General features: G+C 70.3%; 52 protein-coding genes, 2 tRNA genes and 1 pseudogene (1 of these 55 running past the window's edge). 26 read left to right on the top strand and 29 right to left on the bottom strand.

The window, feature by feature from the left end; genetic code table 11:
• From KAK03_RS12505 to KAK03_RS12490, 4 genes are all read right to left on the bottom strand, one after another.
• Positions 1-103, bottom strand: partial view of a sensor histidine kinase gene (locus KAK03_RS12505; protein ID WP_210854293.1) — the 5' end (the start) only. Its footprint begins 1,376 nt before the window's first position; the window shows 103 of its 1,479 coding nt (coding positions 1-103); it begins with the start codon at positions 101-103; the stop codon falls past the left edge of the window.
• Between the two features lie 26 nt (positions 104-129).
• On the bottom strand, positions 130-816 hold the full coding sequence (locus tag KAK03_RS12500) for a Crp/Fnr family transcriptional regulator (protein WP_210854292.1): 687 nt from the start codon (positions 814-816) through the stop codon (positions 130-132).
• Between the two features lie 121 nt (positions 817-937).
• Positions 938-2,065, bottom strand: a complete 1,128-nt coding sequence (locus tag KAK03_RS12495) for an AIR synthase-related protein (protein WP_210854291.1) — start codon at positions 2,063-2,065, stop codon at positions 938-940.
• Between the two features lie 48 nt (positions 2,066-2,113).
• Positions 2,114-3,097, bottom strand: a complete 984-nt coding sequence (locus KAK03_RS12490) for a hypothetical protein (RefSeq protein ID WP_210854290.1) — start codon at positions 3,095-3,097, stop codon at positions 2,114-2,116.
• Positions 3,098-3,140: 43 nt separating this feature from the next.
• Between KAK03_RS12490 and dnaX the strand changes: the two genes are divergently transcribed.
• From dnaX to recR, 3 genes are read left to right on the top strand one after another with little or no spacing between them, the layout of a single operon-like run.
• Positions 3,141-5,117, top strand: a complete 1,977-nt coding sequence (gene dnaX, locus KAK03_RS12485) for a DNA polymerase III subunit gamma/tau (protein WP_210854289.1) — start codon at positions 3,141-3,143, stop codon at positions 5,115-5,117.
• Positions 5,118-5,167: 50 nt separating this feature from the next.
• Positions 5,168-5,494, top strand: coding sequence for a YbaB/EbfC family nucleoid-associated protein (locus KAK03_RS12480; protein ID WP_210801245.1), 327 nt, complete (start codon positions 5,168-5,170; stop codon positions 5,492-5,494).
• Between the two features lie 4 nt (positions 5,495-5,498).
• Entirely contained in the window at positions 5,499-6,089 is a 591-nt protein-coding gene (recR, locus tag KAK03_RS12475) for a recombination mediator RecR (RefSeq protein ID WP_210854288.1), read from the top strand.
• 5 nt (positions 6,090-6,094) lie between these two features.
• Here the strand turns inward: recR and KAK03_RS12470 are convergent, their stop codons facing one another.
• Together KAK03_RS12470 and gloB are read right to left on the bottom strand one after the other, a co-directional pair.
• Positions 6,095-7,696: a transglycosylase SLT domain-containing protein gene (locus KAK03_RS12470; RefSeq protein ID WP_210854287.1), complete on the bottom strand. Its 1,602-nt coding sequence runs from the start codon at positions 7,694-7,696 to the stop codon at positions 6,095-6,097.
• On the bottom strand, positions 7,693-8,457 hold the full coding sequence (gloB, locus tag KAK03_RS12465; RefSeq protein ID WP_210854286.1) for a hydroxyacylglutathione hydrolase: 765 nt from the start codon (positions 8,455-8,457) through the stop codon (positions 7,693-7,695). Before gloB ends, KAK03_RS12470 begins: the two co-directional genes overlap by 4 nt.
• A gap of 65 nt (positions 8,458-8,522) precedes the next feature.
• Between gloB and KAK03_RS12460 the strand changes: the two genes are divergently transcribed.
• Positions 8,523-9,317 carry a class I SAM-dependent methyltransferase gene (locus tag KAK03_RS12460; RefSeq protein ID WP_247661126.1) on the top strand — a complete coding sequence of 265 codons (795 nt, stop codon included), beginning with the start codon at positions 8,523-8,525 and terminating at the stop codon, positions 9,315-9,317.
• Positions 9,310-9,744, top strand: a complete 435-nt coding sequence (rnhA, locus tag KAK03_RS12455) for a ribonuclease HI (protein WP_210801250.1) — start codon at positions 9,310-9,312, stop codon at positions 9,742-9,744. The genes KAK03_RS12460 and rnhA overlap by 8 nt, the downstream gene beginning before the upstream one ends.
• 24 nt (positions 9,745-9,768) lie before the next feature.
• On the opposite strand, the gene KAK03_RS12450 is transcribed toward rnhA, so the two are convergent.
• From KAK03_RS12450 to KAK03_RS12425, 6 genes are all read right to left on the bottom strand, one after another.
• Positions 9,769-11,244, bottom strand: coding sequence for an autotransporter outer membrane beta-barrel domain-containing protein (locus tag KAK03_RS12450; RefSeq protein ID WP_210854284.1), 1,476 nt, complete (start codon positions 11,242-11,244; stop codon positions 9,769-9,771).
• Between the two features lie 110 nt (positions 11,245-11,354).
• Positions 11,355-12,476: a GTP 3',8-cyclase MoaA gene (gene moaA, locus KAK03_RS12445; protein WP_210854283.1), complete on the bottom strand. Its 1,122-nt coding sequence runs from the start codon at positions 12,474-12,476 to the stop codon at positions 11,355-11,357.
• A gap of 68 nt (positions 12,477-12,544) precedes the next feature.
• On the bottom strand, positions 12,545-13,174 hold the full coding sequence (locus tag KAK03_RS12440) for a C40 family peptidase (RefSeq protein WP_210854282.1): 630 nt from the start codon (positions 13,172-13,174) through the stop codon (positions 12,545-12,547).
• Positions 13,175-13,295: 121 nt separating this feature from the next.
• On the bottom strand, positions 13,296-14,945 hold the full coding sequence (locus tag KAK03_RS12435) for a PhoH family protein (protein WP_210854281.1): 1,650 nt from the start codon (positions 14,943-14,945) through the stop codon (positions 13,296-13,298).
• 142 nt (positions 14,946-15,087) lie between these two features.
• Entirely contained in the window at positions 15,088-15,564 is a 477-nt protein-coding gene (locus tag KAK03_RS12430; protein ID WP_210854280.1) for a peroxiredoxin, read from the bottom strand.
• A 94-nt stretch (positions 15,565-15,658) separates the two neighbouring features.
• Positions 15,659-16,036, bottom strand: coding sequence for an Mth938-like domain-containing protein (locus KAK03_RS12425; RefSeq protein WP_210854279.1), 378 nt, complete (start codon positions 16,034-16,036; stop codon positions 15,659-15,661).
• Between the two features lie 137 nt (positions 16,037-16,173).
• Here KAK03_RS12425 and KAK03_RS12420 point away from each other — a divergent pair, with 137 nt between their 5' ends.
• Genes KAK03_RS12420 through KAK03_RS12385 form a run of 8 tightly spaced genes read left to right on the top strand, consistent with a single transcriptional unit; the run spans position 16,174 to position 23,098 of the window.
• Positions 16,174-17,406, top strand: coding sequence for a pyridoxal phosphate-dependent aminotransferase (locus tag KAK03_RS12420; RefSeq protein WP_210854278.1), 1,233 nt, complete (start codon positions 16,174-16,176; stop codon positions 17,404-17,406).
• A gap of 41 nt (positions 17,407-17,447) precedes the next feature.
• Complete coding sequence (locus KAK03_RS12415; protein ID WP_210854277.1) at positions 17,448-18,758, top strand: homoserine dehydrogenase; 1,311 nt, start codon at positions 17,448-17,450, stop codon at positions 18,756-18,758.
• A complete protein-coding gene (thrC, locus tag KAK03_RS12410; protein ID WP_210854276.1) occupies positions 18,758-20,173 on the top strand; it encodes a threonine synthase in 1,416 nt (471 codons plus the stop codon). Before KAK03_RS12415 ends, thrC begins: the two co-directional genes overlap by 1 nt.
• Positions 20,174-20,190: 17 nt before the next feature.
• Positions 20,191-20,724, top strand: a complete 534-nt coding sequence (mobB, locus tag KAK03_RS12405; RefSeq protein WP_210854275.1) for a molybdopterin-guanine dinucleotide biosynthesis protein B — start codon at positions 20,191-20,193, stop codon at positions 20,722-20,724.
• Positions 20,717-21,973: a molybdopterin molybdotransferase MoeA gene (locus tag KAK03_RS12400; protein ID WP_210854274.1), complete on the top strand. Its 1,257-nt coding sequence runs from the start codon at positions 20,717-20,719 to the stop codon at positions 21,971-21,973. Before mobB ends, KAK03_RS12400 begins: the two co-directional genes overlap by 8 nt.
• A gap of 8 nt (positions 21,974-21,981) precedes the next feature.
• The gene (locus KAK03_RS12395; protein ID WP_210854273.1) at positions 21,982-22,233 is read left to right on the top strand and encodes a MoaD/ThiS family protein; all 252 of its coding nucleotides are present in this window, start codon (positions 21,982-21,984) and stop codon (positions 22,231-22,233) included.
• Between the two features lie 2 nt (positions 22,234-22,235).
• Positions 22,236-22,712, top strand: a complete 477-nt coding sequence (locus tag KAK03_RS12390; RefSeq protein ID WP_210854272.1) for a molybdenum cofactor biosynthesis protein MoaE — start codon at positions 22,236-22,238, stop codon at positions 22,710-22,712.
• Positions 22,709-23,098 (top strand): CrcB family protein, encoded by a 390-nt coding sequence (locus KAK03_RS12385; protein WP_210854271.1) that lies wholly within the window; start codon positions 22,709-22,711, stop codon positions 23,096-23,098. Before KAK03_RS12390 ends, KAK03_RS12385 begins: the two co-directional genes overlap by 4 nt.
• Here KAK03_RS12385 and KAK03_RS12380 read toward each other — a convergent pair.
• A complete protein-coding gene (locus tag KAK03_RS12380; RefSeq protein ID WP_210854270.1) occupies positions 23,090-25,591 on the bottom strand; it encodes an ATP-binding protein in 2,502 nt (833 codons plus the stop codon). The two genes, KAK03_RS12385 and KAK03_RS12380, sit on opposite strands and share 9 nt — an antisense overlap.
• A gap of 129 nt (positions 25,592-25,720) precedes the next feature.
• On the opposite strand from KAK03_RS12380, the gene KAK03_RS12375 reads away from it, so the two are divergent.
• The 5 genes from KAK03_RS12375 to KAK03_RS12355 all read left to right on the top strand — a co-directional run bounded on the left by KAK03_RS12375 (position 25,721) and on the right by KAK03_RS12355 (position 32,780).
• Positions 25,721-26,506 (top strand): hypothetical protein, encoded by a 786-nt coding sequence (locus KAK03_RS12375; RefSeq protein WP_210854269.1) that lies wholly within the window; start codon positions 25,721-25,723, stop codon positions 26,504-26,506.
• A gap of 171 nt (positions 26,507-26,677) precedes the next feature.
• Positions 26,678-27,160 (top strand): flavin reductase family protein, encoded by a 483-nt coding sequence (locus tag KAK03_RS12370; RefSeq protein ID WP_210854268.1) that lies wholly within the window; start codon positions 26,678-26,680, stop codon positions 27,158-27,160.
• An 83-nt stretch (positions 27,161-27,243) separates the two neighbouring features.
• On the top strand, positions 27,244-29,835 hold the full coding sequence (clpB, locus tag KAK03_RS12365) for an ATP-dependent chaperone ClpB (protein ID WP_210854267.1): 2,592 nt from the start codon (positions 27,244-27,246) through the stop codon (positions 29,833-29,835).
• A gap of 67 nt (positions 29,836-29,902) precedes the next feature.
• Entirely contained in the window at positions 29,903-31,561 is a 1,659-nt protein-coding gene (nadB, locus tag KAK03_RS12360) for an L-aspartate oxidase (RefSeq protein ID WP_210854266.1), read from the top strand.
• 61 nt (positions 31,562-31,622) lie between these two features.
• Positions 31,623-32,780, top strand: coding sequence for an HD-GYP domain-containing protein (locus tag KAK03_RS12355; protein WP_210854265.1), 1,158 nt, complete (start codon positions 31,623-31,625; stop codon positions 32,778-32,780).
• Positions 32,781-32,798: 18 nt separating this feature from the next.
• Here the strand turns inward: KAK03_RS12355 and KAK03_RS12350 are convergent, their stop codons facing one another.
• From KAK03_RS12350 to KAK03_RS12335, 4 genes are all read right to left on the bottom strand, one after another.
• A complete protein-coding gene (locus tag KAK03_RS12350; protein ID WP_210854264.1) occupies positions 32,799-33,083 on the bottom strand; it encodes a late competence development ComFB family protein in 285 nt (94 codons plus the stop codon).
• Between the two features lie 377 nt (positions 33,084-33,460).
• Positions 33,461-34,336, bottom strand: coding sequence for a carboxylating nicotinate-nucleotide diphosphorylase (gene nadC / locus KAK03_RS12345; protein WP_210854263.1), 876 nt, complete (start codon positions 34,334-34,336; stop codon positions 33,461-33,463).
• Positions 34,336-35,448: a quinolinate synthase NadA gene (gene nadA / locus KAK03_RS12340; protein WP_210854262.1), complete on the bottom strand. Its 1,113-nt coding sequence runs from the start codon at positions 35,446-35,448 to the stop codon at positions 34,336-34,338. The genes nadC and nadA overlap by 1 nt, the downstream gene beginning before the upstream one ends.
• A 57-nt stretch (positions 35,449-35,505) precedes the next feature.
• Positions 35,506-36,192 carry a hypothetical protein gene (locus KAK03_RS12335; protein ID WP_210854261.1) on the bottom strand — a complete coding sequence of 229 codons (687 nt, stop codon included), beginning with the start codon at positions 36,190-36,192 and terminating at the stop codon, positions 35,506-35,508.
• Positions 36,193-36,277: 85 nt separating this feature from the next.
• Between KAK03_RS12335 and KAK03_RS12330 the strand changes: the two genes are divergently transcribed.
• The 3 genes from KAK03_RS12330 (at position 36,278) to KAK03_RS12320 (ending at position 38,199) form a co-directional block, all read left to right on the top strand.
• Positions 36,278-37,534: an MFS transporter gene (locus KAK03_RS12330; protein WP_210854260.1), complete on the top strand. Its 1,257-nt coding sequence runs from the start codon at positions 36,278-36,280 to the stop codon at positions 37,532-37,534.
• 51 nt (positions 37,535-37,585) lie between these two features.
• Complete coding sequence (gene rraA, locus KAK03_RS12325; RefSeq protein ID WP_210854259.1) at positions 37,586-38,086, top strand: ribonuclease E activity regulator RraA; 501 nt, start codon at positions 37,586-37,588, stop codon at positions 38,084-38,086.
• Positions 38,087-38,122: 36 nt separating this feature from the next.
• Positions 38,123-38,199, top strand: a tRNA-Pro gene (locus KAK03_RS12320).
• A gap of 25 nt (positions 38,200-38,224) precedes the next feature.
• On the opposite strand, the gene KAK03_RS12315 is transcribed toward KAK03_RS12320, so the two are convergent.
• From KAK03_RS12315 to KAK03_RS12305, 3 genes are all read right to left on the bottom strand, one after another.
• Positions 38,225-40,375, bottom strand: coding sequence for a methyl-accepting chemotaxis protein (locus tag KAK03_RS12315; protein ID WP_210854258.1), 2,151 nt, complete (start codon positions 40,373-40,375; stop codon positions 38,225-38,227).
• Between the two features lie 96 nt (positions 40,376-40,471).
• Positions 40,472-40,548, bottom strand: a tRNA-Arg gene (locus tag KAK03_RS12310).
• A 27-nt stretch (positions 40,549-40,575) separates the two neighbouring features.
• Positions 40,576-41,271 carry a glutathione S-transferase N-terminal domain-containing protein gene (locus tag KAK03_RS12305; RefSeq protein ID WP_210854257.1) on the bottom strand — a complete coding sequence of 232 codons (696 nt, stop codon included), beginning with the start codon at positions 41,269-41,271 and terminating at the stop codon, positions 40,576-40,578.
• A 42-nt stretch (positions 41,272-41,313) separates the two neighbouring features.
• On the opposite strand from KAK03_RS12305, the gene KAK03_RS12300 reads away from it, so the two are divergent.
• Positions 41,314-41,982 (top strand): hypothetical protein, encoded by a 669-nt coding sequence (locus KAK03_RS12300; protein WP_210854256.1) that lies wholly within the window; start codon positions 41,314-41,316, stop codon positions 41,980-41,982.
• Positions 41,983-42,026: 44 nt separating this feature from the next.
• Here the strand turns inward: KAK03_RS12300 and KAK03_RS12295 are convergent, their stop codons facing one another.
• From KAK03_RS12295 to KAK03_RS12280, 4 genes are all read right to left on the bottom strand, one after another.
• Positions 42,027-43,247, bottom strand: coding sequence for an acyl-CoA dehydrogenase family protein (locus KAK03_RS12295; RefSeq protein WP_210854255.1), 1,221 nt, complete (start codon positions 43,245-43,247; stop codon positions 42,027-42,029).
• Positions 43,248-43,286: 39 nt separating this feature from the next.
• Entirely contained in the window at positions 43,287-44,375 is a 1,089-nt protein-coding gene (locus tag KAK03_RS12290; protein ID WP_375140982.1) for a phosphotransferase, read from the bottom strand.
• A gap of 46 nt (positions 44,376-44,421) precedes the next feature.
• Complete coding sequence (locus KAK03_RS12285; RefSeq protein WP_210854254.1) at positions 44,422-45,126, bottom strand: Crp/Fnr family transcriptional regulator; 705 nt, start codon at positions 45,124-45,126, stop codon at positions 44,422-44,424.
• Positions 45,127-45,199: 73 nt separating this feature from the next.
• Positions 45,200-45,979, bottom strand: coding sequence for an oxepin-CoA hydrolase, alternative type (locus KAK03_RS12280; protein ID WP_210854253.1), 780 nt, complete (start codon positions 45,977-45,979; stop codon positions 45,200-45,202).
• Positions 45,980-46,118: 139 nt separating this feature from the next.
• On the opposite strand from KAK03_RS12280, the gene KAK03_RS12275 reads away from it, so the two are divergent.
• Positions 46,119-47,972, top strand: coding sequence for a type IV pilus assembly protein FimV (locus KAK03_RS12275; RefSeq protein WP_210854252.1), 1,854 nt, complete (start codon positions 46,119-46,121; stop codon positions 47,970-47,972).
• A 19-nt stretch (positions 47,973-47,991) separates the two neighbouring features.
• Here KAK03_RS12275 and KAK03_RS12270 read toward each other — a convergent pair whose 3' ends face one another.
• The 5 genes from KAK03_RS12270 to lptF are packed head-to-tail and all read right to left on the bottom strand — an operon-like array spanning position 47,992 to position 52,703.
• Entirely contained in the window at positions 47,992-49,155 is a 1,164-nt protein-coding gene (locus tag KAK03_RS12270; protein ID WP_210854251.1) for a pyridoxal phosphate-dependent aminotransferase, read from the bottom strand.
• The gene (locus tag KAK03_RS12265; RefSeq protein WP_210854250.1) at positions 49,145-50,089 is read right to left on the bottom strand and encodes a CysB family HTH-type transcriptional regulator; all 945 of its coding nucleotides are present in this window, start codon (positions 50,087-50,089) and stop codon (positions 49,145-49,147) included. The genes KAK03_RS12270 and KAK03_RS12265 overlap by 11 nt, the downstream gene beginning before the upstream one ends.
• Positions 50,086-50,481, bottom strand: a complete 396-nt coding sequence (locus KAK03_RS12260) for a sirohydrochlorin chelatase (protein WP_210854249.1) — start codon at positions 50,479-50,481, stop codon at positions 50,086-50,088. The genes KAK03_RS12265 and KAK03_RS12260 overlap by 4 nt, the downstream gene beginning before the upstream one ends.
• A 21-nt stretch (positions 50,482-50,502) precedes the next feature.
• The gene (gene lptG / locus KAK03_RS12255) at positions 50,503-51,609 is read right to left on the bottom strand and encodes an LPS export ABC transporter permease LptG (protein ID WP_210854248.1); all 1,107 of its coding nucleotides are present in this window, start codon (positions 51,607-51,609) and stop codon (positions 50,503-50,505) included.
• Positions 51,606-52,703 (bottom strand): LPS export ABC transporter permease LptF, encoded by a 1,098-nt coding sequence (lptF, locus tag KAK03_RS12250; RefSeq protein ID WP_210854247.1) that lies wholly within the window; start codon positions 52,701-52,703, stop codon positions 51,606-51,608. Before lptF ends, lptG begins: the two co-directional genes overlap by 4 nt.
• A gap of 28 nt (positions 52,704-52,731) precedes the next feature.
• Between lptF and KAK03_RS12245 the strand changes: the two genes are divergently transcribed.
• The 3 genes and pseudogenes from KAK03_RS12245 to KAK03_RS24975 all read left to right on the top strand — a co-directional run.
• Positions 52,732-54,192 (top strand): leucyl aminopeptidase, encoded by a 1,461-nt coding sequence (locus tag KAK03_RS12245; protein ID WP_210854246.1) that lies wholly within the window; start codon positions 52,732-52,734, stop codon positions 54,190-54,192.
• A gap of 19 nt (positions 54,193-54,211) precedes the next feature.
• A complete protein-coding gene (locus KAK03_RS12240) occupies positions 54,212-54,646 on the top strand; it encodes a DNA polymerase III subunit chi (protein WP_210854245.1) in 435 nt (144 codons plus the stop codon).
• Positions 54,647-55,098: 452 nt separating this feature from the next.
• Positions 55,099-55,274 (top strand): annotated as a pseudogene (locus tag KAK03_RS24975) (branched-chain amino acid ABC transporter substrate-binding protein); the annotation flags it as partial.

The raw sequence follows: 55,274 nt of genomic DNA, 5'->3' as shown, positions 1-55,274 counted from the left end.
TGCCGTGGCGCTGGCGCAGCAGCAGCCAGCAGCTGACCCCCAGCAGGGCCTGGGTGATCGAGGAAGCGACGAACAGCGAGGGGACGGAGATCAGCGAGAGCATGGGCGCCGGCCGCGGCGGCCCGGCGATCAGGCCATTCTGCGCAGCACGATCGAGCCATCGGCCCGGTAGCGGATGGTACGCGCCGTCTCGAGTTCCTTCATCGTGCGGCTGACCATCTCGCGCGAGGCGCCGATCATCTTGGCCAGATCCTGCCGCGCTATGCGCTCGCGCAGCACCCATTCGTCGCCGTCGGGCACGGACAGGTCCAGAAGGCGCTGCAGCAGGCGTTCGCCCACATCCTGGTGGGCCAGCGAGGCCACCCGGCGGTAGGCGGTGCGCACCCGTTGTGACAGCTGCAGCAGCAGCACCTGCGCCACCTGCGGCCGCGTGGCCAGGGTGATGGCGAAGACATTGCCCGGCACCACCAGCAGGTCGCATTCCTCTTCGCTGCGCACGCTGCTGGAGTGCGGCTGGCCGTCGATCAGGGCGAGGTCGCCCAGCGGGTCGCCGACGCGGATCAGGTCGATGATGACCTCGCGGCCGCGGGGGTCGGTGCGGAAGCTGTGCGCACGGCCCGACAGCAGCACGCCCAGCTCGGAGGTGCGGGCGCCCTGGACCTGGATCAGTTCGCCGCGGCGGGCGCGGCGCTTGCTGCAGTGGCGGGCGAGCTCGTCGGCAGCCGGCTCATCCAGGCTGGCGAACAGCGGCAGACGGCGCAGCAACTGAGCCAGGCTGACCGTTTCCTGGCCACGGGCCGGCCACGCCGCCGCCACCGGGTCCGTCCTGGCTCCGGTTGCGACGTCGGTCGCCTGCCATGGCTGTCCATGCTCGCCCATTCATCTCCCTCTGATCAGGGAGAATCATATCTGAGCTTTCAGATCAGAAAATGAGGATTCACCGCAGTTGCAGATCGTCGCTGGCGAAGCGGATGCCCAGGGGCTCGATCAGCAACTGCTTGGCACCGGCCTCCACCTGGCCGGCAAGCACCGCCTCGACACCCTCGGCGCGGGCGATGGCCACGGTCTGCTCGGCCTGCTCGCGCGGCACGAACAGCGCGAAACCGGCGCCCATGTTCAGCGTGGAATAGGCCTCGCGGTCATCGTGACCGGCGTGCTGCTGGATGAAGCGCAGCACCGGCGGCACCGCGGGCACGGTGTGGATGCGGTAGGTCAGCTCGGCCGGATGACGCAGCAGCTTGCGCCAGCCATGGCCGGTGATGTTGGCGCTGTAATGCACCGTCACGCCGGCGCGGGCCAGGGCCTCGGTGACCGGGCTGTAGAGCACGGTGGGGGCGAGCAGGGCCTCGCCATAACTCAGGCCCGGCGCCACCTCGGTCAGGTAGCCCTGGGGCAGGCGCTCGGTCAGCTTGCGCGCCAGGCTCAGGCCATTGGCGTGGATGCCGCTGGAGGCCAGCAGCACGATGGCGTCACCCGCGCCTAGCTGATCGCCCACGCTGAGGCGGCTCTTGGGGTTGATGATGCCGGTGCACGAAGCCGCCAGGTCGATGCGGCCAGACTCGACGATGCCGGCCAGCGCCGGCGTTTCACCACCGCCCCAGGCGACACCACAGCGGTCGCAGGCGGCCTTCCAGCCGGCCACCAGGGCCTGGGCGCGCTGCGCGTCACCGAACCAGTCGCTGCCACCGGCGGCCCAGTAGGCCTGGACGACCAGCGGCGTGGCGCCCACGGTGATCAGGTCGTTGACCGCCATCGCGATCGTGTCCTGGGCGATGCCATCGTAGTAGCTGCGGCCGGTGAGGGCCTTCATCTCGTCGGCGACCAGGGCCTTGGAGCCCAGGCACTCGACAATGCTGGCCAGGTAGAACGGGCCGACGTCGACCACATAGGCCGACTCGCCGCGCGAGGCCGGCACTTCGGTGAAGCCGTGGCCAGCCAGGTGGCCGGCGGTGGCAGCCGCCGCGCGCTGCGCGGCGACCTTCAGCGGATCGATCAGGTCGTAGTTGACACCGGCCTGCTCGTAGCTGAGCGACGCGGTGGATGCGGAGGGGGCGGGAGCACTCATGGCGGGATTATCCCGCAGGGGCTCCCGCCCCCGATCCGGCGCCGGGCGTCAGAGCCCCAGCTTGGCCTCGTCGACCATCGCGCGGCCGAGCTTGGCAGCGGTGGCACCCAGCTGCTTGGCTGCGGCGCTGACCACCGCCAGGCGCGTCTCGGCACCGCCTTGCCGACCGGCGTAGGCCAGCGCCATGGCGTTGGCCAGCTCACGCACCAGCGGCTCCCACGGCGGCACCGGGCCCTTGTCGGTCAGCCCGCCACCGTCGGCGGTGACGCCGAAGATGATGCGCACACCGGCTTCGTAGACGCGACCGTCCAGCTTGGGAATGCTGCTGCCACCGCGCGGGCGCTGGTAGAACGCAAAGGCCACGGCCATGCTCTTGGTGGCGGTGGACAGCACGGCGCCATTGACGCTGTCGGCCCCCGGCGGGCTCACGACCAGCAGCTGCCAGCTCTGCAGCAGGCGCGGCCCGATGGATGCGAAGGCGGTGATCTGCTCGGGCGCACGGGTGGGCACCAGGCCCAGTTCATTGGCATTGAAGCTCAGGTCGGTGTCGGGGGCGACGCTGACGAAGTCGTCGTCGAAGAAGTCACCGACGTCGACATCGAAGGCGTCGATGTAGGTGCCCGGCTCGCCGATGCCATCGCCGCCGGTGGGCAGGTACCAGGCGGTCACGCCGATCGGCGTGTCGCCCACCGGCACGCTGAGCGCGGGGTTGGTGGAGACGAAGGCGCCGTCGGCGCCGCCGGTGACCGACCAGAAGGCGAAGTTGGCGCTGTGGCTCACGCCGTCGCCATCGGTCCAGTTGGCCGTGGGCGGTGCCCAGTCGGTGTAGGGTGAGCTGCTGACGGTGTTGTCGAAGGGGGGCGTGATGTCGGCGGCCGAGCTGCCCGGATGGCGGCGGCGGCCGGCGGCGGTGTAGGTGACATAGCGGGTGTGGACGACGGGTATGAGGGGCTCCTTGTCGGGGCAGGTGATGAGGGCTTCATCGTCGGCCGCGCTGCCGCCCGGCCCAACCCCCAGGGACGCCAACGCCACCCCCTTCGCCCCGGGGGGCGGGGGGCCGCCTAGAATCCGTGGCATGAGTTACGTCGTCCTGGCCCGCAAGTACCGCCCGCGCAGCTTCGAGGACATGGTCGGCCAGGACCATGTGGTGCGTGCCCTGACGCACGCCCTGGAGCAGCAACGCCTGCACCACGCCTACCTGTTCACCGGCACACGCGGCATCGGCAAGACCACGGTCTCGCGCATCCTGGCCAAGAGCCTGAACTGCCAGGGCGCCGACGGCCAGGGCGGCATCACCGCGCGTCCCTGCGGCGTGTGCAGTGCCTGCCGCGAGATCGACGCCGACCGCTACATCGACTACATCGAGCTGGACGCGGCCTCCAACCGCAGCATCGACGAGATCCGCGAGCTGATCGAGCGGGCCGCCTACAAGCCCAGCGTCGGCCGCTTCAAGGTCTTCATGATCGACGAGGCGCATCAGCTGACCAAGGACGCCTTCAATGCGCTGCTGAAGACGCTGGAGGAACCGCCCGAGTACCTGAAGTTCGTGCTGGCCACGACCGACCCCGAGAAGATGCTCCCCACGGTGCTGAGCCGCTGCCTGCAGTTCAACCTGCGGCCGATGGCGCCGCCCACGGTGGCCGAGTACCTGGAGCGCGTGCTGGCGGCCGAGGCCATTCCGGCCGAGCCCGGCGCTCTGCGCCTGCTGTCGCGCGCCGCGCGCGGCTCGATGCGCGACGCCTTGTCGCTCACCGACCAGGCGATCGCCTATGGCGGTGGCCGACTGGAGGAGGCCGGCGTGCGGGCGATGCTGGGCAGCGTCGACCGCCGCCACGCGCAACGCCTGGTGGCGGCGCTGGCCGGCCGCGACGGTCGGGCCGTGCTGGACGAATGCGAAGGTCTGCGCCGCCAGGGCCTGTCGGCCAGCGCCACGCTGGAGGAGATGGCCCGGCTGCTGCAGCAGATGGCGGTGGAGCAGGCCGTGCCTGGCGCCCTGGACGCGTCCGACCCCGACACCGAGCCCGCGCGTCGCCTGGCACCGGCGCTGGCGGCGGACGAAACCCAGCTGCTCTACAGCATCTGTCTGCAGGGCCGCGCCGAACTGGGCCTGGCGCCGGACGAGCACGCGGGGCTGGTGATGGTGCTGCTGCGCTTCCTGGCCTTCCCGCCGGCGACTGCCGGTGGTGCAGGGGGGGCGTCGGGTGGCAGTGCCGGCTCTGGCGGACGCGGCACCGGCGCGGCGGGCCCGGGGGCGGTGGCGATGTCGGCGGGCCCTGTGGCGGCGCCACCGGCGGCCATGCCGGTTCCGGCACCGGCACCGGCGCCGGCACCGGCGCCGGTCGCGGCCAGGCCCGTACCGGAACCGGTTCCGGCACCAGTTCCGGCGCCTGTCGCGGTGCCTGCACCCGTTGCGGCGGCGCTAGTCAGCGCCGCAGCCCGCCTGGCCCAGGAGGCCGCCGAAAAGGCCCGTGCGCGCGCCGCCTCGCGCCCGCCCGAACCCCAGGACGAGGACGGTCCGCCGCCCTGGATGGACGAGGCGCCACCCGTCGATGCCTTGGAGCCCGGCGAGACGATCATCCCGGCCAGCGCCGAGGTGGCCAGCGAGCCGATCGAGCTGTCCGTCCCGGCCGCGAGTGCGCCGGCGGTCAGCCTGCGCCGCACGCCGCTGGGCGATGCCTGGGCCGAGGCCGTGACGGCGTTGCAGCAGGCGGGCCTGGTCAGCGCGCTGGCGCGCGAGCTGGCGATGCAGGCCGAGCTGGTGGCCACCGACGGCGAGCGCTGGACCCTGCGTGTCGAGCGCGACAGCCTGCGCAACGCGCCGCTGCTGGACAAGCTGCAGGCCGCACTGCGCCAGCTGCCGGGCCACGCAGGCCGGTCGCTGGCCACCGAGCCGGGCTTGGCCCAGGATTCCCCCGCGCTGCGCGACGCCGAAGCCGCGCGCCAGCGCCAGGCCGAGGCCGAGGCCGCCTTCCGTGCCGACCCGCTGGTGGTGGCGGCACTTCAGCAATTCGCCGGCGCGCGCATCGTGCCCGGCACGGTGCGACCGCACTGAACACCTGGCGCCGCCCTGGCGCCTGACGATCCACGAAAGGAAGAATCGCGATGATGAAGGGTCAATTGGCCGGCCTGATGAAGCAGGCCCAGCAGATGCAGGACAACCTGAAGAAGGCCCAGGAAGAGCTGGCCCAGGTTGAGGTCGAAGGCCAGTCCGGCGCCGGTCTGGTGAAGGTGGTGATGACCTGCCGCAACGATGTGCGCCGCGTCAGCATCGACCCCAGCCTGCTGGCCGACGACAAGGACATGCTGGAAGACCTGGTCGCGGCGGCCTTCAATGACGCGGTGCGCCGCGCCGAGGCCACCAGCCAGGAGCGCATGGGCAAGCTGACCGCCGGCCTGCCGCTGCCCCCCGGCATGAAGATGCCGTTCTGACACCGTGGCAGGCAGCGGCGCGCTCGAGACACTGGTGGAGGCGCTGAGGCGCCTGCCCGGCGTTGGGCAGAAATCGGCCCAGCGCATGGCCTACCACCTGCTGCAGCACGACCGGCTGGGCGCCGGCGTGCTGGCGCAGGCGCTGGAGCGCGCGGTGGCGTCGGTGCAGCATTGCCAGCGCTGCCACACCTTCAGCGAGGCACCGGTGTGCCCGGTGTGCCGCGACACCGGTCGCGATCGCCGGCAGCTCTGCGTGGTCGAGTCACCGGCCGACCAGGCTGCGCTGGAGCGCACCGGCAGCTACCACGGCTACTACTACGTGCTGATGGGCCGCATCAGCCCGATCGACGGCCAGGGCCCGGAACAGCTGCGCGCCGACGGCCTGCTGGCGCGGGCGCTGGACGGCGAGGTGGAAGAGGTCATCCTGGCCACCAGCTTCACCGCCGAGGGCGAGGCCACCTCGCATGTGCTGGGCGAATCCCTGCGCGCCCGCGGCCTGAAGGTCACGCGCCTGGCGCGCGGCGTGCCGGCGGGCAGTGAGCTGGAATACGTCGACCTCTCGACGATCGCCCACGCGCTGGTCGACCGCCGCTGAGCAGATCAGCGACGGGTGCGGGTGGGCGCGGCCGGGCGGCGGGTGGTGGCCGGTGCCTTCTGACGGGCACCCGGCGCGGCGCGCTTGGTGGCCTGCGGCACCATCACGATGTAGGTGCTGCCCGGCTTGAACACCGCGTTGGTCGACACCTTGTTCCACTGCGCCACCATCGCCGCCGAGGTGCGGTAGCGCTGCGCCACCGACGCCACGCTGTCGCCGCGCTTGCCGGCGCGCAGCGTCAGGCGGCGCATCGGCGGCAGGTCGGGTGCCAGCGCGATGGTGGCGTTGTCGGCCAGGTGCTCGGACACATCGGCATTGCGACCAGCGGTGCGTGGCACCAGCAGCGTCGAGCCGGCCTTGACCAGCATGCGCGGCGGGATGCGGTTGATGTCGCGCAGTTCGGACTCGCTCATGCCCACCTGCCTGGCCGCATCGGCCGGCCGCAGGGTCTTGGGCGCGACCCAGGCGGTCCAGCTGGCCAGCGGCCCGCGGTGGGCCTTCAGGTTGCCGACGAAGCGGCCGGCGTTGTCGAAGGGCAGCAGCACCTGCTCGGTGCCGGCGGCCAGGATCACCGGCTTGTTCATCTGCGGGTTGAGCTGGCGGAACTCCTCGACCGAGATGCCGGCCAGGCGCGCCGCCAGATCGACATCGATGTCGCGCTGGATTGGCACGCTGACGAAGTACGGGTGGTTCTTCAGCTCGGGCAGCGCCAGGCCGTAGTTGTCGGGTGCGGCGATCAGGTTCTTGATCGCCTGCAGCTTAGGCACGTAGTAGCGCGTCTCGTCGGGCATGCGCAGGCTGCTGTAGTCGGTGGGCAGGCCGGCCTTCTGGTTGCGGGCGATCGCGCGCTGCACATTGCCTTCGCCCCAGTTGTAGGCGGCCAGGGCCAGGTGCCAGTCGCCGAACATGTTGTTCAGCCGGCTCAGGTAGTCCAGCGCCGCGCGGGTGGAGGCCAGCACGTCGCGGCGATCGTCGCGGAAGATGTTCTGCTTGAGCGCGTAGTCCTTGCCGGTCATCGGCATGAACTGCCACATGCCCGAGGCACGGGCGGTGGACAGCGCCTGCGGGTTGAAGGCGCTCTCGACAAAGGGCAGCAGCGCCAGCTCGGAGGGCATGCCGCGGCGCTCGACCTCCTCGACGATGTGGAACAGGTAGCGCCCGCCGCGCTCGGTCATGCGGCGCATGTAGTCGGGCTTGCCACCGTAGTGCTGCTCGGCCCGGCGCACCCAGTCGTCCGACAGGTCGGGCATGGCGAAGCCCTTGCGCACGCGGCCCCACAGGTCGCTGCGCGCGGCGCTGTCGTTGATGTCGAGCACGCGGTCCGGGTGCACCGGGTCGACGATCGGACCGGTGGCCGGTTCCTCGGCCGCGCGCACCGGGCTGGCTTCGGCGGCCACCGGCGTTGTGCCAGGCGGCGAGGCGGGCGTGGCGTCCAGCACCATCGCGCTGCCCGGGGGTTGCAGCGTCAGGCGCGGCGGCGGCTCGGGTGACGGGGCCACTGGGCGGACCACCGGGCCGGTCACGCCCGCAGACGGGGTCGCGCAGCCGGCAGCCAGGAGGGCGATGCAGCAGCCCAGCAGGGTCGGAAGCAGTCGGTGAAGGGTCATCGGAACTCGTTCTTCCAGGCGCGCAGCGCCGCAAACACGTCGTCGGGGCGGTCGCTGGCAGCACCATGCGCCAGCCCGCTGGCCACCAGCGCCGGCTGGTCGCAGCGCAGGAAAGGGTTGATCTGTCGTTCCTGCGCCAGCGTGGTGGGCAGGCTGGGGCGGCCGTCGGCACGCACCGCCTCGACCCACTGCCGATGCGACGCCAGCGCGGCATTGTCGGGCTCGGCCGCCATCGCAAAGCGCAGGTTGGACAGCGTGTACTCGTGGGCACAGCACACCAGGGACTCGGGCGGCAGCGCCATCAGCCGCTGCAGCGAGTCATGCATCTGCGCGGCCGTGCCTTCGAAGAGCCGGCCGCAGCCGGCCGAAAACAGCGTGTCACCGCAGAACAGCAGCGGAGGATCGGCGGCCACCGCAAAGGCCAGGTGGCTGCGGGTGTGGCCCGGAACGCCGATCACCGACACGGCCCAGCCTCCCCAGGCCAGCGTGTCGCCATCGTGCACCGGCTGGACCTGCCCGGCCAGGCGGCTGTCGTCGGGGCCCCAGACCGCGCCTTGCAGATGCGGGCGCAGGGCCGCCAGACCGTCCACGTGGTCGGCGTGGTGGTGGGTCACTAGAATGCCGCCGAGGGTCAGCCCGCGCTGCGCAAGGGCTTGCAAGACCGGCGACGCGTCGCCCGGATCCACCACCAGGGCTTGCTGGCCCTGGATCAGCATCCAGACGTAGTTGTCGGCGAAGGCGGGGAGGGCGAGCAGTTCCATCGATGGCTGGCGAACACGCGATTATAGATTTGGGGGGGTGGCTGGATACCCCGGCAGGCCGCTGCATGCTGGCCTGGGAGCAGACCCTGCTGGACGAAGCCGTGGCCGACTCCTTCGGCTTTCATGCGCTGCAACTGGGCCTGCCCGAGATGGATGGCCTGCGCAACAACCGCATGCCGCACCGCTGGCTGGCCTGTGAGCACGATGAGGCCGTCGCGCCCATGGCCCTGGACCCGGTGCCCGACGGGTTGGCCAGCGTGCTGCCCACCGGTGGCGCCACGCTGCGCTGCCAGCCCGAGGCGCTGCCGTTCCCGGACGAGTCGCTGGACCTGGTGCTGTTGCCGCACACGCTGGAGCTGGTGGACGATCCGCACCTGGCGCTGGCCGAGGCGGCCCGCGTGCTGCGGCCGGAAGGGCGCCTGATCGTGTCGGGCTTCAACCCGGCCAGCCTGTGGATGCTGCGCCAGCGCATGGGGCACCTGGCCCGCAACGCCAGCCTGGGCAGCGGCCCACTGTTCCTGCCCGACACCGGCGAGGCGATCGGCTACTGGCGGCTGCGCGACTGGATGCGTCTGGTGCACCTGGAGCCTGAACGGGGTCGCTTTGGCTGCTACCGCATGCCCTGCCGCAGCCAGGCCTGGCTGCAGCGCTGGCGCTGGATGGAAGGCGTGGGCGAGCGCTGGTGGCCGGTGCTGGGGGCGGTGTACCTGCTGCAGGCGGTCAAGCGCGTGCGCGGCATGCGTCTGGTCGGCCTGTCGCCGCGGCGTCGGCTGCGGCTGGCTGCCGGGCCTGCGGTGGCGGCCAACCGACACTGGCGCGGCGGCGCCTCGGCGCACGAGACAATCGCTCCCCATGACTGATGTGACGATCTACACCGACGGTGCCTGCAAAGGCAACCCGGGCCCCGGCGGCTGGGGCGCCTGGCTGCGTGCCGGCAGCCACGAGAAGGAACTCTTCGGTGGCGAACGCCAGACCACCAACAACCGCATGGAGCTGACCGCGGTCATCGAGGCCCTGTCCACGCTCAAGCGGCCCTGTGCGGTGGCGATCTACACCGACAGCGAGTACGTGAAGAACGGCATCACCACCTGGATCCACAACTGGAAGCGCCGCGGCTGGCGCACCGCGGATGGCAAGCCGGTGAAGAACGAGGAACTCTGGCGCCGCCTGGATGAACTGGTCGCCGGTCACCGCGTGTCCTGGCACTGGGTCAAGGGCCACGCAGGAGACCCCGGCAACGAGCGCGCCGACGCGCTCGCCAACCGGGGTGTGGAACAGGCGCGCTGAGCCGGCAGCGCGCCTGGCGCGCGCTCAGGGCACCGGATCGAAGATCTGGAAGCAGGCGTGCGTGTTGATGGTCTGCAGGAAACTCAGGTCAAAGACGTCGGCCTGCTGCGAGCCGGTGAACTGGATCGACTCGAAGCCGTAGGCGGTCATCTTCGCGCCGGTCGACAGGTCGGTGATGGTGGCCACGCAGCTCGGGTTCCAGCCCGTGATCTGGTACTGCGAGGCCGGGCCAACCAGGGTCAGCGTGTCGTTGCCCCAGCAGCCATCGACCCAGCTGCAGTTGGAGAAGCTGCCCACCGTCAGGGTGTCGTTGCCCAGTCCCATCTGGATGCCGCCCTGGTTGCGCGCGACGCTGGCCGCGTCGTCGCCGCAGCCGGTGTCGAGCACGCAGCTGAGCGTGCCGCCGACCCAGGCGCGGTCATTGCCGTCGCCCAGCCAGGCCGATCCCAGGGCACCACCCACGTGCAGCTGGTCATTGCCCCAGCCCAGGTTGGCAATGTTGGCGTTGCCGTCGACGAACACCCGGTCAGTGCCGCAGCCGCCGGTGACGGCGCAGTTGACGTTGTCGCCCACGTAGAGCTGGTTCAGGCCGTTGCCCAGCAGCATGTCGCCGACGCTGCCCTGGACCGAGAGCAGATCGTCGCCACAGCCGACGTACAGGTGCTCGGCGTTGCCACCGATCTTGACGATGTTGGCGCCGTCGCCCAGGTTGGCCACGCACAGGTTCTCGACCACGTTCAGCCCGTCATTGCCCCAGCCGGCCAGCACCGTGCCGGCATTGCCGCCCACATTGATGCAGTTGTTGCCATTGCTGGCGCAGCCCACGCCCAGGTCGCCGAACACGACATAGCGGTCGTTGCCGCAGCCCGAGTTGATGTTGCAGGCGTCGCCACCCACGGTGATGTGGTTGCTGCCGTCGCCCAGGCAGGCCGTGCCGAGCTGGCCGTCGATCGTGACGCGGTCATCGCCGCAGCCCGAGACCATCGCGCCCACGTTGCCGCCCACGTCCAGGGTGTTGTTGCCCCAGCAGAGGTCGGCAAAGCACAGGTTGCCGTTGATGCTGACCGTGTCGTCGTCGCCGCCGGTATAGACATGGCCGGCGTTGCCGCCCACCTGCAGGCTGTTGTCGCCCCATCCCAGTGAGGCCGTGCCCAGGTCGCCGCCGATGCGGACCTGGTCGTCACCGCAGCCGGTGTTCAGGCAGCTGACGGCGCCCACCACGTCGATCACGTCGTTGCCGCCCCCCAGCGTGATGCTGCCCACGCTGCCGCCCACGCTGACCGTGGTGCTGCCGAAGAGGTCGGTGATCGACTGCACGTTGCCGCCCACCTGGATGCGATCATCACCCTCACAGGTGTTGATGCAGGCGGCGCTGCCGGTGATCGTGACGCTGTCGTTGCCACGACCCATCGTCACATTGCGGATATCGCCGTCGATGGTCACCGACTGGTCGGCGGTGGACCACCACTTGTACAGATAGACGTCCTGGGTGCTGCTCATGGGCTCCTCCGGGTGAAGAATCGACTGTTACCGTATGTTACTCGCGTAACCAGTCGCCAAGCCACCCGCAGGAACCGCTGCCCCCCTAGGTCATAGTCGCTGGAGCGACCTCATCCGCCGATGTAGTGCATCTCGATGCGTTGGCGCGGCGCATCGGACGGTGCCGATGCGGACCGCAACTCGGAGTAGCGGTCCTCGCGCCGACCCCACAGGCGCGACACGGCGGCGGCCAGCTGGACATCGGTGGCGCCGTTGCGCAGCAGCGCGCGCAGGTCATGGCCGCGGCTGGCGAACAGGCAGGTGAACAACTTGCCTTCGGTGGACAGCCGCGCCCGGTTGCACTCGCCGCAGAAGGCCTGGGTCACGCTGGAGATGAAGCCCACCTCACCGCGGCCGTCGGCGTAGGCGAAGCGCTGGGCCGTCTCGCCCGGGCTGCGCGCCGGCAATGGCACCAGCGGCCAGGCCTGGGCCAGCAGCGCGCGCACCGCGTCGCTGGGCAGCACCTCGTCCATGCGCCAGCCATTGGTCGCCCCGACGTCCATGTACTCGATGAAGCGCAGCACCACCTGCGGGCCATAGTGGTCGCGCATGTGGCGGGCCAAGGGCACGATCTCGTGCTCGTTGGTGCCGCGCTTGACCACCATGTTGACCTTGATCGGGCCGAAGCCGGCGGCCAGGGCGGCGTCGATGCCGGCCAGCAAGTCACCCACGGGGAAGCCGACGTCATTCATGCGCTGGAAGATGGCGTCGTCCAGCGCGTCCAGGCTCACGGTGATGCGCGTCAGGCCGGCGGCGCGCAGGGCCGGCGCGTGGCGGGCCAGCAGCGAACCGTTGGTGGTCAGCGTCAGCTCCAGTGGGTCGCCCGCGGGCGTGCGCAGTTCGGCCAGCAGGCGCACCAGTTCATCCAGGTGCTTGCGCATCAGCGGCTCGCCGCCGGTCAGGCGCAGCTTGGTCACACCATGCAGCGCGAACACCGAGGCCAGCCGGGTGATCTCCTCGAAGCTCAGCAGCGAGGACTGGGGCAGGAAACGGTAATCCCGGTCGAAGACTTCCTTGGGCATGCAGTAGCTGCAGCGGAAGTTGCACCGGTCGGTGACCGAGATGCGCAGGTCGCGCAACGGCCGGCCCAGGGCGTCGGACAACAGCCCGTCCGGCGCGGGCGCGTCGGCAGGGATTTCGGGGATGTCGGCCAGCGCACGCAGGTCCGACAAGGCAATGACTTTCTCACCCATGGCCTGCGCATGCTAACGGCAGTTGGCCGACCCGCGCCTGAGCAGGCCCGGCCCGGCCAGGGACAAGCTCACTGCGGGGTGCGCAGCGGCTCGGTGGTCTGCGGCGCTCGGCGCGCGCCGTTGAAGCGCTGCGACCAGTAGGCGATGCGCATGTCTTCGACCCGGACCTGCTCCCCGGTGCGCGGCGAGTGGATGAACTTGCCGTCACCCACATAGATGCCCACATGGGAGAAGGCCCGGCGCATGGTGTTGAAGAACACCAGGTCGCCCGGCTTGAGGTCTTCCATTGGAATCGACACCAGGCCAGGAGACGCTGCCTGCTCGGCCGCACGGCGCGGCAGCACCAGGCCCACGCTGTTCTCGAACACGTAGCGGGTGAAGCCGGAGCAGTCGAAGCCCTGATCCTCGGTGCCACCGCCACGGCGGTAGCGCACACCGATGAAGTTCATCGCGGTGAGCACCAGGTCAGACGCCTTGTCGCGCACCTGTGACAGCAGCGTGGGTGCGCTGCTGGGCGCCGCCGCCGCCGGCACCACGCCCTTTTCCTCGAGCAGGCGCATCACGGCGTCGCCACCTTTGGGCGCTGCGCTGTCGGGGTTGGCCCAGGTGGCGGTCTCGCCAGTGAGCAGGGCCAGCCCCAGGGCTGTCGCGGTAAACAGGCGCCGGGCTCGGCCGGTCGCGCGGGGCGTCACATCCATCACGGCGCGCAGCATAGGCAGGCGTCAGGCATGTGTCAAGGCTGAAAACTCAAGCGAGACAAGAACTTGGCGCGATTTCTTCGGGTTGAGGAGATCAGGGATGCCCCTGATCCCGCCCCGTTCAGAGTACTTCGGAGGCGTAGTCGGCCAGGCGCGAGCGTTCGCCGCGCGCCAGTGTCACATGGCCGGCATGCGGCCAGCCCTTGAAGCGGTCGACCGCGAAGGTCAGGCCCGAGGAGCCCTCGGTCAGATAGGGCGTGTCGATCTGCGCCAGGTTGCCCAGGCAGACGATCTTGGTGCCCGGGCCGGCCCGGGTGATCAGGGTCTTCATCTGCTTGGGCGTCAGGTTCTGCGCCTCGTCGATCAGCACGAACTTGTTCAGGAAGGTGCGCCCGCGCATGAAGTTCATGCTCTTGATCTTGATCTTGCTGCGCACCAGGTCGTTGGTGGCGGCGCGGCCCCATTCGCCAGCGGTGGCGTCGGTCTTGGCCAGCACCTCGAGGTTGTCATCGAGCGCGCCCATCCAGGGACCCATCTTCTCTTCCTCGTTGCCGGGCAGGAAGCCGATGTCCTCGCCCACCGGCACGGTCACGCGGGTGACGATGATCTCGGTGTAGCGGCGCTCATCGAGCACCTGCGACAGGCCGGCGGCCAGCGTCATCAGCGTCTTGCCGGTGCCGGCGGTGCCGGTGAGGGTGATGAAGTCGCACTCCGGGTCCATCAGCAGGTTGAGCGCGAAGTTCTGCTCGCGGTTGCGTGCGGTCACGCCCCAGGCGGCGTTCTTGGCGTGGGTGTAGTCGCGCAGGGTCTTGAGCACCGCGGTCTTGCCACTGAGCTCGGTGACCCGGGCGTAGAGTGGCGCCTCACCCGGCTGCTCCAGGTAGACGAACTGGTTGACCATCAGCGCCGGCACCAGCGGGCCGCTGATGCGGTAGAAGGTGTGGCCACCTTGCTGCCAGCTCTCCATGGTCTTGCCGTGCTTGTCCCAGAAGTCGGGGGGCAGCTGCAGCACGCCGGTGTAGAGCAGGTCGCCGTCGTCGAGCGCCTTGTCGTTGAAGTAGTCCTCGGCGGCCAGGCCCATCGCCCGCGCCTTGATGCGCATGTTGATGTCCTTGGACACCAGCACCACCTCGCGGCCGGGGTGCTGCTCGCGCAGCGACTGCACCACGCCCAGGATCTGGTTGTCGGCCTTGCCCTGGGGCAGGCCGGCGGGCAACTTGGCATCCAGCAGCGTGGTCTGGAAATACAGGCGGCCCAGGGCCTCGCGGTGGCCTGTCTTGGCCAGCGCGATGCCATCGGTGGGCGCCAGGTTGCCGTCGGCGGCCAGCGCGTCGAGCTCACGGCTGACCTGGCGCACGTTGCGCGAGACCTCGGACATGCCCTTCTTGTGGCCGTCGAGTTCCTCCAACGTGATCATCGGCAAGTAGATGTCGTGCTCGTCGAAGCGGAAGATCGACATCGGGTCGTGCATCAGCACGTTGGTGTCGAGCACGAACAGCTTGGCCGGGCCGCTGCGCTTGGGCGCCGCGCGGCGCTTGGGCGCCGGCGCGGGCTTGGCGGCGGCGGGGGCCTTGGCCGCACGCACCGGCGCCGTGGCGGCGGGCAGCGGGGCGGCGTCACGCTTGAGTTCAAGCGGCGCGACCGGGCGGTCGTCCTGGGGATCGGGCGCGGGGCGGGCGGCGCTGCGGGCCGTCTTCGGCGCTGCCTGGGCCTCGTATTCGCTGGGGGGAAGGATGGTGGCTCGGGTGACGGGGGGCTTGGGCAGGGGCATGGACGGCGACAGCGGTTCAGGCAACAAAAAAGCCGCGCGGACAACCGGGCGGCTTCTTGGGGAGCGATCGGGGGACGATCAGCGCGAGCGTCTCGGGCATGGCCCCATCATACACATGCGGCCGCAGCCGCCCGTGCGGGCCTCAGGCGGCCTTCTTGAGTTCCTTCACGGCCTTCAGGACTTCGTCCACATGGCCGGCCACCTTGATGCCCCGCCACTCGGCGCGCAGCACGCCCTGGGCATCGATCAGGAAGGTCGAGCGCTCGATGCCCTTGACCTTCTTGCCGTACATGATCTTGTTCTTGACCACACCGAACATGTGGCAGAGCTTTTCCTCGGTGTCGGCGATCAGCTCGAAGGGCAGCTCCAGCGTCTGCTTGAACTTCTCGTGCGAGGCCATGTTGTCGCGCGACACGCCGAACACCACCGCACCCGCCTTGACGAAGTCCTTGTGCTGGTCGCGGAACTGCATGGCTTCCGTGGTGCAGCCGGGCGTGTTGTCCTTGGGGTAGAAATACAGCACCACCGTCTGGCCCAGGAACGCGTGGCCGGTGAACTTGACACCGCCCGTGGCCTGGGCTTCGATCTCGGGAAGGGCTTTGTTGAGGGCTGGCGTCATGAGGATTTTGTCTTCTTGCTGAGCGCCCCGGCGAGGCTTAGCCAGTGATTATAAGGGGATGGGCCCCCCTTTTCCGACGGGCGGGGCCGCGGCCTCAGGCCGGTGGCAGCAGGAAGGCACCCAGCACGCGGCGGCCCTCGGTGACCAGCACATTGAAGGTGCGTGCGGCGGCGGCGGTGTCCATGGTCTCGATGCCGATGCGGCGCTCGATCAGCGCCGAGTACAGCGACGGGTGCACGAAGCGCTGGCGCTCGCCGCTGCCGAACACCACCAGCTCCGGCGACCAGGCCAGCAGGCGCCCGAAATGCTCGGCCGTCAGTTCGCCCGGCGCCTGCGCCGGCCAGGCCTCGACCTCGCCCCGCCAGGGCACCAGCAGGCTGCTCTGGAACGGGGTCTGGTGCACCCAGATGCGGCCCGGCTCAAGGCGGGCGATCACGTTGACGCCGTCCAGGGCATCGGGCTGGAATTTCATCGGTGGATCCCGTGCAATCGCGTTGGGGGCCGGGCGGCGGCGGCGCGCGACGCCGATCGGCTGGCCCCCTATGGTTAAATTATAGGTTTTTGCAGTGCATCAAAGCGGTGCACGTCCCCCTGCTGAGGAGCCCCGGTTTGAAGAGCATCGCCAAGTCCAGCAAGCTGGCCAACGTCGGCTACGACATCCGCGGCCCGGTGCTCGACAAGGCCCGGCAGATGGAGGAAGAGGGCCACAAGATCATCAAGCTGAACATCGGCAACGTCGCCGCCTTCGGCCTGATGCCGCCCGACGAGATCGTCCAGGACATGATCCGCAACCTGTCCTCGCAGGTGGCGGCCGGCTACACCGACAGCAAGGGCCTGTTCGCACCCCGCAAGGCGGTGGTGCACTACTGCCAGGAGAAGAAGATTGCCGGGGTCACGGTGGATGACGTCTACCTGGGCAATGGCGCGTCCGAGCTGATCTCGATGAGCATGAACGCGCTGCTCGACGAGCATGACGAGGTGCTGATCCCCTCGCCCGACTACCCGCTCTACACCGCGGTGGTGTCGCTCTCCGGCGGCACGCCGGTGCACTACCACTGCGACGAGGGCAGCGGCTGGCTGCCTGACCTGGATGACATCCGCAAGAAGGTGACGCCGCAGACCAAGGCGATCATCGTCATCAACCCGAACAACCCGACCGGCGCGCTCTACCCGGACGCGATCCTGCAGGGCATCGTCGACATCGCGCGCGAGCACCAGCTGATCGTCTTCGCCGACGAGATCTACGACAAGACGCTCTACGACGGCGTCACCCACACCAGCATCGCCTCGCTGGCCGATGACGTGCTGTTCCTGACCTTCAACGGCCTGTCCAAGAACTACCGCTCCTGTGGCTACCGGGCCGGCTGGATGGTGGTCTCGGGCAACAAGAAGCGCGCCAAGGACTACATCGAGGGCCTGAACATGCTGGCCTCGATGCGCTTGTGCGCCAACACGCCCGGCCAGATGGCGATCCAGACCGCGCTGGGCGGCTACCAGAGCATCAAGGACCTGGTGGCGCCGGGCGGCCGCCTGTGCAAGCAGCGCGACCTGGCGTATGAGTTGCTGACGCAGATTCCCGGTGTCAGCGTGGTCAAGCCGCAGGCGGCGCTGTACATGTTCCCGCGCCTGGACCCGAAGATGTACCCGATCGAGGACGACCAGCAGTTCGCCTACGAGCTGCTCGCCGACGAGAAGGTGCTGATCGTCCAGGGCACCGGCTTCAACTGGCCCAGCCCCGACCACTTCCGCCTGGTCTTCCTGCCCAACGCCGACGACCTCACCGAGGCTATCGGCCGCATTGCCCGCTTCCTCGACGGCTACCGCAAGCGCCACGCCGTCTGAACCGTTCTTCCGCTCACCGCGATCCCACCGAGAGACATCGAATGAAACCCATCCAGGTCGGCCTTCTGGGCATCGGCACCGTCGGCTCCGGCACCTTCAAGGTGCTGCAACGCAACCAGCAGGAGATCCTGCGCCGGGCGGGCCGCGGCATCGAGATCACCATGGTGGCCGACCTCGACGTTGAACGTGCCCGGGGCATCGTCGGTGACGGCGTGCAGGTGGTGGCCGACGCCCGCCAGGTGATCGCCAACCCCGAGATCGACATCGTCGTCGAGCTGATCGGCGGCTACGGCATCGCCAAGGCGCTGGTGCTGGAAGCCATTGCCGCCGGCAAGCACGTCGTCACCGCCAACAAGGCGCTGCTGGCGGTGCATGGCAGCGAGATCTTCGCCGCCGCGCGCGCCAAAGGCGTGACCGTGGCCTTCGAGGCCGCGGTGGCCGGCGGCATCCCGATCATCAAGGCGCTGCGCGAGGGCCTGACCGCCAACCGCATCGAGTGGATCGCCGGCATCATCAACGGCACCACCAATTTCATCCTGTCGGAGATGCGCGACAAGGGGCTGGACTTCGATGTCGTGCTCAAGGAAGCCCAGCGCCTGGGCTATGCCGAGGCCGACCCGACCTTCGACATCGAGGGCGTCGACGCCGCCCACAAGGCCACGCTGATGAGCGCGCTGGCCTTCGGCATCCCGGTGCAGTTCGACAAGGCCCATGTCGAGGGCATCACCCATCTCTCGGCCACCGACATCCGCTACGCCGAGCAGCTGGGCTACCGCATCAAGCTGCTGGGCATCACCAAGCGGCGCGAGGGCGGCATCGAGCTGCGCGTGCACCCCACGCTGATCCCGGCCAAGCGCCTGATCGCCAACGTCGAGGGCGCGATGAACGCGGTGGTGGTGCAGGGCGATGCCGTGGGCACCACGCTGTACTACGGCAAGGGCGCCGGCGCCGAGCCCACCGCCTCGGCCGTGGTGGCCGACCTGGTGGACATCACCCGCCTGGCCACCGCCGACCCCGACCACCGCGTGCCGCACCTGGCCTTCCAGCCCGACGCGCTGGCCGACACGCCGATCCTGCCGATCGCGCAGGTCCAGACCGCGTTCTACCTGCGCCTGCGCGTGGCCGACGAGGCCGGCGTGCTCTCGCGCATCACCACCATCCTGGCCGAGAACGACATCTCGATCGACGCCGTGCTGCAGCGCGAATCGGCTGAAGGTGAAAAGCAGACCGACCTGATCATCCTGACGCACGAAACGGTGGAAGGCCGCATGCGCACCGCACTGGCCGCGATGCAGGCGCTGTCCAGCGTGCTGGCGCCCATCGTCAGCCTGCGCAAGGAGGAGCTGGCCTGATGCGCTACATCAGCACCCGCGGTGACCAGACCGAGCGCTCGTTCTGCGAGATCCTGCTGGAGGGCCTGGCGCCCGATGGCGGCCTGTACCTGCCGGTGGCCTACCCGACAGTCGACGCCGCCACGCTGGCGCGCTGGCGCGGCCTAGCCTATGCCGAGCTGGCCTTCGAGATCCTGTCGCTCTACATCGACGACATCCCTGCCGCCGACCTGAAGGCGCTGGTCGCCAAGACCTACACCCCGGCGGTCTTCGGCACCGAGGCCATCGTGCCGGTGCGCCGCCTGGGCGACTCCGGCCTGCTGATCGAAGCGCTGTCCAACGGCCCCACGCTGGCCTTCAAGGACATGGCGATGCAGCTGCTTGGCAACCTGTTCGAGTACGAGCTGGGCCGGCGCGGCGAGCAGCTCAACATCCTGGGCGCCACCAGCGGCGACACCGGCAGCGCGGCCGAGTACGCGATGCGCGGCAAGCACGGTGTGCGCGTCTTCATGCTCAGCCCGCACGGCCGCATGAGCGCCTTCCAGCAGGCCCAGATGTTCAGCCTGCAGGACGCCAACATCCACAACATCGCGGTCGAAGGCGTGTTCGACGATGCGCAGGACATCGTCAAGGACGTGTCCAACGACCTGGCCTTCAAGCGCCAGTACAAGATCGGCACCGTCAACTCGATCAACTGGGCGCGCCTGCTGGCCCAGGTGGTGTATTACTTTGCCGGCTACTTCCAGGCCACGAAGCACAACGACGAGGTGGTGAGCTTCACCGTGCCCTCGGGCAACTTCGGCAATGTCTGTGCCGGCCATGTGGCCCGCATGATGGGGCTGCCGATCAAGCACCTGGTGGTGGCCACCAACGAGAACGACGTGCTCGACGAGTTCTTCCGCACCGGCACCTACCGCGTGCGGGGCAGCGCCGAGACGCACGAGACCTCCAGCCCGTCGATGGACATCTCCAAGGCGTCCAACTTCGAGCGTTTCGTCTTCGACCTGGTCGGCCGCGACGGCGCGCGCACCAAGGCGCTGTTCGGGGATGCCATCGCCCGCGAGGGTGCCTTCACCGTCAGCCCGGCCGAGTTCTCGGCCATCGCCGGCTATGGTTTCCAGTCGGGCAAGAGCACCCATGCCGACCGGCTGGCCACGATCCGTCGCACGGATGAGCGCTTCGGGGACCTGATCGACACCCACACCGCTGACGGCGTGAAGGTGGCCGCCGAGCATGTCGAGCCCGGCGTGCCGATGATCGTGCTGGAGACCGCGCTGCCGGCCAAGTTCGCCGAGACCATCCGCGAGGCGGTGGGCCGCGAGCCCGGCCGCCCGGCCGGCCTGGACGGCATCGAGGCGCTGCCCAAGCGCTTCACCGTGATGAAGCCCGACACCGCTGCGGTGAAGGCCTTCATCCAGGCGCACTGCGCCGACTGAGCCCGGAGCACTCGGCCATGAAGGTCATCGGCCTGGCCGGCTATTCGGGCAGCGGGAAGACCACGCTGATCGAGCAGCTGATCGCTGGCCTGAAGGCCGCCGGTCAGCGCGTCTCGGTGGTCAAGCACGCCCACAAGGACAGCTTCGACATCGACCACCCGGGCAAGGACAGCTGGCGCCACCGCCAGGCTGGCGCGCTGGAGGTGGTGGTGGCCAATGCGCGGCGCATGGCGCTGATCCGCGAGTTTCCGCAGCCGGTGGAGATCGAGCCGCACGCCCTGCTGGCCGAACTGGCCCCCTGTGACTGGGCGCTGGTGGAAGGCTTCAAGCACGGCGATCTGCCCAAGATCGAGGTCTGGCGCGCCGCGCTGGGGCGGCCGGCGATGTATCCGAACGATCCCTTCATCGTGGGCATCGCCACCGACGACCCGGCCGCGCTGCCCGAGCCCACCGGCCTGCCGGTCTTCCGGCTGGACGCCCCCGAGGCGCTGCTGGCCCACCTGCTGGCCAGTGGCGAGCGCTACCAGTACACCCAGGGCCACCATGGCTGACACTCAACCCCCGACCCGCTCGCCGCTGATGACGCTCGACGAGGTGCTGGCCCGCCTCGTGGCCTCGGCCGCCGACCGGCGCCTCACCGAGACCGAGACCCTGTCCAGCGCCGAGGCGCTGGGCCGCGTGCTGGCGCAGGACATCGTGTCCACGCTGGACGTCCCGCCGGCCGACAACGCCTCGATGGACGGCTACGCCCTGCGCGCCGCCGACGTGCCGGCGGCCGGCACGGTGCTGCCGGTCAGCCAGCGCATTCCGGCCGGCCACCCGGGCCAGCCGCTGCAAGCCGGCACCGCGGCGCGCATCTTCACCGGCGCCCAGGTGCCGGCGGGTGCCGACTGCATCGTGATGCAGGAGCAGTGCGAGGCGCTGGACGGCGGCCAGGTCCGCGTCAACACCGTGCCGCAGGCCGGCCAGTGGATCCGCCAGCGCGGCGAGGACGTGCGCGTCGGTCAAGCGGTGCTGCACGCCGGCCAGCGCCTGGGGCCGGCCCATCTGGGCATGCTGGCCACCGTGGGCCTGGCCGAGGTGGCAGTGGTGCGTCGGCCGCGTGTGGCGCTGTTTTCCACCGGCGATGAACTCGTGCTGCCGGGCCAGCCGCTGCCGCCCGGCGCGATCTACAACTCCAACCGCCACACGCTGCGCGGCCTGCTGGAAGCGGCCGGCTGTGCGGTCAGCGACCTGGGCATCGTGCCCGACACGCTGGAGGCCACCCGCGCCGCACTGCGCCAGGCGGCCCTGGGCAATGACCTGATCCTGACCAGCGGTGGCGTGTCGGTCGGCGAGGAAGACCATCTGCGCCCGGCGGCCCGCGCCGAGGGGCGCATCGAGCTGTGGCAGATGGCCGCCAAGCCCGGCAAGCCGCTGGCCTTTGGCGCCATCGCCCGTCCCGATGGCGGCGAGGCGCTGCTGATGGGGCTGCCGGGCAACCCGGTGTCCAGCTTCATCACCTTCTTGCTGGCGGTGGCGCCGGTGCTGCGGGTGCTGCAGGGGGGCTCGGGCGCGCTGCCGGTGGCGCTGCCGCTGCGCGCGGCCTTCGCCTGGCCGCGCCCCGACCGCCAGCGCCGCGAGTTCATGCGCGCCCGGCTCACCCCCGCAGGCGAGCTGGAGCTGTTCCCGAACCAGAGCTCCGGCGTGATGACCTCCGCGGTCTGGGCCGACGGCCTGATCGACAACCCGGCCGGACAGGCCATCGCCCCTGGCGACGTGGTGCGCTTCCTGCCGCTGGCCACGCTGATCGGGGCATGATCACCACCATGCTGATTCGACTGCGTTTTTTCGCCTCGCTGCGCGAGGCCCTGGGCCCCGAGGCCAGCCTGGAACTGCCCGAGGGCGCCAGCGTGGCCCAGGCCCGCGACGCGCTGATCGCCCGTGGCGAGCCTTTCGCCGCCGCGCTGGCCCGTGGCCGCGCCGTGCGCGCCGCGCTGAACCAGGCGCTGTGCGACGAAGGCGCCGCGCTGAAGGCCGGTGACGAGCTGGCCTTCTTCCCCCCGGTGACCGGAGGTTGAGCATGGCCCAGCGCGTGAGCATCCAGACCGCCGATTTCGACCTGGGCGCCGAGGTGGCTGCCCTGCGCGCCGGGGATGGTGGCGTGGGCGCGGTGTGCAGCTTCATCGGCACGGTGCGCGACCGCAGCGACGGCAGCGCCGTCAGCGCGATGGAGCTGGAGCACTATCCCGGCATGACCGAGGCCGCGATCGAGGCGATGATCGACGAGGCGCACCGCCGCTTCGACATCCGCGCCGCGCGCGTGATCCACCGTGTCGGCCCGCTGAACGTGGGCGATCAGATCGTGCTGGTGGCCGTCAGCTCGGCCCACCGCGGCGAGAGCTTCCAGGCCTGCGAGTTCCTGATGGACTACCTGAAGACCCAGGCCCCGTTCTGGAAGAAGGAGACCACGCCCGAGGGCGCGCGCTGGGTGGACGCCCGCGTGGCCGACGACGCCGCGCTGGCGCGCTGGGGCATCCAGGCCCGCAACGCGGGATGAACAGCACCGCCCCGCTGACGACCGCGCTGGCCATCGGCCTGGGCGGCGCGCTGGGCTCGGTGCTGCGCTGGTTGACCACGCTGGCGCTGGCGCCGCTGGGCTGGCCGATCGCCGCCGGCACGCTGGCGGTGAACCTGGTGGGCGGTCTGCTGATCGGGGCATCCATCGTCTGGTTCGGGCGCCACCCGAACGAACTGCTGCGCCTGGGCCTGGTGACCGGCCTGCTGGGCGGCCTGACCACCTTCTCGGCCTTTTCGGCCGAGTCGCTGACCCTGCTGGTCAAGGGCCAGTGGATGCTGGCGCTGGTGCACTCGCTGGTGCATGTGCTGGGCGCGCTGGCCGCGGCGGCGGCCGGCTGGGCGCTGGCGCGCTGGCTGCTAGGGTAGGGCGCAGGCCAGCACGTCGACATCGGTCCAGGCCGCACCGGCCTGCCGCCACGCGGTGATGGCCGCGGGCTCGGCGTGCGCGGACAGCGCGGCCAGCAAGGCGTCCACCACCCGCTGCTCGGCCGGCTGGCGCACCACGCCGCGCGCGGCCAGTCCGGCATCCGCGCAGCCCAGCAGGTGGGCGGCCTGCGGCAGTCGGCCGCGCTGGGCGGTGAGCCAGGCCAGGCTGTCGACAAAATAGATCAGGCCGTCGCTGTGGCGCAGCAGCGGCGCGGCGCGGCGGGCGCAGTCCTCGGCCTCGTCGGTGCGGCCCAGGAAGAGCAGGGCGGTGCACAGGTTGCCCAGGATCACGCCCAGCAGCGCCGGGTCGTCCTGGCGCAACGCCTCGGCCTCGGCCTCGCGGCCCCAGCGCACCGCGGCCTCGGTGTCGCCGCTGGAGCAGGCCAGATCCCCCAGGTTCAGCAGCATGATCAGCACCCGGCGGGCGTCGCCCTGGCGCCGCCGCAGGGCCAGGGCCTCTTCGTAGGCCACCAGCGCCTCGGCATGGCGGTCCTGGCGCTGGCGCAGCGCGCCCAGCGTGGTGCGGTGCAGGGCCTTCAGGTGCACGCTGGCTTCCACCGCCAGCGCCGTGTCGGCCAGCGCCTGTTCGGAGGGGGCCAACTGGTCCAGGTACAGGCGGTTCCAGGCCTGCCCCAGCACCGATCGCACCCAGCGCCGGTCACCGGCCTGGCGCCACAGCGCCTCGGCCTGCAGGCGCGCCTCCAGTGCGCGGCGCGGGTCGGCGTCCTGCCACAGGTAGCCGGTGCCGTCCCACAGCGCGGCAGCGGCGCGCGGCGCTGTCTGCGGCGTCAGCTGGCCCTGGGCCAGCGCCAGCCATTGCCGGCCCTCGTCAAGCAGCGACAGCAGCGGCCAGAGGTCGGCGCTCCAGCCCGCCAGGCCAATGCCCAGGTCCGGCGCCTGGCGCTCGACCAGGCAGAACTGCAGCGCCGCGCGCAGGTTGTCCAGGTCCGGCCCGAAGGCCTCGCGCCAGCCGGTGTCGCTGCGCGTGCCCAGCTCCTCGAAGGCCTGCTCGAAGCGGCCGTGCATCCACTGCGCATGGCGCTGGCCCACGGCGATGCGCTCGTCAGCGGCCGCGCACAGCGATGCGGCGTAGGCGCGGGTGGACTCCAGCAGCCGGTAGCGCGGGCCACCGTCGCTGCCTGCCCCGGGGGCCAGGGCCACCAGGCAGTGGTCGACCAGGGCGGCCAGGGCCTCGGTGGTGCTCCAGTCGTCGATCGATGCATCGCTCACCACGGCCAGGCAGGCGGGCAGATCGAAGCCCCCCTGGAACACCGCCAGGCGGCGGAACACGCAGCGTTCGGTCTCGCCCAGCAGACCATGGCTCCAGTCCAGCGTGGCGCTCAGCGTGCGGTGGCGCGCCGGGCGGTCCAACGGGCCGCCCGTCAGCAGGCGCAGGCGCTGGCCCAGACGCTGGCAGACGGCCGGCAGGCCCAGCCGCGCCACCTGGGAGGCGGCCAGCTCGATCGCCAGCGCCAGCCCATCGAGCTGCCGGCACAAGGCCCCCAGCGCGTCGGCGTTCGCGGCCTCCAGCACAAACGTGCCCTGGTGCTCGCGCACCCGTTGCACCAGCAGTTGCACCGCGGGCGAGCGCTCGGCCGCCGCCAGGCCACGGGCCTGCGGGCAGGCCAGCGGTGCCAGCCGGTGCAGGTGCTCGGCCGCCAGGTTCAGGCGGACCTGGCTGGTGGCCAGCACGCGCAGCGCCGGCGCGCCGGCCAGCAGGCGCACCAGCAGCGCACCGACCGCGGCCGCCAGGTGTTCGCAGTTGTCCAGCACCAGCAGCAGCGGTCCGGCCGGCCACTCGGCCAGCAGGGCCTCATCGGCCGGGGTGCCGGCGGGCAGGCGCAGCGCCAGCCCCGCCGCTACCGCACCGGGCAGGCCGCTCGCATCGGCCAGGCCGCTCAGGTCCACCCAGGCCACGCGGCCGCGGGTGCGCGCCTGCTCCAGCAGGGCCAGCGCCAGGCGGGTCTTGCCGATGCCGCCCTCGCCGACCAGGGTGACCAGGCGGTGGCGGCCCAGCGCGGCATGCAGCTGGCTGAGGTCGTCATCACGGCCGAACAGCGGCGGCGGGACCGGGGCGCCAGCGGTGGGTTCGGCAGGGGACGGGGGCTGCGGCAGCGCTGTGGCCGCGACAAAGGTCACCGGCCAGGTGAAGCGGTAGCCTCGGCCGGGGACCGTGGCGATCGCATCGCGGCCCAGCAGGCGGCGCAACGCGGACACCTGGACCTGCAGGTTGTTCTCCTCGACCACCCGGCCTGGCCAGACATGCTCGAAGGCGGTTTCCTTGCTGACCACCTGGCCCGTCTGTCGCGCCAGCAGCCCCAACAGCTCAAAGGCCCGGCTGCCCAGGTCCAGCGTCTGCCCGTCCCGGGTCAGTCGCTGCTCGGCGCCATGCCACTCGAAGCCTGAAAAGCGCAGCACCGGCGGGGTCGACATCGAATTCAGGACTTTTCAGGCGTTATGGGCGGTAGCGAATAGACCGGCAGGTCCTGGGGACCGAGCATGCAAAGGCAGTCCGGTGATCGTCAATCCATCCACCCCACCGGACCCCTGTTTGGAGGACAGATGCGACACACCAGCCCCCGTTTTCGTACCGCCCTGGCAACGGCGGCCCTGCTGATCGCCTCGGCACCGGCGGCCCAGGCCGGCGGCTGCAAGGCCTTTGCCAACCAGCGCTACGTGTTCCTGCTGCAGGGCCAGGTGCGCAGCGCCGATGGCCTGTCGGACGTCGGCAAGTCCATCCTCGGCCGCCTGGTGTTCGACGCGACCGGCGCCGCCGGCAGCTTCACGCTGATGAACAACGGCGGCGACCCGGTCTCCCAGGGCCAGGAGCAGGGCAGCTTCAGTTGCCTGTCCACACGCCAGCTGTCCGGCCTGGCGCAGCAGCTGAACCTGTCCAACGGCCTGGCGATGCTGGCGGTGCGCGAGCGCGGCGCTGTCCAGCTGCTCGCCCAGCTGCCGAACACCGCCATGAATGGCGAGGCACGCCCCGCCGCCCTCTGGGACACGCTGCCCCAGGGCGCCTGCGACCTGCTGCCGGGCAAGGCCTACATCGGCCGCTACGGCGCCGAGGCCGATGGCGTGGCGGCCATGGGCCTGGCGCAGTGGCGGTTCGACACCCGGGTGCCCTCGATGCAGACCTGGACCGCCTACAGCACCGCTGCCGGTGCGGTGGCGCAGGACCGCTCGCTGAGCCCCTGCACACCGACGGTGCCCGACCAGGCGGCCGTGCTGACGGTGAACGAAGGGGTCGATGGCTACCTGATGGCCTACCCGTCGGCCGATGGCTCGGTGGCCTGGATCCATACCTTTGCGGGCCGTGGGGTGGGCGGATGGATGCGCCCGCGCTGAGGCCGCGCCGCCGGCTGCGTCCGGACTGGCGCTGGACCCGCCCGTTCGCGCTGGTGCCCTTGCTGGCCGGCGTTGGACTGGCCTGCGGGGTGCTGCAGTTGGCGCTGCGCTGTTGTTCCTGAGCCCCGCCGGGCCGCCAGGGCAGGGCGCATGCCCTACCATGGCGGCCTGATGTCTTTCGATGCCAAGGCCCTGCGGGGCGCGCTGGGGCGCTACGCCACCGGTGTGACGATCACCACCTGCCGGGCCGCCGATGGTCAACCCGTCGGCCTGACGGTCAATTCCTTCGGTGCGCTCTCACTGGAGCCGCCGTTGGTGATGTGGGCATTGCGCACCGCCAGTCCGGCGCTGCCGGCCTTCCGTCAGGCCAGCCACTTTGCCGTCAACGTGCTGGCCGAGGCCCAGATCGAGCTGTCGCGCCGCTTTGCCAGCCCGGTCCACGACCGCTTCGCCGAGGGCGACTGGCGCAAGGGCCACGGCGGCGCGCCGGTGCTGGCGGGCTGCTGTGCCACGCTGGAATGCGCCACCGAGCGCGAACTGAGCCTGGGCGACCACGTGTTGTTCGTCGGCCGCGTGCTGGCGCTGGCCGAGGCACCGCTGCCGCCGCTGGTGTTCCAGGGCGGCCACTACCACCCGCTGGGGCGTACGCTGTGAGCTGACGCAAGGAGGCTGCGGGCCGCTGCTCTTGAAAAGGCGCCGCATCGCCTCATGTCCATGCGCAATCGGAGGTTATTTCCATGCGTCTCGACAAGCTCACCACCGCGTTCCAGCAAGCCCTGGCCGAAGCCCAGAGCCTGGCGGTTGCCCGCGACAACCCGTACATCGAACCCAGCCATGTGCTGGCCGCGATGCTGGCCCAGCCTGACGGCCCCAAGGCCCTGCTCGACCGCGCCGGCGCCAACACCGCCGCGCTGAAGCAGGCCATGGAGGTGGCGATGGGCGGTCTGCCCAGCGTCCAGGGTGGTGGGCAGACCCAGGCCGGGCGTGACCTGGTGCAGCTGCTGCAGCAGGCCGACAAGGAGGCGATGCAGCGCGGCGATGCCTTCATCGCCAGCGAGATGTTCCTGCTGGCCCTGTCCGACGCCAAGAACGACATCGGCGGCGTGGTCCGCGGCCACGGCCTGACGCGCAAGGCGCTGGAAGCGGCGATCAGCGCGGTGCGTGGCGGCCAGACGGTGGACTCGGCCGAGGCCGAGGGCCAGCGCGAAGCCCTGAAGAAGTACACGCTGGACTTGACCGAGCGCGCCCGCCTGGGCAAGCTCGACCCGGTGATCGGCCGCGACGACGAGATCCGCCGCGCCATCCAGGTGCTGCAGCGGCGCAGCAAGAACAACCCGGTGCTGATCGGTGAACCGGGGGTGGGCAAGACCGCCATCGTCGAGGGACTGGCCCAGCGCATCGTCGCCGGTGAGGTGCCCGACACCCTGAAGGACAAGCGCGTGCTGGTGCTGGACATGGCCGGCCTGCTGGCCGGCGCCAAGTTCCGCGGCGAGTTCGAGGAACGCCTGAAGGCGGTGCTCAAGGAAGTGGCTCAGGACGAGGGCCGCATCATCCTGTTCATTGACGAGCTGCACACCATGGTCGGCGCCGGCAAGGCCGAGGGCGCGCTGGACGCCGGCAACATGCTCAAGCCGGCGCTGGCGCGGGGCGAGCTGCACTGCATCGGCGCCACCACCCTGGACGAGTACCGCAAGTACGTCGAGAAGGACGCCGCGCTGGAGCGTCGCTTCCAGAAGGTGCTGGTCGACGAACCCACGGTGGAGGCGACCATCGCCATCCTGCGCGGCCTGCAGGAGAAGTACGAGGTGCACCACGGCGTGGAGATCACCGACCCGGCGATCGTGGCCGCGGCCGAGCTGAGCCACCGCTACATCACCGACCGCTTCCTGCCCGACAAGGCGATCGACCTGATCGACGAGGCCGCGGCCAAGATCAAGATCGAGATCGACTCCAAGCCCGAGGCGATGGACAAGCTCGACCGCCGCCTGATCCAGCTGAAGATCGAGCGCGAGGCGGTGCGCAAGGAGACCGATGAGGCCTCGCAGAAGCGCCTGGGCCTGATCGAGGAAGAGATCACCAAGCTCGAGCGCGAGTACGCCGACCTGGACGAGATCTGGAAGGCCGAGAAGGCCCAGGCCCAGGGCAGCGCCCAGGTCAAGGAAGAGATCGACCGCATCAAGTTCCAGATCGAGGAACTCAAGCGCAAGGGCAACTTCGACAAGGTGGCCGAGCTGCAGTACGGCAAGCTGCCCGAACTGGACAAGCGCCTGAAGGAAGCCCAGGCCAAGGAGGCCGGCAAGAAGGCCGGCGGCCAGGGCCCGCAGCTGCTGCGCACCATGGTGGGCGCCGAGGAGATCGCCGAGGTGGTCAGTCGCTCCACCGGCATCCCGGTCAGCAAGCTGATGCAGGGCGAGCGCGACAAGCTGCTGCAGATGGAAGGCAAGCTGCACGAGCGCGTGGTGGGCCAGGACGAGGCCATCGTCGCGGTCAGCGACGCGATCCGCCGCAGCCGCGCCGGCCTGTCCGACCCCAACCGGCCGCTGGGCAGCTTCCTGTTCCTGGGCCCCACCGGCGTGGGCAAGACCGAGCTGTGCAAGGCGCTGGCGGGCTTCCTGTTCGACAGCGAAGACCACATGATCCGCATCGACATGAGCGAGTTCATGGAGAAGCACACGGTCAGCCGCCTGATCGGTGCGCCGCCGGGCTATGTGGGCTACGACGAAGGTGGCTATCTCACCGAGGCGGTGCGTCGCAAACCCTACAGCGTGGTGCTGCTCGACGAGGTGGAGAAGGCCCACCCGGACGTGTTCAACGTGCTGCTGCAGGTGCTCGACGATGGCCGCCTGACCGACGGCCAGGGCCGCACCGTGGACTTCAAGAACACCGTGATCGTGATGACCAGCAACCTGGGCAGCCACCTGATCATGTCGATGGCCGGCCAGCCGGTCGAGGACATCCGCGAGGCGGTCTGGGGCGAGGTCAAGCAGCACTTCCGTCCCGAGTTTCTCAACCGCATCGACGAGACCGTGGTCTTCCACGCCCTCGACCGGGCCCACATCGAGTCGATCGCCCGCATCCAGCTCAAGGTGCTGGAGGCGCGGCTGGCCAAGATGGACATGGCGCTGGACGTCTCGCCCGAGGCGCTGGCCGAGATCGCCAAGGTCGGCTTCGACCCGGTGTTCGGTGCCCGGCCGCTCAAGCGCGCGATCCAGCAGCGCATCGAGAACCCGGTGGCGCGGCTGATCCTGGAAGGCCGTTTCGGTCCGAAGGACACCATCCCGGTGATGGTGGACGGCGACCAGTTCAGCTTCGGACGCACCGTGCATTGAGCCCGGCGGCAGGCTCCTAGAATGGAGCCTGACCTCACTGGGCCGCCTTGCACGGGCGGCCGCATGCATGAAGCACAAAGCACAAGCGGCACCGGGGGCAGCACTGCCGGTGGTGATCATCGGCGCGGGCCTGGCCGGTCTGACGGTGGCCCTGCACCTGGCCCAGCAGGGCCAGAACGTGGTGGTGCTGGCCAAGCGCACGCTGGGCGAGGGCGCCACGCCCTGGGCGCAGGGCGGCATCGTGGGCGTGCTGGGCAGCGACGACAGCATTGCCAGCCATGTCCATGACACCCAGGATGCCGGCGCCGGTCTGGTGGACGAGAACACCGCCCGCTTCATCGCTGAACACAGCGCCGCAGCGATCGAATGGCTGGTGGCGCAGGGCGTGCCGTTCTCGTCCGACCCCGACGGCCCGCTGGGCCTGCACCTGACGCGCGAAGGCGGACACGCGGTGCGCCGCATCGCCCATGCGGCCGACGCCACCGGCAAGGCCATCCATGACGCCCTGCTGGCGGCCGCCCGCGCCAATCCGCGCGTCAGCCTGCGCGAGCAGGTGATGGCGGTCGACCTGATCACCCACCACCACCTGGGCCGCTTCGACGACCCCAGGGCGCGCCGGGTGCATGGCGTCTATGCGCTGGACATCGTCACTGGCCGGGTCGACGCTCTGGCTGCCCGCGCCGTGGTGCTGGCCACCGGCGGCCTGGGCAAGGTCTACCGCTACACCAGCAACCCCGACACCGCCACCGGCGACGGCGTGGCCATGGCCTGGCGGGCCGGCTGCCGGGTGGCGAACATGGAGTTCATCCAGTTCCACCCGACCTGCCTGTACCACCCGCAGGACCGCACCTTCCTGCTGACCGAGGCGCTGCGCGGCGAAGGCGCCCAGCTCAAGCTGCCGGCCTCGGCCGGCGGTGGTCGCTTCATGCCCGACCACGATCCACGGGCCGAGCTGGCACCGCGGGACATCGTCGCCCGGGCGATCGACTTCGAGATGAAGAAGCATGGCCTGGACCATGTCTGGCTGGACGTCTCGCCGATCGTCGCCGAGAAGGGCGAGGCCTTCGTCCGCGAGCATTTCCCCACCATCCATGCGCGCTGCCTGAGCCTGGGCATCGACATCACGCGCCAGCCCATTCCGGTGGTGCCCGCGGCCCATTACAGCTGTGGCGGCATCGTCACCGACACCGAGGGCCGCACCGACCTGCCGGGGCTCTACGCGGTGGGCGAGGCCACCTACACCGGCCTGCACGGCGCCAACCGCCTGGCCAGCAATTCGCTGCTGGAATGCGTGGTGATCGGCAAGACCTGCGCCGAGGCCATCCACGCGGCGCCGCTTGCCGAGCACGTCAACGTACCGGCCTGGGACGAGAGCCTGGTCGAGAACGCCGACGAGCAGGTGGTGATCTCCCACAACTGGGACGAGCTGCGCCTGCTGATGTGGAACTACGTGGGCATCGTGCGCACCACGCGCCGGCTGGAGCGGGCCCAGCACCGCATCCGCAACCTGCGCGAGGAGGTGGATGAGTACTACGCCAACTTCCGCGTCAACCGCGACCTGCTGGAGCTGCGCAACCTGCTGGTCTGCGCCGAGCTGATCGTGCGCTCGGCCCTGATGCGCCACGAAAGCCGCGGACTGCACTACATTCGGGACTTTCCGCAACCGCTGCCGATGAGCTTCCCGACCGTGCTGTACCGCGAGGCGCGCAGCCGCCGCACCCGATGACCGGGTTGGCGCTCTCCGGTCGCAGCCGGGGCCAGCGGTCTGGCCTGACCGAGGACCGTGGATGAGCGTGATCCGACAGCCGCTGAGCGAGGTGCTGGACCTGCTGGTGGTCGGCACGGCCTTGCCGTTTCATGTGCTCGACCCCCACGAGCGCCGGCTGCTGGCCGAAGGGCATGTGGTGGTCAGCGAGGCCCAGCTCGAGGCGCTGATCGCCCGCGGCGCCTGGGTCGACCGTGCCGTGGCCGATGCCGTGCGGGCCCAGCGCCAGCAGGACCAGGCCGCCGTGGCAGCGCCCCAGCGCGTACCGACGCTGTTCGACCGCTGGGAGGAGATGATCTGGCAGCTTGACGGCCTGCTGCGTCAGGTGCTGGCCGGCCAGCCCGGCCAGGAGGCCGCGCTGCTGTGGCTGGCCGAGCGCCTGATCGAGCGGGTGGACCGGCATGTCGATGTGGCGCTGTTCATGGTGGTGCGCCCGCCCGATCCGCGCTTTGCGCTCTACGCCTTGCAGCATGCGCAGCACACGGCCGTGGTCGGCCTGCTGCTGTCACGCCACCTGGGCTGGGACGGTCCCACCGCGCGACGGCTGGTGGCCGCGGCCATGACGATGAATGTCTCGACGCTGGAGCTGCAGGCCCAGATGGCCGTGCAGACCGATCCGCCCACCACCCGCCAGCGCGAGCTGATCCGGGCCCATCCGCTGGCCTCCGAGACCCTGCTGCGGCGGGCGGGTGTCACCGACGAGGCCTGGCTTCAGGCGGTGCGCGAGCACCACGAGCGGCCTGACGGCGGCGGCTACCCGGCCGGCCTGACCCAGGTCTGCGAGCTCGCCCACGCGCTGCGCACCGCCGATGTGTTCACCGCCAAGATCAGCGCCCGGGCGATCCGCCAGGCGTTGCCGATCCAGGTGGCTGCGAAGCAGCTGTTCCAGGAGGAGAAGGGCGGTCCGATGGCCACCGGCATCATCAAGCAGCTGGGCCTGTACCCGCCGGGCGACCTGGTGCAGCTCAAGAGCGGTGAGATTGCGGTGGTCACCCACCGCGGCCCGAATGCCACGACGCCGCTCGTCGCCACGATCACCAACACGCAGGGCCAGCCCGTGGCCGCCACCCTGGCCCGCAATTCGGCGGACGCCGCCTACGCGATCACCGGCCCGGTGCTGGACCGCAAGGGCCTGCCCCGGGTGCCTGCCGAGCGGGTCTACGGGCTGATTCCGGCCTGACCCGGCCGGTTCACGGCCTCAGCTGCGCGCCCGCATCGCGTTGCGCGCCTGCACGAAACCCAGCGCGAACTCCACCGACTCGACCACCGCGCGCTCGCTGTCGCTGCGCTCGCGCTCGGTCTGGAAGAAGGCCAGGTCGACGTCGTGCCGGATGTAGCGCGGCGGCAGCCGGTTCAGCGCCACGCAGGCCACGTCGGCCAGCACATCGTCATTGCCCAGCAGGTGCGGAAAGGCCTGCGCCTGCGCCATGACTTCATTGAAGACGGCGCGTTCGTACCAGTTGTGGATCGAGGTGATGTCCATGGCGGGAGTGTGGGGCCGGTACGCTGATTCCGAGCGTGAACTTCATCTCACGCGGCCCATGCGGACATCGCCAGGACGACAGAACCGGACCCAGTCGCGGAAAAGCGCACAAAGTGACGGGCGACTTGCTGCCCACAGCGGCCGCAGGCCGCTGTGGGCAGAGCCCTATTCCGTTGAGCTCCCCCCAGCCCCCCTCCAAGAAGGGGGCTCCAGCATGAGCTTCGGGCCGGCCTGCCGGCCGGCGTGGCGCTGGCACGCTTGGCGCACCACCTTTTGTGGTTCTGACTGGAGCCACCCTCTTGGAGGGGGGCTGGGGGGAGCCCAACGTTCGGGGCCTTGGCCCACAGCGGCCTGCGGCCGCTGTGGGCAGTCAGGAGTCAGTCCGCCAAGGAATCCAGCACGCGCATCGAGTAGTCGGTGGCCACCACGTCCTTGGTGAGCTTGCCGATCGAGATGCGGTCGACGCCGGTGGTGGCAATCTCGCGCAGGCCTTCCAACGTGATGCCGCCGGAGGCCTCCAGCAAGGCGCGGCCCTGGGTGAGGGCGACCGCCTCGCGCATCTGGGCAGTGCTGAAGTTGTCCAGCAGCACGCTGGTGGCGCCGTGCGCCAGCGCGAGTTGCAGCTGCTCCAGGCTCTCCACCTCGATCTGCACCTCGACGCCGGCGTTCAAGGCCCGGGCCTGGGCCAGCACCTGCGGGATGCCGCCGGCCGCGGCGATGTGGTTTTCCTTGATCAGGATGCCGTGCCACAGCGCCAGACGCTGATTGGCGCCGCCGCCCACGCGCACCGCGTACTTCTGCGCCTGGCGCAGGCCGGGCAGGGTCTTGCGGGTGTCGAGCACCACGCAGCCGCGCGGGTTGGGGCTGGCGCCCTCGATGGCGTCGGCGTGGCGACGGGTGATCGTCGCGGTGCTGGACAGCAACTGCAGAAAGTTCAGCGCCGGGCGTTCGGCCGACAGCAGGGCGCGGGCGTCGGATTCGATCTCGCACACCGGTGTGGCGGCCGTCATGCGGGCGCCTTCGGCGTAGTGCCACTGCACGCGGGCCTGCGGGTCCAGGGTGGTGACACAGGCGTCGAACCAGTCGCGGCCGCAGAGGATCGCGTCCTCGCGCACCGTCACGCGGGCGTGCACGCGCCGGCCTGCCGGCACCAGCTGGCCGGTCCAGTCGCAGCGGCCGATGTCCTCGAACAGCGCATCGCGCACATTGCGCGCCCGGGCCTCTTCCAGGGTTTCGTTGTGGTCGAAGTGCATCAGGCGGCTCCAATGCCCTTGACCATGCCCTGGACCTTGGGCGCCAGCGCCGACGGGTGGGCGGCCACGTAGGCCAGCATGCGGTCGATGCAGCCGTGGGCCTTCTGACCGATCACGGGATCGACGTGGATTTCGCCGGTGCCTCTCTCCAGGCAGTCGACCACCCCTTGCAGGCCATTCATGGCCATCCAGGGGCAGTGCGCGCAGCTCTTGCAGGTGGCGCTGTTGCCGGCGGTGGGGGCTTCGATCAGCGTCTTGCCGGGGGCCAGCTGGCGCATGCGGTGCATGATCAGGTTGTCGGTGGCGACGATGTACTCCTGCGCGCTGCCGTTGATCACCGCGCTCAGCATCTGCGAGGTGGATCCCACCACATCGGCCAGCGCCACCACGCTCTCGGGCGACTCGGGGTGCACCAGCACCATGGCGTTCGGGTGCTGGGCCTTCAGCAGCTGCAGCTCCACGCCCTTGAACTCGTTGTGGACGATGCAGTCGCCCTGCCAGAGCAGCATGTCGGCACCGGTCTCGCGCTGGATGTAGCGGCCCAGGTGACGGTCGGGTGCCCACAGGATCTTCTGACCCTGGTCCTTCAGGTGGTTGACGATGCCCAGTGCGCAGGAGCTGGTCACCATCCAGTCGGCGCGGGCCTTCACTGCGGCGCTGGTGTTGGCGTAGACCACCACGGTGCGGTCGGGGTGGGCATCGCAGAAAGCGGCGAAGTCGTCGGCCGGGCAGCCCAGGTCGAGCGAGCAGGTGGCGTCCAGGTCGGGCATCAGCACCGTCTTGCCGGGTGACAGGATCTTGGCGCTCTCGCCCATGAAGCGCACACCGGCCACCACCAGGGTCTGGCTGGCGTGGTCGCGGCCGAAGCGGGCCATCTCCAGCGAGTCGGCGACGATGCCGCCGGTTTCCAGCGCCAGGTCCTGCAGCTCGCCCTCGACGTAGTAGTGGGCCACCAGCACAGCGTTCTTCGCCTTCAGCAGATCGCGGGCGCGGGCCTTCAGCGCGTCGCGCTGGCTGGGCGTGAGCGGGGCGGGCACCTTGGCCCAGGCGCTGAGCGTGCAGCTCTGGCCCTGGGCGTCCTGGCGGGTGTATTCGTAGCTGGTTTCAGGCATGGCGGCTTCGGCGGCGCACCGCGCGCCGCCCGGCGGAAACAGCCCTCAATGGTACCGCTAGCGCGTCTGCTGCCAGGCCTTGAACACCGCATTCCAGGCTTCCGACACACTGTGGCGGGCCGGGGGTGGCTCGAAGCGCAGCCGTTGCATCCATTCGGGACTGTCGGCCAGGTGGCTGGCCACGTCACGCACCGAGGACGGCCCCAGAATGGTCCATGGCGGGCCTTCGTCACCCAGGCGGCGTACCTGCGCCGCCACCATCAGCAGCCAGCGCGTGGCCTCGGCATCCTGCTGCGCGTCGGCCAGCATCACCGCCAGGCGGGTGCGGCGCCAGACCCGGGTCATGGCCGGCGAGTGCCTGTCGGGGTCCAGCCGCCGGGTGTGCAGGTGGCGCACGATGCAGGGCAGGCCGTCCTCGCGCGGCAGGCGGATCTCGTCGATGACGGCCACCTCGCGCAGGGCCACCGGCGACAGCACACGCACCCGGGCGAGTGGGGCGCCAGTGGTTTCCGCCAGCGCCTGCATGATGGAGGGGGCCCAGCGCAGCGCAGGGTCCAGCAACAGCAGGTCCTGACGGTCGTCGGGCAGCGGGCCGGCGGACTGCCAGCGTGAATCCAGGGCGGTGGCCATGAATTCGCTGTCCACCAGCTCCAGCGTGCCGGCATGGCGCACTGGCAGGTCGGGCACGATGCGCAGCGACAGCGGCGGACGGTCGGTTCGTTCGACAAGGTACGGCGTGGACATGCCCCGACGATAGGCCCCGTCCCGCGCTCGGCTGTCTCCGGTTGTGTCACCGTGTGCCGGTGCGGATCGCTAAGATGCCGGCACGATGTCCGACACCTCCACGACTGCCGCTGCCCCGGCCCGGCTGCGCGACGACGCCACCACCATCGGACTGGTGGGGCTGGCTCACGGAACCTCACACTTCTTTCATCTGTTGCTGCCGCCGCTGTTCCCGCTGTTCATCCGGGACTTCGGCCTGAGCTACGCCGAACTGGGCCTGCTGGTCTCCACCTTCTTCGTCATCTCGGGCGTGGGCCAGGCGCTGGCCGGCTTCGTGGTCGACCGCGTCGGTGCCCGGCCGGTGCTGATGCTGGCGATGCTGTGCTTTGCCTCAGCCGGTGTGGCCGCCGCGCTGGCGCCCGGTTACGCGGGCCTGATGCTGGCGGCCATGCTGGCGGGTCTGGGCAACGCGCCTTTCCATCCGGCCGACTTCACCATCCTGAACAAGCGGGTGTCGCCCAAGAACCTGGGCCATGCCTTCTCGGTGCATGGCATCACCGGCAACCTGGGCTGGGCGGCGGCGCCGGTGTTCCTGACCGGTCTGACAGCGCTGAGCGGCTCGTGGCGGGTGGCCACGGCCGGCGCCAGCGTCTGGGCGCTGCTGGTGCTGGTGGTGCTGTGGTGGCAGCGCGCCGCGATCGACGACCGTGCCGCGGGCCTGGCCTCGGCCAGCAAGCAGGCGGCGACGGCGGTGCCGGGCGAGCATCCGCTGGCCTTCCTGCGACTGCCGTCGGTCTGGTTGTGCTTCAGCTTCTTCTTCTGGACCACCTGCGCGCTCAGCGCGATCCAGAGCTTCGCCAGTCCGGCTTTGCAGCAGCTCTACGGCCTGTCGCTGGAGCTGACCTCGTTCATCGTCACCGGCTTCATGCTCTTCGGGGCGGCGGGCATGGTGATGGGCGGTTTCCTGGTGGGCAAGGCCGAGCGCCTGGAGCGCCTGATCGCGCTGTGCCTGATGGCCTCGGCCGGCGTGCTGTTCCTGGTGGCCAGCGGGTTGCTGCCGGGGCCGCTGGCCATGGTGGTGGCTGCCTCGGCCGGCCTGGGTACCGGCCTGGCGGGGCCCTCGCGCGACATGCTGATCAAGCGTGCGGCGCCCCCTGGCGCCACCGGGCGTGTCTACGGAACGGTGTACTCGGGCCTGGACATCGGCTTCGCGCTGGCGGCGCCGGCCTTCGGTGCGTTGATGGACCACCAGCATCCCTCGGCCGTGTTCTGGGGGGCCGGTCTGGCGCTGCTGTGCGGCGTGGGCTCGGCCTGGCTGGTGGGTGCGGGCGTGGCGCGGCGGCGCGCTGCGCTGGCCACCTGAGCGGCTGAGGCGACAGCCTGGCGTTGGCCAGGCGCGGCAGAATCGGCTCCCATGAATGCCGACGCCATCCCCTCGACCTGCGACCTGTGCGATGCGCACAAGTCCGACAGCAGCGGCGCGCTGCGTGTGCTGCCGCCCGTCTTCCACCACTATGGCGGGCGCACGCGGTTTGCCGGCCTGGTCAGCACCGTGCAGTGCCTGGACGACAACTCCCGCGTCAAGGAGGCGGTGAACACGCCCGGAGATGGGCGTGTGCTGCTGGTCGACGCCGGCGGCACGGTGCGCCGCTCGATGGTGGGCGGCCTGCTGGCCGAGGCGGCGGCGAAGAACGGCTGGGCAGGTGTGGTGGTCTGGGGCGCGGTGCGCGACAAGGCCGAATTGGCGGCCGCCCCGGTGGGGGTGGCGGCGCTGGCGCTGACGCCGATGCCGACCGATCGCAAGGACCAGGGCCTGCGCGATGTGCCGGTGCAGATCGACGGCCTGCTGATCCGGCCTGGTGAATACTTGGTGGCCGACGAGGACGGCATCGTGGTGCTGCCTGCGCGCCCCTGAAACGCGCGGCTGCACGGCTACAATGCGCAGCTTCGTCGGGGCGTAGCGCAGTCTGGTAGCGCATCTGCTTTGGGAGCAGAGGGTCGGAGGTTCGAATCCTCTCGCCCCGACCAACCCGCCACGCGGGTGCCTGACGTCTCAGACCGTGAAGCGGGCCATCAGGGCCTGCAGCGCCTCGGCCTGCGAGAGCATCTGCTCCGAGGTGGCCGAGAGTTCCTCGGCGGCTGCGGCGTTGTGCTGGGTCACCTGGTTGAGGTGGTCCATCGTGCCGGTGATCTGCGCCACGGCCTGGGCCTGGTCGGCGCTGGCCTGGGCAATCGCATGCACCTGCTCGGTGGTGGCGCCGATCGTCGGCTGCATCTGCTGCAGCAGCGCGCCGGCCTGCTCGGCCGTGTCGACCGATGCCTTGGCCATCTGACCGATCTCCTGCGCCGAGGACTGGCTGCGCTCGGCCAGCTTGCGCACTTCGGCGGCCACGACGGCAAAGCCCTTGCCCAGCTCGCCCGCACGGGCGGCTTCGATCGCCGCGTTCAGCGCCAGCAGGTTGGTCTGGTAGGCGATGTCGTCGATGATGGCCACCTTGCCGGCGATCACGCGCATGGCCTGCGCGGTGCGTGCGGCGGCGTCGCCACCGATCGAGGCGTCCTGGGCGGCGCGCGAGGCCACCTCCTCGGCCGTGCCAGCGCGGTCGGAATTGCCGCGGATCGACTGCGTCATGTCCTGCAGCGCGGCCGTGGTCTGCTCCAGGCTGGCCGCCTGCTCGGCGGCCGTCTGGGCCAGCGACTGGGCGGTGGAGGCCACCTGCATCGACGACTGCTGCAACTGCTCGGAGGCGTCGATCACCTCGGAGATCGTGCCCGAGAGGGTGTCGAGCAGGCGATTGAACAGGCCCGAGAGCGTGGCCGTGAAGCCGGCTCCGGAGGCGGTGTCCAGACGCACGCTGATGTCACCGGCCGCCGCGGCTTCGACCACCTCGGTCAGGCGGCGCTCGGCGCGCACCTCGTCACTGCGGTCCAGCCACTCCACCACGGTGCCGCAGCGCCGTCCGGCGGCATCGATGATCGGGCTGGTCTTGGCCAGCAGCTGTGCCGGGCCCCAGTCCAGCAGGCGGTTGCTGGCGCGCGCCAGGTCGTCCAGCCGGCCGCCGCCCAGCAGCGGGCCCTGAAGCGTGGCCAGATCACCTTGGCCCTGGGCCAAGGTGGCCAGCGTGGGCGCATGGCTGGCGCAGGCCGTGGCATGGCGGGTGGCCAGTGCGCGCATGGCCTGATTGGCGTAGACCACCTGGTGGGTGGCATCGGCGATCAGGGCGGCGGTGGCACTGCTGTCCAGCGCCTGGCGCACGCGCAGGTTGTCGGCAGCGATGGCGGACTCGCGGGTGATGCGATCGCGCAGGTCCCCCTGCATCTGCCGCAAGGCCTGCAGCAGCCGGGCCTCTTCGCTGGCCCCGGCGAGGACCGGGATCGCCTGGTCCAGGCGACCGGCACCCACCGCCTGCGCCGCCGAGACGGCGGCCTGCAGGCCGCCCGCGGTGGCCACGTAGAAGCTGCCGAAGGCGCCGAGCGCCAGCAGCAGCACGCCACCGACGATCCAGGCCATGCGCTGCCAGCGCAGCCGCGCGGCGTTCAGCACGTCGTCGACATAGACCCCGGTACCGATCACCCAGCCCCAGGGCTGGAAGCCAGCCACATAGGACAGCTTGTCCTGCGGCTCGGCGGCGCCGGGTTTGGGCCACTGGTAGGCCACCAGGCCGGCCTGCCGTTGCCGCACCACCTCGACAAAGCGGACGAACACGGCCAGGCCTTTCGGGTCCTTGAAGGTCGACATGTCCTTGCCATCGAGCTCGGGCTTGGTGGGGTGCATCACCATCACCGCGTCCATGTCGTTGATCCAGAAGTAGTCGTTGTCGCCGTAGCGCATGCCGGCCACCAGTTGCCGCGCCAGGGCCTGCGCCTGGACGCGGCTGAGCGTGCCGGCCTTCTCCTGTGCGTGGGCCCAGTCCAGCACGCCGCGGACGGCGCGCACATGGTCGGCCAGCGCCGTTTCGCGGCCGGCCAGGTCCAGCAGGTATTCGCTGCGTGCCTGCCAGGCCAGCAGACCGAGCAGCGGCACCAGGATCAGCAGCGCCACCAGCAGCGCGCGCAGCTTGAAGCCCAGCGGCTGGAACAGCCGGCCGCCCAGGGCCAGCAGACCGGTCGGCATGGGCAGCACCGCTGCGGAAGGGGTGGGATCGATCGTCAGCCGGGCAGCCTGTTGCACCTTGGGGTCCTCGCGGGCACGCGGCCGCACCATGCGGCCCTGTGACCGGTGAGTCTGACGCTGGCGGCGCCAGCGGGATCGCCGGAGCAGCAGGGCTGCGGCGGTCCAGTTGCCGGGTTCAGAGGGGGCTGGCCTGCCCGGAGGGACTCGAACCCCCGACCTGCTGCTTAGAAGGCAGCTGCTCTATCCAGTTGAGCTACGGGCAGTGACGGCCGGGATTCTAGTGGCGCGTCTCAGCGCTGTTCGCGCTGGCGGTCGCCGAACAGCACCTCGCGGGCGCGCTCGTCATTGGTGATCGGCTTGCGGCGGTCGGCCAGGACCTCGCAGCCTCGCTGCACCGCGGGCCGTTTGCCGATCTCGTCGAACCAGCCCTTGAGGTGCGGGTAATCGGCCCAGTCGATGCCCTGGTTCTTCCAGGAGCGCAGCCAGGGGTAGACCGCGATGTCGGCAATGCTGTAGTCGGTGCCGCCCAGGTAGGTGGAACGCGCCAGCCGGGCATTCATGACCTTGTAGAGCCGCCGCGCCTCGTTGGTGTAGCGATCGACCGCATAGCCGATCTTCTCGGGGGCATAGATGCGGAAGTGGTGCGCCTGGCCCAGCATCGGCCCGACGCCGCCCATCTGGAACATCAGCCACTGCAGCACCTCGTACTTGCCGCGGGTGCTGGCCGGCAGGAAGCGGCCGGTCTTGCCGGCCAGGTACAGCAGGATCGCACCGGACTCGAACAGCGAGATCGGCTCGCCGTCGGGACCGTCCGGGTCGATGATGGCCGGGATCTTGTTGTTCGGACTGATGGCCAGGAAGGCGGGATCGAACTGCTCGCCGGCGCCGATGTCCACCGCATGCACGCGGTAGGGCAGGCCGCATTCCTCGAGCATGATGTGCACCTTGTGACCGTTGGGCGTGGCCCACGAATACACTTCGATCATCTCCGTGCTCCTTGGCAGTGTCCCCGGCACTCTAACCCAGTGATGTTCGACTGGATCAAGCGAAAGCGCCCGGCTGCGGGCCCGACCGATCTGGCGGCACTGGAGGCCTGGGCGCAGCTGCGCGGCTGGCAGTTCAAGCCGGCGCGCACGCAGGACGGCTTCGTCATCGAGTCGGCCGACTGGCGGCTGGAGTGGGGACCGTCACACCGGGCCTACCTGGGGCCGCAGGAGATGCGGCTGCGCGCCACCCTGGATATCGAGCCCGAGGCCCATGCGGTGGTGCTGCCGCGCGCACTGCAGGCGGCGCTGGAGGCCGAGCTGTACCAGTCCTTCACCGGCTCGGTGCGCACCCACCTGGACGAAGCCCTGCCGGAGGAAGTGCGCTGGCTGGCGGTGTCCACCCGCCTGGGCAGTGCCGAGCTGGGACCCTTGCGGGACGCGCTCGGCGCGGCCGGCAATGTCGATGTGTTCCTGAGAGCCTGGCTGTCCGGCCCCACCGGTGAGCTCCTGGCGCAGGCGATGCAGCGCGACGCGACCATGCCGCTGGTGGTCACGCTGCAGCAGTCGGTGCTGACGCTGCGCGCCGGACTGGCCCAGGCCGAGCCGGTGGTGCTGGCCGAACTGGTGGCCCTGTTCGAGCAGGCGCTGGGCGACGCCCGGCACTGCCTGGACAGCTTTGCCGATGGGCCACCGGCCGGCGACCCGCCCTGATCCGCCATTCACCGCCGTGACCCGCGAGCGCGGGCCGGGCGACCTCAGCGGGCCGCGTGCTTGCCCAGCTCGATCTTGGCGATCGCGTTGCGGTGCACTTCGTCCGGACCGTCGGCAAAGCGCAGCGTGCGGGCCTGGGCGTAGTAGAAGGCCAGCGGGAAGTCCTGGCACATGCCGGCGCCGCCGTGCGCCTGCATCGCCCAGTCGATGACCTGGCAGGCCATGTTCGGCGCCACCACCTTGATCATCGCGATCTCGGCCTTGGCGGTCTTGTTGCCCGCCACGTCCATCATCCACGCGGCCTTGAGCGTCAGCAGCCGGGCCTGCTCGATCATGCAGCGGGCCTCGGCGATGCGTTCCTGGGTGACCGTCTGCTGGGCGATCGGCTCGCCGAAGGCCACGCGCTGCAGCGAGCGCTGGCACATCAGGCCCAGCGCGCGCTCGGCCAGGCCGATCAGGCGCATGCAGTGGTGGATCCGGCCCGGGCCCAGGCGACCCTGGGCGATTTCGAAGCCGCGGCCCTCGCCCAGCAGGATGTTGCTGGCCGGCACGCGCACGTTCCTGAAGTCGATCTCCATGTGGCCGTGCGGCGCGTCGTCGTAGCCCATCACGGTCAGCGGACGGATCGGCGTGACGCCCGGCGCATCCATCGGCACCAGGATCATCGACTGCTGCGAGTGCCGCGGCGCCTCGGGGTCGGTCTTGCCCATGAAGATCAGCACCTTGCAGCGCGGGTCGCCGGCACCACTGGTCCACCACTTGCGGCCGTTGATCACGTACTCATCGCCGTCGCGCTCGATGCGGGCCTCGATGTTGGTGGCGTCACTGGAGGCCACCGCCGGCTCGGTCATCGCAAAACCCGAACGGATCTCGCCCGCCAGCAGCGGCTTGAGCCAGCGTTCCTTGTGCTCGGCGCTGCCGTAGCGCACCAGCACTTCCATGTTGCCGGTGTCCGGGGCCGAGCAGTTGAAGACCTCACTGGACCACAGCACGCGGCCCATCAACTCGGCCAGCGGCGCGTATTCCTGGTTGGTCAGACCGGCGCCCAGTTCGCTCTCGGGCAGGAACAGGTTCCACAGGCCGGCGGCGCGGGCCTTGGGCTTGAGTTCCTCGATCACCGGCAGCGGGGTCCAGCGCTTGCCGGCCAGGGTGTTGGCCTGCAGTTCTTCCCAGTATCGGGCCTCGTTGGGGAAGATGTGCTCGTCCATGAAGGCCGACACGGCCTCGCGGAGTTGCTGCGTGCGCGGCGAGTAGCCGAAGTCCATGGTGTCTCCTGTGGGACGGAAAGCGGGGTGGGAAGAGGGTCAGCGGCCGCCGTCGGCGCGTTGGGCAAAGCCCCAGGCCAGGTCGGCCAGTGCCGGTGCGGCGTCGCCATAGGCCTGGGCCTGGGCGCTGGAGGCAGTGCCGTCCTGGTGGCGCTTGGCAATGCCCTGGGCGATGGCGGCGATGCGGAACAGGTTGTAGGCGAGGTAGAAGTCCCAGTCGGCCATCAGCGCCTGCGGATCGCTGCGACCGGTGCGTTCGCAGTAGCGGCGGACATAGTCGGCCTCCAGCGGGATGCCCAGCGATGCATGGTCGACGTCGCCGATGCCGCGGAAGGTGCCCGGCGGAATGTGCCAGGCCATGCAGTGGTAGCTGAAGTCGGCCAGCGGGTGGCCGATGGTGGACAGCTCCCAGTCGAGCACGGCGATCACGCGCGGCTCGTCGGGGTGGAAGATCAGGTTGTCGAGGCGGTAGTCGCCATGGACGATGGCGATCTCGCGCTCGTCACGGGCGCCGGCCGGGATGTGGGCCGGCAGCCACTCGAGCAGGCGGTCCATGGCCGGGTTGGGGCCGGTCACCGAGGCCAGGTACTGCTTGCTCCAGCGACCGATCTGGCGCTCGAAGTAGTTGCCGGGCTTGCCATAGTCGGCCAGACCCACCGCGGCCACGTCCACCGTGTGCAGCGCGGCGATGACGCGGTTCATCTCGTCATAGATGGGGGCCCGCTGCTCAGGGGTCATGCCCGGCAGCGTCTGGTCCCACAGCACGCGGCCCTGCACGTACTCCATCACGTAGAAGGCGCGGCCGATGATGGATTCGTCCTCGCACAGCAGGTGCATGCGGGCCACCGGCACGGGGGTGTCGGCCAGTGCACTCATCACGCGGAACTCGCGCTCGATGGCGTGCGCGGACGGCAGCAGCTTCGCCACCGGCCCGGGCTTGGAGCGCATCACGTAGCGCCGCTGCGGTGTGACCAGCAGGTAGGTGGGGTTGGACTGCCCGCCCTTGAACTGCTCCACGCCGAGCGGGCCCTCGAAGCCCGGCAGGTGGGCCTGCAGGTGTCGCGCCAGGGCGTCGGTGTCGAAGCGGTGGCGCTCGGCCACCGGGCGGGTGCCAGTGAAGTGGTCCATCGGGGTCAGTCTCCGCCGGGGAGGCGGCGACGCAGCCCCGGGTGGTTCAGCGGTCGGCGGCGGCCAGCAGCTTGTCGCGCGAGAGCACCACCAGGCGCGTGGGCTCCACGCGCAGCGCACCTTCGCGCTCGAGCTCCTTGAGCTCCTGGTTGACCCGCTGGCGCGAGGCGCCCAGCAGCTGCGCCAGGTCTTCCTGCGCCAGCTGCAGGCCGATGCGGATTTCCTCGCCCTGCGAGATGCCGTAGCTCTTGGCCAGGATCAGCAGCTGCTTGGCCAGGCGCGCGGCCAGCGGGCGGGTGTTGAGGTCCTCGATCAGATTGAACATCAGGCGCAGGCGCCGGCAGTTCAGCCGCAGCAAGGCGTCGTAAAGCTCCACATGCTGCGACAGCAGCTCCTTGAAGTCGGGCTTGCGCACGATCAGCAGGGTGGTCGGTCCATGGGCCGAGGCGTCGTGGGTGCGCGGCAGGCCGTCGAACAGCGCGGCATCGCCGATCCAGGTGCCCGGCTCGGCATAGGTCAGCGTGACCTGCTTGCCCGACAAGGACACCGAGCTCACCCGCACCGCGCCCTTGGCCACGCCGATCCAGTCCTCGGCCGGTGTGCCCCGTGCCGCCAGCATCGCGCCGTCGTTCAAGCGACGCACGTGGGCACGGGCCAGGATGGCCGAGCGCAGCGCGTGCGAGAGTGACGAGAACCATGCACCTGCTTCGATGTTGTGACGCTCGTCGATTGTAAGAACGGGGGTGTTCATGGCTTGTCCCGGGCGCGACAAACCAGGTCGCGCAATGGATCAGTGAAAACGCGGGGCGGCCAGCCGCCGTCGCCTAGTGGAATGCGGCAGCGCGGCGTTGCAGGAAGGCCGCGATGCCTTCCCCCGCATTGTCATGGAACAACTGGTCCAGAAAGGCTTCGCGTTCAGCCTCCAGGTGCGTGCGCAGCGCGTTCTCCGGCGCCGCGGCCACCAGGGCCTTGGCGCCGGCCAGCGCATTGGGGGCCATGCGGGCGAGCTGCGCGGCCAAGGCCAGTGCTTCGCTCAGCGCCGATCCCGGTGCGCAGACCCGGTTGACCAGGCCGTGCTGCTGCAGGCGCTCGGCGGCGATGGGCTCGGCCAGCCAGACCCATTCGCGCACCAATGGAGCCGGCACACTGCGGCCGAGGAACCAGGTGGCGCCGCCGTCCGGGGTCAGACCGACCCGGCCATAGGCCAGCAGAAAGCGCGCGTCCCGGGCCGCCACCATCAGGTCGCAGGCCAGGGCCAGCGAGAACCCCGCCCCCGCTGCCGCACCTTCGACCGCGGCGATCACCGGCTTGGGCAGGGCGCGCAGGGTGTCGATCAGTCCATGCAGCGCATCGATGGCCTCGGCCTGCTGCGCCCGGGTGCCCTGGCGCGCGCGCTCCAGCCGCTGCAGGTGGCCGCCGGCGCAGAAATGGCCGCCAGCACCGGTCAGCACCACGCTGCGCACCTCCGGGTTGGCGGCGGCGGTGTCCAGGGCTTCGACCAGCGCCGCATAGAGCGTGGGCGACAGCGCGTTGCGGCTGCCGGGGTCGCTGAGGGTGATGACGCTGCAGCGGTCGACCAGCTGCGTGAGAACGGTGGCGGTCATGGTGGGTGAGGGCGGTGCCGCAGGCAAGAGACACGGCATTCTTGCATCGGTGCCACACCCCCACGCTTGGGGCGCGGATTGAGAGCCACTCGTGTTAGAGTGCCCCGAACAATCCCTTACAGCGATCCCCACACACGGCATGGCTCTCCCCCGCGCGACGCTCGTCATCGCACTGGCGGCCTCGGTGGCGCCTCTTGGTGCCCACGCGGTCGGTTTCGGGCGGGTCACGCCTTCCGGCGTACTGGGGCAGCCCCTGTCGCTGCTGGTGCCGATCCGCCTGGACCAGGGTGAACAACTCTACGCCGAGTGCATCCACGCGGAAGTCACTGCGGGCGACAGCCTCCTGGTGTCCAGCCAGGTGCGTGTGAGTGTGACCCCCACGGCCAATCCGGCGGAATGGAACGCCCGCATCACCACCACCGTGCCCTTGCTCGAGCCGGTGGTCGAGGTCGCGGTCAGTGCCGGCTGCGAGCGCCGCTTCATGCGGCGCTTCACCGCCTTGCTCGATCCCCCGCTGATGGCGCTGTCGTCGCCGGCGCTGCCCTCGGCCGGCCTGAGCGAGCGGCCGCGGTCGTCTGACGCTGACCTGCTGGCGCCGCGCTCGCGGCCGGTGCGCAGCCCCGACGCGGTGGTGCGGCGTGAGCGCGCAGCTTCAACGGCCCCGCGTGCCGAGGCCCCCCGTGCCAGCCTGAAGTCGGCTCCCAAGGTGGCGCCCGCCCCAGCGGCCGCGGCGCGTGCCAATGCCGAAGCGGGCGAGCGCCAGGTCGCGCGTCTGCTGCTGGATGTGGGCAGCGGACCGCGTTTGCGCATGGACATCGAGGACCCGGTCTTCATGCCGGCGGGCAGCGCCTCGGCGGCATCCGGTGCGGGCGAGGCCCTGGACAGCGAGTCCGAGCGCCTGCGCCTGCTCGAGAAGACCCTGGCCGACCTCAAGCAGGAGGCCAACGCCTACCGCCGTACCGAGACCGGCCTGAAAGCACGCCTGGCCGAGTCCGAAGGCCGCAGCCGGCTGGTGCCCTGGCTGGTGGGGCTGCTGGTTCTGGCCGGTGGTCTGGTCGGCTGGCTGCTGTGGCGCCAGCGGGGCCAGTCCACGACCGAGCGGGCCGACGCCGGCGCGTCCCTGCTGCCGGAGAGCAACAAGTCCGACACCCCTTGGTGGGGCGACGGGGCGGCGCCCAGCGTGGCCGCGGCGCCGGCGCCACAGGCCGAACCGGACGAGGGCGAGCACACCGGCGCACGGGTCGTCGTCGACTTCGACGGGCCGGCCTCCGCCCCCGCCGCCTACGAGCGCACCCAGCCGTTCACAGCGCCGATGCTGGCCGATGCCCAGTCCTCGATCGTCGACGGCCAGTCGCCGGCGCGCGAGGTCTCGGTCGAGGAACTGCTGGACCTGGAACAGCAGGCCGACTTCTTCATCGCCCTGGGTCAGGAGGATGCCGCGGTCGATCTGCTGATGTCGCACCTGCGCGGCACCGGCGGCCAGAGCCCCTTGCCCTACACCAAGCTGCTCGAGATCTACCGTCGCCAGGGCGATCGCACCGCGTACGAGCGCATCCGCGCGCGCTTCAACCGCCGCTTCAACGCCTATGCGCCCGACTGGGACCAGGGGCCGCAGCACGGTCGCACGCTGGAAGAGTACCCCGAGGTGGTGCAGCGCCTGCAGGGCCTGTGGTCGTCGCCGCTGAATGCGATGGCCGTGCTCGAGGCCATGCTGTTCCGCAACGACGAACTGCAGGAGCTTTTCGACCTGCCGGCCTACAAGGACGTGCTGCTGCTGTACTCGCTGGCGCGCGACCTGTACCAGCAGGAAGGCGTGACCGCGGCCGATGTCGACCTGCTGCTGCCGATCGGCGACGACGCCGCGTTCGCGGCCAGCGCCCCGGCGCCGCACAACGATGGCGTGGCGCAGGGTCGGGACGACGCCTACGACCTGACCTCGTTCAACCTCGAACTGCAGCCCACCGAGCCGCGGCGCGGCGAGCCCAAGGCCTGAAGGCCCGGCCCCTGGGCCGCTAGAGCGCGGCCAGGCGCTCGAGCGCGCGCGTCAGCGTGGCGTCCTGCTTCGCAAAGCAGAAGCGCGCGATGCGCCGCTGGGGCGGCGTGGCGCAGAAGGGCGAGAGCGGGATCGCAGCCACACCTACCTCGGTGGTCAGCCAACGGCAGAAGGCCTCGTCGTCAAGCGCCGACACCGGGCTGTAGTCCACGCACTGGAAGTAGCTGCCCTCGCAGGGCAGCAGCACCAGGCGGCTGGCCGCCAGACCGGCGCGGAACAGGTCGCGCTTGCGCTGGTAGAAGTCGGGCAGGCCTTCATAGTGGGCCGGCTCGGCCAGGTAGCGTGCCAGCGCATGCTGCATCGGCGTGTTGACCGTGAACACGTTGAACTGGTGCACCTTGCGGAATTCGGCCATCAACACCGCCGGTGCCGCGACATAGCCCACCTTCCAGCCGGTGACGTGGAAGGTCTTGCCGAAGCTCGACACCACCACCGTGCGCGCCGCCAGCTCGGGGCTGGCGCTGGCGCTGGCGTGGACCTGGCCATCGAACACCATGTGCTCGTAGACCTCGTCGCTGATCACCAGCACCTCGGTGGGGGCCAGCAGGCGGGTCAGGGCCTCGCGCTCGTCCTCGCGCCAGATGCGGCCGCTGGGGTTGTGCGGGGTGTTGATGATGATGGCCCGGGTGCGTGGGCTCAGGGCCGCACCAATGGCGTCGAAGTCGGGGCCGAAGTCGTCGACCCGCAGCGGCACGCGCACCGCGCGGGCGCCGGCCAGCGTGATCGCGGGCACGTAGCTGTCATAGCAGGGGTCGAGCACGATCACCTCGTCGCCCGGGTGCACCAGCGCCAGCACCGCGGTGAGCAGCGCCTGGGTGGCCCCGGCGGTGATCGTGATCTCGGTGTCGGGGTCGTAGCGCCGACCATGCTGGCGCTCGATCTTGCGCGAGACGGCCTCGCGCAGCGCGGGCACACCGGTCATCGGCGGGTACTGGTTCAGGCCGGCCTGCATGGCCTCGGTCACCAGGTCCAGCAGCGCCGGGTCGCCCGCGAAGTCAGGAAAGCCCTGACCCAGGTTGACCGCGCCGTGCTGCTGCGCCAGCGCCGACATCACGGTGAAGATGGTGGTGCCGACCTCCGGCAGTCGGCTCACAGGCAGCGGGGTTCGGGCGTCAGAGTTCATAGCTGTCTCCCTGGCCTTGCATGGCGCGCAGGATCAGCGGCCGGGCCAGGCGGGGTGAGAGGAGTTCGGCAAAGGCCAGCACATAGCCGCGCAGGTAGGCGCCGCGGCGGAAGGCCACGCGTGAGGTGTTCTGCCCGAACAGGTGCCCCGCCAGGCAACTGCGCAGGTCGGGGCTGGCGTTGTCGCCCTGCACCGCCATCTCGGCGACGATGCCCACGCCCAGGCCCGAGCGCACATAGGTCTTGATCACGTCCGAGTCGATCGCCTCCAGCGCGATGTTGGGCCGCAGCCGGCGCTGGGCGAAGGCCAGGTCGATGCGGCGGCGCCCGGTGAACGCGGCCTGGTAGGTGATCAGCGGGTGCTCGGCCAGCTGTTCCAGCGAAGGCCGCTCGATCGAAGCCAGCGGGTGCTGCGCCGGGAAGACCAGCACGTGCTGCCATTCGTAGCAGGGCAGGGTGACGAGCTGGTCGACCTCGGACAGTGACTCGGTGGCCAGGCCGATGTCGGCCACATCCTCCATCAGCATCTGGGCCACCTGCTCCGGCGTGCCCTGGTGCAGGCTGACCTGCACCTTGGGGTAGCGGCGGCGCAGCTGGGCCACCGGCTCGGGCAGCACATAGCGCGCCTGGGTGTGCGTGGTGGCGATCGACAGCCGGCCGCTGTCCTGCAGCGAGAACTCGTCGCCGATGCGGCGCAGGTTGGCCACCTCGCGCAGGATCACCTCGATCGACTGCAGCACCAGCTCGCCCGGCTCGGTGACACGGCGCAGGCGCTTGCCGTGGCGCGCGAAGATGTCGATGCCCAGTTCCTCTTCCAGCTCGAGGATGGCCTTCGAGATGCCCGGCTGCGAGGTATGCAGGGCCTTCGCGGTCTCGGTGAGGTTGAGCTGGCGCCGCACCGCCTCCTGGACGAAACGCAGTTGCTGGAGGTTCAAGCGCGTTCCTCGCGCGACAGCGCTGCCGCGTCGTGCAGGCCGCTGGCGATGCGCGCCATCGCATCGATCAACAGCGGTGATTCGCCCACCGCCGGGTGCAGCATCCAGTGCACGGCGGGCCAGTCGGCCTGCAGCCGCTGCAGCAGCGCGGGCACGTCCTTGCGCACATGGCCGCCCGCGCCCAGGAACAGCGGCAGGATGTCGACCGCGTGGCAACCAGCCCGCGCGAGCTCGGCGCCGGCCTCGACCATGTCGGGCGCGACGAACTCGAGGTAGGCGTTGCGCACCTCGCGGCCGGGGTGCTCGGCGCGCACCCGCGCGGCCAGTTCCACGAAGGGGCGCGACCAGGCGGGGTCGCGGGCGCCATGGGCCAGAAGAATCAATCCACGCATCGGTACTCCCGGGAGATGGGGTCAGCGGTAGCGCACCAGCCAGCCATAGGCGGTCAGCGACAGGGTCAGGAACAGCAGGCTGGGGGCGGCCGCGGCCAGCCAGGGCGTCCAGTCGTTGAGCCGGCCGAGGTGGCCGACCACGTTGTTGAGCAGCACGAAGGCCACGCCCAGCATGATGCCGCCGAAGACCTTCAGACTGACGCCGCCGGCCCGCGCGTGCATGTAGGCGAAGGGCAGGGCCAGCATCACCATGACGATGCAGGCCAGCGGGTACATCAGGCGCTTCCAGAACAGCAGTTCGTGGCGCTGCGCCGTCTGTTCCTGGTTGGACAGGTGACGGCTGTAGCGCCACAGCTCCAGCGTGGTCATGCCCTCCAGCGGCGACAGCGCGGCCGAGACGAGCCGCTCGTCCAGCGTGGTGGGCCAGTCCAGTTGCGGCTCGCGGCGCTCGACCAGGGGCTTGCCGGGATCGCCGGCCGGCGGCCAGTGGGTGTCGACCACCTCCTCCAGGCGCCAGTGGCCGTCGCGGGCCTGGGCCCGCTCGGCCTGCAGGCGGCGCTGCAGGCGGCCCTGGGCGTCGTGCTCGAAGATGCGCACCTGGCGCATCAGGCCATCCGCGTCGGTCGAGGCCACGTTGATCGAGATCGACAGTGCGCTGCCGTCCACCTCGCGGTGCTCCTTCAGCCAGGCGCCAGCCTGTCCCAGCGCCTGACCGCCGGACACGCGTGCCCGCAGCGCCGCCGCCTGCTGCTCGCCCAGCGGGGCCAGGTAATCGCCGGCCACGAAGGTCAGCACCGCGAACACCGCGCCCAGGCGCAGCAGCAGCCGCAGCGCGCGCCCCGGACCCAGGCCACCGGTGCGCAGGATGGTGAACTCGCTGGACTGGGCGAGCCGGGCCATCGCGTAGATGGTGCCGATCAGCACGGTGATCGGCGCCAGCTCATAGAAACGGTAGGGCAGCGACAACAGTGCCGACAGCGCCGCCAGGCCGACGGTGCCGCTCTTGCGGGTCACCCGCTCGAGCTCTTCGAGGAAGTCGATGAAGAAGAACAGCGACATGAAGGCCACCGCCACGAAGACGATGGACCAGACGACGTCGCGGTAAAGCAGGGCGCGCACGGTCTTCATGGCGTGGCCCCTCGTGGCGAGCGGCGCAGGCCGATGGTGGTGGCGTGGTCACGCCACCAGATCAGTCCCAGCGCCAGGCACAGCACCAGGCCGTGCAGCCCCAGCAGTGCCACCGGCATCGAGGCGCGGCCGGTGCTGACCCAGGCCTGGCTGAGGTTGAGCAGGTTGTAGTACACGACGAAGGCCAGCAGCGCGAACAGCAGGTTCCAGTTGCTGGCGCGGCGCGGGTTGGTGGCGGCCGTGCCCACGCCCAGCAGCGCCAGGTTGCAGGCCCCGAACAGCATGCTCAGGCGCCAGGTCAGCTCGCCCTGGGCGACCCGCGAGCCCTGCTGCCACAGCGCCAGCGAGCCGGTGGCCTTGGGCGCCAGCGTCTGCGCGGCGGCGGCGCGAGCGGCATCGATCTGCATGCGGTAGCTGTCGAAGGAGGTCACGGTCTGGGCGCCGGTGCGCTGGTCGCGCTCGTTGCGGTGGCCGGCATCCAGCACCAGTTCGCGCAGCTCGCCCTGCTGTTCCACCCGGCCGGCGCGGGCGGTGGTGACCGCCTCGCGGTCGCCATCGCGCGAGAGCACGAAGACATTGCGGCCAATGCCGGCCGACTCGCCCTCGCGCTCGACGAAGAACACCCGGCTGCCGTCGCGCGAGGACTGGAAGCTGCCGGGGGCCACCCGCGAGATGTCCGAGCGGTGCTCGTAGCGGTCGCGCATCTCGGCAATGCGCTGGTTGCTCCAGGGCCAGACCAGCAGCACGCCCACGCCCACTGCCAGCAGCACCGGCGTGGCGGTGCGCAGCACCGGCCGCACGAAGCGCGACAGGCCCACGCCGCTGGCGAACCAGATGGCCATCTCGCTGTCGCGGTACATGCGGCCCAGCGTCACCACCACCGCGACGAACAGCGACAGCGACAGCATGGTGGGCAAGTGGCCCAGCACGGTATAGGCCAGCAGCAGCGCCACATCGCCCGGATCGGCCACGCCATTGGCCGCCAGTCCGAGCAGGCGGATCAGAAACATCGTGACCACGATGGTCAGCAGCACCACCAGGGTTGCCCCGAATCCCCTGGAGAGTTCGCGGCGCAGGGTCGCATCGAATAACATCAGCTGCTTGTCCTCACTCAGGTGAATTATGAACGTGCAAGCCACCGTGGTCGGTACCGCCGACCTTGCCAGCGTCGAATCCGATGTGCTGGTCCTGGTGCTGGGTGCCGCCCACAAGGTGAACGCCCGCGGTACCGCCGCCGAACAGCTGTTCCATGCCGCGATCAAGAGCGGCGATCTCGAGGCCAAGGGTGGCCAGTCCCTGTACCTGCACGGCGCCCAGGGTTTCTCGGCCCGGCGCGTGCTGCTGGTCGTGGCCCGCGACGGCTCGGTCAAGGCCTTCCGGCAGGCCATCGATGGCGCGCTGGGTGCACTGAAGACCCGTGGCCTGAAGACAATGGCGGTGGCAGCGCTGGGGATCGAGCTGACCGAAGGTCATGCCGAGATGCTGTGCCTGTCGCTGGAGCACACGTTCTACGTCTATCGCCACACCAAGCCCAGCGCCGAGTCCCTGCGCGCCCCGCTCAAGGTCCAGCTGTGCGTATCCAGCGAGCAGCTGACCGCGGCCAAGGCGGGCGTGCGCCGCGGCCATGCCGTGGCCGCTGGTGTGGGCGTGGCACGCGAGTGTGCCAACCGGCCCGGCAATGCCTGCACGCCCACCTGGCTGGGCGAAGAGGCCCGCCGCATCGGCCGCGAGCACGGCCTGAGCGTCAAGGTCCTGGACCGCAAGGAGATCGAGAAGATCGGCATGGGCTCGTTCCTGTCGGTCTCGCGCGGGTCCGACGAGCCGCCGCGCTTCATCATCATGGAGTACCGCGGGGGCCCCGCCAAGGCGGCGCCGGTGGTGCTGGTCGGCAAGGGCATCACCTTTGACACCGGTGGCATCTCGCTCAAGCCCGCCCCCGAGATGGACGAGATGAAGTTCGACATGGGCGGCGCGGCCAGCGTGCTGGGCACGATGCGCGCCATTGGCGAACTCAAGCCCAAGCTCAACGTGGTGGCGCTGATCCCCACCTGCGAGAACATGCCCAGCGGTCGGGCCACCAAGCCGGGTGATGTGGTCACCAGCCTGTCCGGCCAGACCATCGAGATCCTCAACACCGATGCCGAGGGTCGGCTGATCCTGTGCGACGCGCTGACCTACGCCGCCCGCTACAAGCCGGCCGCCATCGTCGACGTGGCCACCCTCACCGGTGCCTGCGTGATCGCCCTCGGCCACCACCACGCCGGCCTGTTCGCATCCGACGACGAACTGGCAGCGCAGCTGCTGGCGGCCTCGGGCAGCGCGCAGGATCCGGCCTGGCGCATGCCGCTGGACGATGAGTACGCCGAAGGCCTGAAGAGCCGCTTTGCCGACGTGGCCAACGTCGGCGGTCGGCCGGGCGGCTCGATCACCGCGGCCAGGTTCCTGCACCGCTTCGTGGGCAGCACCCCGTGGGCGCATCTGGACATCGCCGGCGTGGCCTACAAGGGCGGTGCGGCCAAGGGCGCGACCGGCCGGCCGGTCGGCCTGCTGACCCACTTCCTGCTGTCGCGCGCCGGCCGCTGAGGGCCTGCCAGTCGTGGAGGTGCGTTTCTTCACCGGGGTCGACGAGCCGCTGGCCCTGGCCCTGCGGCTGGTGCGCAAGCGCCACCGCGAGGGCGGACGCACCGCGGTGTTCGGGCCGGCCGCACTGCTGGCCCGGCTGGACCAGGCCCTGTGGAGCGAGCCGCCGCTGGAGTTCCTGCCCCACCTGCGCCTGCGGCCGGGCGACCCCCTGCCGGCCGACGCCGCTCTCACGCCGGTCTGGCTGCTGGAGCAGCCGGCGCCGGACCTGGCCTGTGACAGTGCCGTCAACCTGGGCTTCGACCAGGTGGACGCGCTGACCGGTTTCGAGCGCGTGGCCGAGATCGTCGCCACTGAAACGCAGGCCCGGGCCGCCGGCCAGCAGCGCTGGCGCCGGTACAAGGCGCTGGGCGTGACGATCCACCATCATCCGCAGGACGGCGCGCGCCCGGACTAGGGCCTGTTCACACTACCGGAAGGGATTGCGTTGATACCCAAAAAGGCCGCAGGCAAGGCGCACACCGCAGCCGGGTTGGATACCCGGCGAGGATGTGCAACGCCGCATGCGGCCTTTTTGGGTATCAACCCTTCGGGAAGGTCCGCCAAACCGGGCCACTCGTCGTTGCCCCGCTTGCCCGCACATCAGTGCGGGCGGCGCGCTGCGTCTAGATTGGCCCGGTTTGGCGGGCCTTCGCAACCCTTCCGGTAGTGTGAACAGGCCCTAAGCCGCGGTCATCCGGGAAGGCCCCGGCCGCGTTGGAGGCGGGCGCCCGACCCGTGCTTGCCCTGATGCCGGGCGGCGTGCGCCGCAGGCGATTTGGAGTATCGTCAGCGGCGCCGGTCGAGCGGGCCCCCTTGCCGATACGGCCGACCCATTCCACTTCCATCCAGAACCGGAGGTTCCTACTCATGCAAGCCAAACTGAATGTGATCGCCATCGCCACCCTGATGGCCGCGGGCAGCGTCTATGCCCAGGACATGGTGGTGAAGATCGGTCACGTCGGTCCCACCAGCGGCGCCATCGCCCACCTGGGCAAGGACAACGAGAACGGCGCGCGCATGGCGATCGACGAGCTCAATGCCAA

The sequence above is a fragment of the Ideonella alba genome, from assembly GCF_018069845.1.
Taxonomy (GTDB): domain Bacteria; phylum Pseudomonadota; class Gammaproteobacteria; order Burkholderiales; family Burkholderiaceae_C; genus Ideonella; species Ideonella alba.
The sequence above is the reverse complement of the archived record's forward strand: the minus strand, read 5'-3'. Positions and strand labels throughout refer to the sequence as shown.

Bases quoted from the DNA above. Each gene is read 5' to 3' on its own strand.
- moaA (WP_210854283.1), bottom strand. From the start codon at position 12,476: ATGGGTGAGAAAGTCATTGCCTTGTCGGACCTGCGTGCGCTGGCCGAC.
- KAK03_RS12260 (WP_210854249.1), bottom strand. From the start codon at position 50,481: ATGCGTGGATTGATTCTTCTGGCCCATGGCGCCCGCGACCCCGCCTGG.
- KAK03_RS12480 (WP_210801245.1), top strand. From the start codon at position 5,168: ATGATGAAGGGTCAATTGGCCGGCCTGATGAAGCAGGCCCAGCAGATG.
- KAK03_RS12440 (WP_210854282.1), bottom strand. From the start codon at position 13,174: ATGGATGTGACGCCCCGCGCGACCGGCCGAGCCCGGCGCCTGTTTACC.
- lptF (WP_210854247.1), bottom strand. From the start codon at position 52,703: ATGTTATTCGATGCGACCCTGCGCCGCGAACTCTCCAGGGGATTCGGG.
- dnaX (WP_210854289.1), top strand. From the start codon at position 3,141: ATGAGTTACGTCGTCCTGGCCCGCAAGTACCGCCCGCGCAGCTTCGAG.
- KAK03_RS12415 (WP_210854277.1), top strand. From the start codon at position 17,448: ATGAAACCCATCCAGGTCGGCCTTCTGGGCATCGGCACCGTCGGCTCC.
- KAK03_RS12270 (WP_210854251.1), bottom strand. From the start codon at position 49,155: ATGAACTCTGACGCCCGAACCCCGCTGCCTGTGAGCCGACTGCCGGAG.
- KAK03_RS12355 (WP_210854265.1), top strand. From the start codon at position 31,623: ATGAGCGTGATCCGACAGCCGCTGAGCGAGGTGCTGGACCTGCTGGTG.
- KAK03_RS12335 (WP_210854261.1), bottom strand. From the start codon at position 36,192: ATGTCCACGCCGTACCTTGTCGAACGAACCGACCGTCCGCCGCTGTCG.
- nadC (WP_210854263.1), bottom strand. From the start codon at position 34,336: ATGCACTTCGACCACAACGAAACCCTGGAAGAGGCCCGGGCGCGCAAT.
- KAK03_RS12395 (WP_210854273.1), top strand. From the start codon at position 21,982: ATGCTGATTCGACTGCGTTTTTTCGCCTCGCTGCGCGAGGCCCTGGGC.
- lptG (WP_210854248.1), bottom strand. From the start codon at position 51,609: ATGAAGACCGTGCGCGCCCTGCTTTACCGCGACGTCGTCTGGTCCATC.
- KAK03_RS12470 (WP_210854287.1), bottom strand. From the start codon at position 7,696: ATGACCCTTCACCGACTGCTTCCGACCCTGCTGGGCTGCTGCATCGCC.
- KAK03_RS12290 (WP_375140982.1), bottom strand. From the start codon at position 44,375: ATGGACCACTTCACTGGCACCCGCCCGGTGGCCGAGCGCCACCGCTTC.
- KAK03_RS12280 (WP_210854253.1), bottom strand. From the start codon at position 45,979: ATGACCGCCACCGTTCTCACGCAGCTGGTCGACCGCTGCAGCGTCATC.
- KAK03_RS12330 (WP_210854260.1), top strand. From the start codon at position 36,278: ATGTCCGACACCTCCACGACTGCCGCTGCCCCGGCCCGGCTGCGCGAC.
- KAK03_RS12390 (WP_210854272.1), top strand. From the start codon at position 22,236: ATGGCCCAGCGCGTGAGCATCCAGACCGCCGATTTCGACCTGGGCGCC.
- nadB (WP_210854266.1), top strand. From the start codon at position 29,903: ATGAAGCACAAAGCACAAGCGGCACCGGGGGCAGCACTGCCGGTGGTG.
- KAK03_RS12315 (WP_210854258.1), bottom strand. From the start codon at position 40,375: ATGGTGCGGCCGCGTGCCCGCGAGGACCCCAAGGTGCAACAGGCTGCC.
- KAK03_RS12460 (WP_247661126.1), top strand. From the start codon at position 8,523: ATGCTGGCCTGGGAGCAGACCCTGCTGGACGAAGCCGTGGCCGACTCC.
- KAK03_RS12425 (WP_210854279.1), bottom strand. From the start codon at position 16,036: ATGAAATTCCAGCCCGATGCCCTGGACGGCGTCAACGTGATCGCCCGC.
- rraA (WP_210854259.1), top strand. From the start codon at position 37,586: ATGAATGCCGACGCCATCCCCTCGACCTGCGACCTGTGCGATGCGCAC.
- thrC (WP_210854276.1), top strand. From the start codon at position 18,758: ATGCGCTACATCAGCACCCGCGGTGACCAGACCGAGCGCTCGTTCTGC.
- nadA (WP_210854262.1), bottom strand. From the start codon at position 35,448: ATGCCTGAAACCAGCTACGAATACACCCGCCAGGACGCCCAGGGCCAG.
- KAK03_RS12430 (WP_210854280.1), bottom strand. From the start codon at position 15,564: ATGACGCCAGCCCTCAACAAAGCCCTTCCCGAGATCGAAGCCCAGGCC.
- KAK03_RS12370 (WP_210854268.1), top strand. From the start codon at position 26,678: ATGTCTTTCGATGCCAAGGCCCTGCGGGGCGCGCTGGGGCGCTACGCC.
- KAK03_RS12375 (WP_210854269.1), top strand. From the start codon at position 25,721: ATGCGACACACCAGCCCCCGTTTTCGTACCGCCCTGGCAACGGCGGCC.
- mobB (WP_210854275.1), top strand. From the start codon at position 20,191: ATGAAGGTCATCGGCCTGGCCGGCTATTCGGGCAGCGGGAAGACCACG.
- KAK03_RS12350 (WP_210854264.1), bottom strand. From the start codon at position 33,083: ATGGACATCACCTCGATCCACAACTGGTACGAACGCGCCGTCTTCAAT.
- KAK03_RS12285 (WP_210854254.1), bottom strand. From the start codon at position 45,126: ATGAACACCCCCGTTCTTACAATCGACGAGCGTCACAACATCGAAGCA.
- KAK03_RS12300 (WP_210854256.1), top strand. From the start codon at position 41,314: ATGTTCGACTGGATCAAGCGAAAGCGCCCGGCTGCGGGCCCGACCGAT.
- KAK03_RS12295 (WP_210854255.1), bottom strand. From the start codon at position 43,247: ATGGACTTCGGCTACTCGCCGCGCACGCAGCAACTCCGCGAGGCCGTG.
- clpB (WP_210854267.1), top strand. From the start codon at position 27,244: ATGCGTCTCGACAAGCTCACCACCGCGTTCCAGCAAGCCCTGGCCGAA.
- KAK03_RS12380 (WP_210854270.1), bottom strand. From the start codon at position 25,591: ATGTCGACCCCGCCGGTGCTGCGCTTTTCAGGCTTCGAGTGGCATGGC.
- KAK03_RS12450 (WP_210854284.1), bottom strand. From the start codon at position 11,244: ATGAGCAGCACCCAGGACGTCTATCTGTACAAGTGGTGGTCCACCGCC.
- KAK03_RS12245 (WP_210854246.1), top strand. From the start codon at position 52,732: ATGAACGTGCAAGCCACCGTGGTCGGTACCGCCGACCTTGCCAGCGTC.
- rnhA (WP_210801250.1), top strand. From the start codon at position 9,310: ATGACTGATGTGACGATCTACACCGACGGTGCCTGCAAAGGCAACCCG.
- gloB (WP_210854286.1), bottom strand. From the start codon at position 8,457: ATGGAACTGCTCGCCCTCCCCGCCTTCGCCGACAACTACGTCTGGATG.
- KAK03_RS12435 (WP_210854281.1), bottom strand. From the start codon at position 14,945: ATGCCCCTGCCCAAGCCCCCCGTCACCCGAGCCACCATCCTTCCCCCC.
- KAK03_RS12305 (WP_210854257.1), bottom strand. From the start codon at position 41,271: ATGATCGAAGTGTATTCGTGGGCCACGCCCAACGGTCACAAGGTGCAC.
- KAK03_RS12400 (WP_210854274.1), top strand. From the start codon at position 20,717: ATGGCTGACACTCAACCCCCGACCCGCTCGCCGCTGATGACGCTCGAC.
- KAK03_RS12275 (WP_210854252.1), top strand. From the start codon at position 46,119: ATGGCTCTCCCCCGCGCGACGCTCGTCATCGCACTGGCGGCCTCGGTG.
- KAK03_RS12495 (WP_210854291.1), bottom strand. From the start codon at position 2,065: ATGAGTGCTCCCGCCCCCTCCGCATCCACCGCGTCGCTCAGCTACGAG.
- KAK03_RS12385 (WP_210854271.1), top strand. From the start codon at position 22,709: ATGAACAGCACCGCCCCGCTGACGACCGCGCTGGCCATCGGCCTGGGC.